Source organism: Caldisphaera sp. (assembly GCF_046536515.1).
In the GTDB taxonomy this organism is placed as follows: domain Archaea; phylum Thermoproteota; class Thermoprotei_A; order Sulfolobales; family Acidilobaceae; genus Caldisphaera.
Genome location: NZ_JAWDMQ010000007.1, coordinates 1 through 42,473 on the forward strand (window position 1 = coordinate 1; position 42,473 = coordinate 42,473).

At 30.9% G+C, this 42,473-nt stretch carries 39 protein-coding genes, 1 tRNA gene and 3 pseudogenes; 21 read left to right on the forward strand and 22 right to left on the reverse strand.

All coding sequences use genetic code 11. The annotated features are described in order from the left end of the window. Positions 1–262 precede the first annotated feature (262 nt). Positions 263–376: pseudogene (locus tag RXO53_RS02035) on the reverse strand (uracil phosphoribosyltransferase); the annotation flags it as partial. Between the two features lie 145 nt (positions 377–521). Here RXO53_RS02035 and RXO53_RS02040 point away from each other — a divergent pair. The 3 genes and pseudogenes from RXO53_RS02040 to RXO53_RS02050 all read left to right on the forward strand — a co-directional run. Next, positions 522–1,557, forward strand: a pseudogene (locus tag RXO53_RS02040) (transposase); the annotation flags it as partial. A 243-nt stretch (positions 1,558–1,800) separates the two neighbouring features. Beyond that, a complete protein-coding gene (locus RXO53_RS02045; RefSeq protein ID WP_410712609.1) occupies positions 1,801–2,136 on the forward strand; it encodes a hypothetical protein in 336 nt (111 codons plus the stop codon). An 8-nt stretch (positions 2,137–2,144) separates the two neighbouring features. Further along, a complete protein-coding gene (locus RXO53_RS02050) occupies positions 2,145–3,182 on the forward strand; it encodes a V-type ATPase subunit (protein WP_410712610.1) in 1,038 nt (345 codons plus the stop codon). Here the strand turns inward: RXO53_RS02050 and RXO53_RS02055 are convergent. Beyond that, positions 3,175–4,695, reverse strand: coding sequence for a radical SAM protein (locus RXO53_RS02055; RefSeq protein ID WP_410712611.1), 1,521 nt, complete (start codon positions 4,693–4,695; stop codon positions 3,175–3,177). The genes RXO53_RS02050 and RXO53_RS02055 overlap by 8 nt on opposite strands. After that, positions 4,692–6,125, reverse strand: coding sequence for a B12-binding domain-containing radical SAM protein (locus RXO53_RS02060; protein ID WP_410712612.1), 1,434 nt, complete (start codon positions 6,123–6,125; stop codon positions 4,692–4,694). Before RXO53_RS02060 ends, RXO53_RS02055 begins: the two co-directional genes overlap by 4 nt. Positions 6,126–6,314: 189 nt before the next feature. Here RXO53_RS02060 and RXO53_RS02065 point away from each other — a divergent pair, with 189 nt between their 5' ends. The 3 genes from RXO53_RS02065 (at position 6,315) to gcvPB (ending at position 11,510) form a co-directional block, all read left to right on the forward strand. Next, positions 6,315–8,210 (forward strand): glycoside hydrolase, encoded by a 1,896-nt coding sequence (locus RXO53_RS02065; RefSeq protein WP_410712613.1) that lies wholly within the window; start codon positions 6,315–6,317, stop codon positions 8,208–8,210. Between the two features lie 346 nt (positions 8,211–8,556). Beyond that, positions 8,557–9,948 (forward strand): aminomethyl-transferring glycine dehydrogenase subunit GcvPA, encoded by a 1,392-nt coding sequence (gene gcvPA / locus RXO53_RS02070; RefSeq protein WP_410712614.1) that lies wholly within the window; start codon positions 8,557–8,559, stop codon positions 9,946–9,948. A 5-nt stretch (positions 9,949–9,953) separates the two neighbouring features. Next, positions 9,954–11,510: an aminomethyl-transferring glycine dehydrogenase subunit GcvPB gene (gcvPB, locus tag RXO53_RS02075; RefSeq protein ID WP_410712615.1), complete on the forward strand. Its 1,557-nt coding sequence runs from the start codon at positions 9,954–9,956 to the stop codon at positions 11,508–11,510. A gap of 1 nt (position 11,511) precedes the next feature. Here gcvPB and RXO53_RS02080 read toward each other — a convergent pair whose 3' ends face one another. The 3 genes from RXO53_RS02080 to RXO53_RS02090 all read right to left on the reverse strand — a co-directional run bounded on the left by RXO53_RS02080 (position 11,512) and on the right by RXO53_RS02090 (position 15,548). Continuing rightward, a complete protein-coding gene (locus tag RXO53_RS02080) occupies positions 11,512–12,105 on the reverse strand; it encodes a type II CAAX prenyl endopeptidase Rce1 family protein (RefSeq protein WP_410712616.1) in 594 nt (197 codons plus the stop codon). 1 nt (position 12,106) lies between these two features. After that, complete coding sequence (locus tag RXO53_RS02085; RefSeq protein WP_410712617.1) at positions 12,107–12,493, reverse strand: hypothetical protein; 387 nt, start codon at positions 12,491–12,493, stop codon at positions 12,107–12,109. Positions 12,494–13,139: 646 nt separating this feature from the next. Continuing rightward, positions 13,140–15,548, reverse strand: a complete 2,409-nt coding sequence (locus tag RXO53_RS02090) for a DUF3536 domain-containing protein (RefSeq protein WP_410712618.1) — start codon at positions 15,546–15,548, stop codon at positions 13,140–13,142. Positions 15,549–15,867: 319 nt separating this feature from the next. Here RXO53_RS02090 and RXO53_RS02095 point away from each other — a divergent pair, with 319 nt between their 5' ends. After that, positions 15,868–17,109, forward strand: a complete 1,242-nt coding sequence (locus RXO53_RS02095) for a phosphoglycerate kinase (RefSeq protein WP_410712619.1) — start codon at positions 15,868–15,870, stop codon at positions 17,107–17,109. Between the two features lies 1 nt (position 17,110). Further along, positions 17,111–18,142, forward strand: coding sequence for a type II glyceraldehyde-3-phosphate dehydrogenase (locus tag RXO53_RS02100; protein ID WP_410712620.1), 1,032 nt, complete (start codon positions 17,111–17,113; stop codon positions 18,140–18,142). A 14-nt stretch (positions 18,143–18,156) separates the two neighbouring features. Here RXO53_RS02100 and RXO53_RS02105 read toward each other — a convergent pair whose 3' ends face one another. Together RXO53_RS02105 and RXO53_RS02110 are read right to left on the reverse strand one after the other, a co-directional pair. Continuing rightward, complete coding sequence (locus RXO53_RS02105) at positions 18,157–18,528, reverse strand: helix-turn-helix domain-containing protein (protein ID WP_410712621.1); 372 nt, start codon at positions 18,526–18,528, stop codon at positions 18,157–18,159. A gap of 110 nt (positions 18,529–18,638) precedes the next feature. Continuing rightward, positions 18,639–19,154: a hypothetical protein gene (locus tag RXO53_RS02110; protein ID WP_410712622.1), complete on the reverse strand. Its 516-nt coding sequence runs from the start codon at positions 19,152–19,154 to the stop codon at positions 18,639–18,641. A gap of 60 nt (positions 19,155–19,214) precedes the next feature. On the opposite strand from RXO53_RS02110, the gene RXO53_RS02115 reads away from it, so the two are divergent. The 4 genes from RXO53_RS02115 (at position 19,215) to RXO53_RS02130 (ending at position 23,612) form a co-directional block, all read left to right on the forward strand. Continuing rightward, positions 19,215–21,134 carry a hypothetical protein gene (locus RXO53_RS02115; RefSeq protein ID WP_410712623.1) on the forward strand — a complete coding sequence of 640 codons (1,920 nt, stop codon included), beginning with the start codon at positions 19,215–19,217 and terminating at the stop codon, positions 21,132–21,134. 100 nt (positions 21,135–21,234) lie between these two features. Continuing rightward, positions 21,235–21,621, forward strand: coding sequence for a cupin domain-containing protein (locus RXO53_RS02120; RefSeq protein ID WP_410712624.1), 387 nt, complete (start codon positions 21,235–21,237; stop codon positions 21,619–21,621). A 309-nt stretch (positions 21,622–21,930) separates the two neighbouring features. Next, positions 21,931–22,548 carry a type-4 uracil-DNA glycosylase gene (gene udg / locus RXO53_RS02125; protein ID WP_410712647.1) on the forward strand — a complete coding sequence of 206 codons (618 nt, stop codon included), beginning with the start codon at positions 21,931–21,933 and terminating at the stop codon, positions 22,546–22,548. Positions 22,549–22,961: 413 nt separating this feature from the next. Next, the gene (locus tag RXO53_RS02130; protein WP_410712625.1) at positions 22,962–23,612 is read left to right on the forward strand and encodes an MBL fold metallo-hydrolase; all 651 of its coding nucleotides are present in this window, start codon (positions 22,962–22,964) and stop codon (positions 23,610–23,612) included. Position 23,613: 1 nt separating this feature from the next. Here the strand turns inward: RXO53_RS02130 and RXO53_RS02135 are convergent, their stop codons facing one another. The 4 genes from RXO53_RS02135 to RXO53_RS02150 all read right to left on the reverse strand — a co-directional run bounded on the left by RXO53_RS02135 (position 23,614) and on the right by RXO53_RS02150 (position 26,617). Beyond that, entirely contained in the window at positions 23,614–24,216 is a 603-nt protein-coding gene (locus tag RXO53_RS02135) for a KH domain-containing protein (protein WP_410712626.1), read from the reverse strand. Then, positions 24,192–24,974, reverse strand: a complete 783-nt coding sequence (locus tag RXO53_RS02140; RefSeq protein WP_410712627.1) for a serine protein kinase RIO — start codon at positions 24,972–24,974, stop codon at positions 24,192–24,194. The genes RXO53_RS02135 and RXO53_RS02140 overlap by 25 nt, the downstream gene beginning before the upstream one ends. After that, positions 24,971–25,303, reverse strand: a complete 333-nt coding sequence (locus RXO53_RS02145; protein WP_410712628.1) for a translation initiation factor IF-1A — start codon at positions 25,301–25,303, stop codon at positions 24,971–24,973. Before RXO53_RS02145 ends, RXO53_RS02140 begins: the two co-directional genes overlap by 4 nt. A gap of 225 nt (positions 25,304–25,528) precedes the next feature. Continuing rightward, complete coding sequence (locus RXO53_RS02150; RefSeq protein ID WP_410712629.1) at positions 25,529–26,617, reverse strand: NMD3-related protein; 1,089 nt, start codon at positions 26,615–26,617, stop codon at positions 25,529–25,531. An 86-nt stretch (positions 26,618–26,703) separates the two neighbouring features. On the opposite strand from RXO53_RS02150, the gene RXO53_RS02155 reads away from it, so the two are divergent. Continuing rightward, positions 26,704–27,585: an NAD(P)-dependent oxidoreductase gene (locus RXO53_RS02155; RefSeq protein ID WP_410712630.1), complete on the forward strand. Its 882-nt coding sequence runs from the start codon at positions 26,704–26,706 to the stop codon at positions 27,583–27,585. Positions 27,586–27,750: 165 nt separating this feature from the next. Here the strand turns inward: RXO53_RS02155 and RXO53_RS02160 are convergent, their stop codons facing one another. From RXO53_RS02160 to tmk, 4 genes are all read right to left on the reverse strand, one after another. After that, a complete protein-coding gene (locus RXO53_RS02160) occupies positions 27,751–28,206 on the reverse strand; it encodes a hypothetical protein (RefSeq protein WP_410712631.1) in 456 nt (151 codons plus the stop codon). Further along, positions 28,203–28,943, reverse strand: coding sequence for a hypothetical protein (locus RXO53_RS02165; RefSeq protein ID WP_410712632.1), 741 nt, complete (start codon positions 28,941–28,943; stop codon positions 28,203–28,205). The genes RXO53_RS02160 and RXO53_RS02165 overlap by 4 nt, the downstream gene beginning before the upstream one ends. Before the next feature lie 156 nt (positions 28,944–29,099). Then, positions 29,100–29,396: a transcriptional regulator gene (locus RXO53_RS02170; RefSeq protein ID WP_410712633.1), complete on the reverse strand. Its 297-nt coding sequence runs from the start codon at positions 29,394–29,396 to the stop codon at positions 29,100–29,102. A gap of 61 nt (positions 29,397–29,457) precedes the next feature. After that, entirely contained in the window at positions 29,458–30,114 is a 657-nt protein-coding gene (gene tmk, locus RXO53_RS02175; RefSeq protein WP_410712634.1) for a dTMP kinase, read from the reverse strand. A 170-nt stretch (positions 30,115–30,284) separates the two neighbouring features. On the opposite strand from tmk, the gene RXO53_RS02180 reads away from it, so the two are divergent. After that, positions 30,285–31,478 carry an NRAMP family divalent metal transporter gene (locus RXO53_RS02180; protein ID WP_410712635.1) on the forward strand — a complete coding sequence of 398 codons (1,194 nt, stop codon included), beginning with the start codon at positions 30,285–30,287 and terminating at the stop codon, positions 31,476–31,478. Positions 31,479–31,760: 282 nt separating this feature from the next. Here RXO53_RS02180 and RXO53_RS02185 read toward each other — a convergent pair whose 3' ends face one another. Further along, positions 31,761–32,078 (reverse strand): hypothetical protein, encoded by a 318-nt coding sequence (locus RXO53_RS02185; RefSeq protein WP_410712636.1) that lies wholly within the window; start codon positions 32,076–32,078, stop codon positions 31,761–31,763. Positions 32,079–32,266: 188 nt separating this feature from the next. On the opposite strand from RXO53_RS02185, the gene RXO53_RS02190 reads away from it, so the two are divergent. Further along, positions 32,267–33,538, forward strand: coding sequence for an amidohydrolase family protein (locus RXO53_RS02190; RefSeq protein WP_410712637.1), 1,272 nt, complete (start codon positions 32,267–32,269; stop codon positions 33,536–33,538). Between the two features lie 28 nt (positions 33,539–33,566). Here the strand turns inward: RXO53_RS02190 and RXO53_RS02195 are convergent, their stop codons facing one another. Then, positions 33,567–33,890, reverse strand: a complete 324-nt coding sequence (locus RXO53_RS02195) for a hypothetical protein (RefSeq protein WP_410712638.1) — start codon at positions 33,888–33,890, stop codon at positions 33,567–33,569. A 155-nt stretch (positions 33,891–34,045) separates the two neighbouring features. On the opposite strand from RXO53_RS02195, the gene RXO53_RS02200 reads away from it, so the two are divergent. Continuing rightward, positions 34,046–34,342, forward strand: a complete 297-nt coding sequence (locus RXO53_RS02200) for a hypothetical protein (RefSeq protein WP_410712639.1) — start codon at positions 34,046–34,048, stop codon at positions 34,340–34,342. Between the two features lie 380 nt (positions 34,343–34,722). Here the strand turns inward: RXO53_RS02200 and RXO53_RS02205 are convergent, their stop codons facing one another. Together RXO53_RS02205 and RXO53_RS02210 are read right to left on the reverse strand one after the other, a co-directional pair. Beyond that, positions 34,723–35,472: a helix-turn-helix domain-containing protein gene (locus tag RXO53_RS02205; protein ID WP_410712640.1), complete on the reverse strand. Its 750-nt coding sequence runs from the start codon at positions 35,470–35,472 to the stop codon at positions 34,723–34,725. Positions 35,473–35,570: 98 nt separating this feature from the next. Beyond that, entirely contained in the window at positions 35,571–36,248 is a 678-nt protein-coding gene (locus RXO53_RS02210; protein WP_410712641.1) for a Snf7 family protein, read from the reverse strand. A gap of 114 nt (positions 36,249–36,362) precedes the next feature. Between RXO53_RS02210 and RXO53_RS02215 the strand changes: the two genes are divergently transcribed. Together RXO53_RS02215 and RXO53_RS02220 are read left to right on the forward strand one after the other, a co-directional pair. Further along, on the forward strand, positions 36,363–37,073 hold the full coding sequence (locus RXO53_RS02215; RefSeq protein WP_410712642.1) for a CdvA-like protein: 711 nt from the start codon (positions 36,363–36,365) through the stop codon (positions 37,071–37,073). A 345-nt stretch (positions 37,074–37,418) separates the two neighbouring features. Further along, positions 37,419–37,504, forward strand: a tRNA-Leu gene (locus tag RXO53_RS02220). Positions 37,505–37,927: 423 nt separating this feature from the next. Here the strand turns inward: RXO53_RS02220 and RXO53_RS02225 are convergent. Beyond that, positions 37,928–38,773, reverse strand: coding sequence for an SPFH domain-containing protein (locus tag RXO53_RS02225; RefSeq protein ID WP_410712643.1), 846 nt, complete (start codon positions 38,771–38,773; stop codon positions 37,928–37,930). An 87-nt stretch (positions 38,774–38,860) separates the two neighbouring features. After that, positions 38,861–40,144, reverse strand: coding sequence for an NfeD family protein (locus RXO53_RS02230; RefSeq protein WP_410712644.1), 1,284 nt, complete (start codon positions 40,142–40,144; stop codon positions 38,861–38,863). Positions 40,145–40,213: 69 nt separating this feature from the next. On the opposite strand from RXO53_RS02230, the gene RXO53_RS02235 reads away from it, so the two are divergent. From RXO53_RS02235 to RXO53_RS02245, 3 genes and pseudogenes are all read left to right on the forward strand, one after another. Then, positions 40,214–40,624 carry an NfeD family protein gene (locus RXO53_RS02235; RefSeq protein WP_410712645.1) on the forward strand — a complete coding sequence of 137 codons (411 nt, stop codon included), beginning with the start codon at positions 40,214–40,216 and terminating at the stop codon, positions 40,622–40,624. 9 nt (positions 40,625–40,633) lie between these two features. Next, entirely contained in the window at positions 40,634–41,737 is a 1,104-nt protein-coding gene (locus RXO53_RS02240) for a hypothetical protein (protein WP_410712646.1), read from the forward strand. Positions 41,738–41,873: 136 nt separating this feature from the next. Further along, positions 41,874–42,396 (forward strand): annotated as a pseudogene (locus RXO53_RS02245) (IS200/IS605 family accessory protein TnpB-related protein); the annotation flags it as partial. Positions 42,397–42,473: the final 77 nt, after the last annotated feature.

Consider the following 42,473-nt stretch of genomic DNA (forward strand, 5'->3'; position numbering starts at 1 on the left):
AGGCTAACTAAATACTATAAGAGAGTAGGGAAGGTTGCAAAAGATTGGGAATATGATCCAAACACAGCTAAGCTTTTGGTAGCAGGTAGCAGCTAAAGCAAATTTATTAAATTTCTTATAAGCAATAAATATCCATATTAGATTATGATGTTAAAATTAATTCCTATAAATCTAATGTAGAGGTTTCATTTATTTTAAAATTAAGCTTTCATTACTATTAATTGTTAACCCCCCGGTTAACAATTTTTCCAAATAAAATTATCTAGGGCTCAACTCCAAGCCCTCTATCGCCCGCATCTCCTAATCCAGGAACTATAAAGAAGTTATCGTTTAATTTCTCATCAACTGCTAATGTATATATAATTAATTCATCATAAATAGATGATAAAGAGAACGGCAAACCTCGCCCCTTCTAAGGGGGGGGGGATAAAATTTTTTAAATCAAAAATATTATTTTTATTTGAGATGCTTTCCAGACGCCTTCGTCTGGTTAACTCTTAAAACATGAGGAGCAGGAGCAGATTTCTCCAGCAATACCAGATGAAGGTATCTACGAAGTTAATTATACAAATAAGAGAACAAATATAGTACGTCTTCTTTTAAATGGCTACCAAGAAAGGAAACTAAAGAAGTTAGCTAATATCTCATCAAAACTCTTCAACGAGTTGAACTATGAGAGAAGGACACTGTTCTATCATGAAAAGAAAGTAGACTTTAAGGGGACATGGAACAAATATATAATAATTATAAGGAAGAACTAGGAGTTAATGCTCAAGCAGTTATGCAGAAAAACAACGAGGCATGGAACTCCTTCTTTTCCCTTCTAAAGTTGAAGAAAAATTGCCAACCTTCATGAAACATGTTAGCCCACCACGTTACTGGAAGGACAGAAATACTAAGAAGAGGAGGCTTTTACTTGTTGTTAGACAAGATAGATATGTTGTTAATGAACAGAACAAGAAACTCATCCTCAAGGACTTCAACCTTAAGATCAATTTTGCTGGTAGGTTAAGGTGGTATGGTAAACAAGGTAGATTAGAGATATACTATGATGAGACCGAAAATGCATGGTATGCCTCAATACCTGTTGAAGTAGGTGTTGAGAAAACTAAAAAGGGAAAGGAGAGCAAATATATTGTTCATGGTGAAAAGAAAAATATTATATTTGAATTGCCTAGAGAAAATAAAGTAGCTTCAATCGACTTAGGCATAAATAATTTGGCAAGCGTAGTATTAAACGATGACACATGGTTTCTCTACAAAGGTGTTAGGACTAAGGAAGACTATTTTTATTTAGAGAATAAGATAGAGCAAGTACAATCCTTAGCAGATAATACAAGAAACATTGGTGAATATGAAGCATATGATGAATTATTAAAAGAGAAGAAAAGGCTTTTTAAGAAATTAATGAGAAGACTTTTGCATTTATATAGGAATTTAGCGTCTCACCTAATGAAGAAATTACATGAGCCGGGCGTTTCAACCATCTATTTTTGTTACCCATTTAACATTGCACAAGATAAAGGTAACAAATTTACAGCAAATATGTGGTCTTACAACTGAAAACCTTGCCTTTCAGGGCGAGGAGGAGGTCAGCTGTGTCAATCATAGCCTTTCTAAATTCAAATAAGCTTGTTTCCTTATTCCTTATTTTTTAATAAATACCTTGCTATACGGAGTCCTTCTCCTAAGACCTTTATTTCAACCAACTAAGCACACCTATATTTTATCCCCTTTTAGATTTTTTAACCTCTACTATACTCTATTATTTGATTAAGAAATTATAAAGGGTGTCCCAATATGGCTAAGTCAGAGATAGTCAAACTTGCTGATACAGTAGCTTGGTTTGAAGATTCTTTAAAAAAGCTTAATGAAGAATCGAAAGAATTATCAAGCAACATAGTTCAACTAGCAGATAGTTTAGGGAGAGAATTAAGGCAAACAAGTAAAATCCTTCTTGATGAAAGTGTTAAGAAGTTAGAGGATGCGTATAAAGAAAGTGTTAAGAAGTTAGAGGATGCGTATAAAGAAAAAGAAAAAGAAGATTTGGAAAAATCTGAAAAATTGGGAAAAGAAAACTACGACAAAGCAATTAAGGAAGTTTTTGAGCAAATAAAGAAAATTGTTTCAGGGTGAATTTATTTTTGGGTAGCCCTTCAATATATGCTCAAATAGTTCCTAGATTAAGGTATTTAAAGTCTACATTAATTTCGCCAGATAAAATAAGAGAGCTGTCTCCACAATTAATCGATATTTACGCCTCTCTTAGAGAAACAAAATATAAAACAGTTTCTGAGACAAAAAATGTTCAAGATGCCGAAAGGGAGATAATGAAAAGATTTTACTCAGCAGTAGATGAAATTTCTAGATATACTCCTAAAGAAGCTGTAAACTTAACCTTAGCATTTGCTAGGGAGGATGAAATAAATGATTCATTACTAATCTTAAGAAGTATGGCCGAAGGTAAAGAAGTTGATAAAAGTAATCTAACTTCATTAATATGGAGTCAAAGTTCCTTAAGCAAAATACTAGCAGAGCCTGATTCCTTAGCTGGTATACAACGATATCTTGAAATGTCATTAAAATATAAGCACATTTATAATGTGTTAAAGGATGCATATGCATATTACAACGAATTAAAAGATTCAAGCGTTATTACTTGGTACTCATTATCTGCCACATCAAACTTGTATTATAATAGCTTTTCTGACTTAAATACAACTGATAAAGGTTATGTCTCAAAAACTTTATGTCCTATCATAGAAGGCAAAATTGCTTTGGGTCTAATACAAGCATCATTATTAAAAATACCTATAAGGATTATAGAAGTTAGCTTTAACAAAATAAATGCATGCAACATATCATGGAATAAAATTAGTTATATTTATGAGAGGGAATCATCAGATCCAATTGCATTAGCAACTTCTCTAAGGGATCATTTTAAATATGTAAAAATAGAGGGCAAAAAAGAAGATGAAATAATGAATTCCATTAGAAAAAGCTCAAATCTAAGTGCAAAGAGAAATTCTGAAGCAGTATTTCAATCATATCCTTTTTCACCATCATTAATATCTGCAGCATTAATATTGCTTAAACAGGAGGTCAATAACATTAAAACTATTGTTTCTTCAGCTTACTTAAATTTAAATAAAGATGAATATGAACAATTATTAACTATTTAGTTAATTTATTTTCTACTAATTTGACATGCGATTCTTCTTTTAATTTATTCCATTCCTTAAAGTTATATATACAGCCGGGATCTGGAGCTAAGTAATCATTATAATAGCCATAAGCCCTTGCTCTGCACCCTCCACAAATATTCTTGAAGGGACACGAATTACAAAATCCCTTTAACTTACTTCTATCTCTTAAATCATTAAATACTTTACTATTTGTCCATATTTCCCAAAAACTCTTCTCTCTTATATTACCAACAGTTATGGGCAAAAACACACACGGTGAAACATCTCCATTAGGTTGAATTGCTGCATATATTCTTCCAGCACCACATCCTCCAACAAATTCAGCAACAGCCTTTATAATAGGATCGCCTGAAACCGCAAAATGAGTTGGAGCAATTTCTTTTCCTTGGCTCATGGCCAATGCTACCCTTCCATATTGAGGTGCAGTACTTACTATTTGCATGCCTTCTCTTTTCTTCATCTCAGAATATATGTACCTCAAGAACTTTTCTCTCTCAACAGGATCTAGATCCAACCAAATATTTTCTTTTCCTCTTCCTGTTGGTACAAAGTTAAAGAATATAACTCTCTTAACATGTATATCTTCAGCTAAATCTAAAAGATCTTTGACTTCATTATAATTAAGTTTAGTAATAGTTACTGCCATTCCATGATCCATGCCCAATTTTACTGCGTTTTCTAAAGCTTTAACAGCTTTTTCCCATGAACCTTTAACACCTCTAAATTTATCATGTTTTTCTGGATTTGAGCTATCTAAAGATACCTCTACATATCTTAATCCGCTCTCCTTTGCTTTTTTTAAATAATTAATATTGGCAAATAACCAACCATTTGTAGCTGTTCCAGTGTGGATTCCTCTTTTAGATATTTCCTTAACTATGGTAAAATAATCTGGATGTATAGTAGGCTCTCCACCGCTCAGTGCTATTGATGCAACTCCCGCTTTATCTAGCTGCTCTATTAAATTTAATTTTTCTTTTAAGGTAAGCTCATCTGGCGTAGGCTTGCCAGCCCTCTGATAACAATGAATACATTGTAAATTACACATATTAGTCATATTCCAAACTATTAAAAATGGAGCTGGCATTTTTTGAGGAACTGTAACTCCATATAATCCTAACCCCTTCATAACTAATGCAATACCTCTCCTAATTGCTGGATCGGAAATGCCTTTTTTGGTTGCTTCTAAGTCTCCATTAAGCATCAAAATTCCCAGCTTTATTATATTGTTTAAAATAGGTATTAGAAATCTTGCTGAAATTGGACATTCTGATATACCTTCCCCAACGAACTTTGACAAAGCATGATATATTAGTGGAGCATCCTTTATTTCCCCATCAAGATATTTAACCTTAATATCTCTTGTTGCTACTTTTAGTAAAGATCTTGTAGCAGGATTATTAAACAAAATTCTAATTCCAGCTAATAAGTGACCTATATCCCCATTATTATTAACCTTATCCACATAATAATCAGAATCCATGGTCATTTTTCCCACCTTAATGGCTCAAAAACTCTCTTTATTTTATCTTCAACCGGAGAAATAATTAAATTTTTAGATAAAATTTTAAATAAATCAAAAAATCTTCCTGCCTTCAATTCCCTCATCATAAAACCAAACCTCACATAAAACTTACGATAAGCATAAACAACCATCTTTCCCAAATCTTTATCGGAAAAATTAAAACCCCTAATAACGGGTCTTACAGTAGTATAATGCTCCCAATCCTTATCTACAATAAGATTATTCTTTAATGCAAAGTCGTACAATGGTGTTCCAGGGTAAGGAGTTAATGCAGTGAATTGAACATAATTAGGATCCAATTTTATTGCAAAATCCACAGTTTTTTTCATATCATCAATAGTTTCCCATGGAAATCCTAAAATGAATGAACCTGTTGTAAACCCCTTAAGCTCTTTTGCCCAAGAAAAAACTCTCTTGGCTTGTTCTATTGTAATCCTTTTTCCTATCTTATTTAAGGTATCTTGACTTGCAGATTCTACCCCAAAATACAATGCATTACAACCATTATCATATAATAACTTCATAAGATCTTTATTTATAAGATCAACCCTTGTTCCACATGAAAAACTTATATCCAAGTTATTTTTCTTTAAAAGATCTATAAAGTCTCTAACGAACTTCCAATTAGCTGTAAATTCATCATCAGTAAAAACAACAGTTCTAGCATGGTATTTATCATACAAATGCTTAATTTCTTCTACTACATTTTCTGCAGACCTATATCTATACCTTTTACCCCAATAATAACTTGTTATGCAATATATACATCCATAAGGACAACCTCTGCTTGCCATTACGTGAGCAATATTAATGTTTTTATTGAAAAGAGTATATTCATTCATATCTACTAAATGCCTAGCAGGCCACGGTAGCTCATCAAGGTTTTGAATTAAAGGCCTATCTTTTGTTTTAATTATTTTATTATCATATCTAAATGCTATTCCTGCGATATCGCTCAAACCTAATTTATCTAAGCCTTTCTTTTCAAGATAATCAATAAGTTCTAACGAAGTATATTCTCCTTCTCCTCTAACTACAACATCAAATCCGTTGTTTAATGCCTCTTCAATCATTACAGAAGGATGACTACCACCAGCTATCAATGGTATATCAGGCATTTCTTCTTTTATTATTTTTGCTGCCCTATAACCTTTTGGAGCCATTGGAGTTTGCATTGAAATTCCTATAACATCAGGTTTTGCTGATTTTACTTTAGAGAGCCAGGAATTAAAATCTAATTTAAGCGTTGGACTATCTATAACCTCAACTTTGTGACCATGTTTTTCAAGAACCGCAGCTATACTAAGGATACCTAATGGGGGGGCCCTCATCCCTGTGACTCTATAGATCTCTAAATTATGAATATCTGGAGGCAACGTTAATAATACCTTCAATTTGATCTCCCATTTATTTATATGTATTTAATGGTTATATTGCTAAGTGTATTTAATATATTTAAGACCTTTATTTCTATGTGTATATAAAAACGATTAAAATTAAGAGAATAATTTATTTTTTTATTTGTAATTATTATTAAAATTAAATATCCTCAAAGGATATTATCTAAATTAAAGTGAAGTAAAATGGAAAGAAAATCGGAAAAAATATTTGCTGTCTTTTTCATATTTATGATATTTTTATTTGCTAATATTACTTATGCCTCATCTATAAACTATAACAGAAGTTTAAGCTATTTTCCTTCGTATTTATTACTAAGTAATTGGATTAACACAAGCTTTTTAATTATTACAGGTATACCAATACCAAATGCTACTTTAAATGATTTTGAAAATTCTAATGCATCAATAAAAAATATCTATTATGGCAATTATGGAATACTACCATATAAAATACAATTTAACATTTTCCCAGCCTATTACGCGGCTTTAAATTTAAACAATACAATAACAATTAGAGGAAAAAATGGTCAAATAGAAATATTATCTCCTTATAAAATGAATTCTATATTAATATTGTTATTTACTAAAACAAAATTGACATCATCTATAATTATACCATCCAATTACAGTATAACTTTACATTTAAATGAAGCAATAATTAACAGTAATCCTCCCATATACATATATTTTAATGGAACGCAGAAATTAATTAACTCAAGTTCTCTTGAAATCCTACAAATTTCTTATTCAAATAATGGCTATTTAGAATTTTCAATAAACGATTCAAATTTTTATCCACCTTCATATTTAATTAATTATAATATTAACCAAGTCAATAATTGGCTTTATAAATCTTCTAAAATTAATAACATACAAATAAATGATAAATTAGTATCAAACTATTATCGTGCTTTGCTATTCATTAAAGACAATCAAAATCCAGTTACAGGAGAATTTGCAGCCTCTCCTTCACCTATTTATCTTTATAATTTGTTAAGAGATTCGTCTTTTGCAGCTATGGCTCTTCAAGAATCAGGCCACCTTAGTTCTGCATATAAATTCTGGATTTGGGAATCAAACATTTTTCAATTACCAGATGGATTATTTTATGCAAGATACAATTTTTATAATGGCCAACCTGATATAGCATATGGTATGCCAGAACTAGATAGTATAGGCCTTTTTGAGATAGGAGTTTACCAATATTTTCAAATAACTCATAACTATAGTTTCCTTACATCTATTTTACCATCGCTGAATAAAACATTAGCCTATGAAATAAATGAAATAGATCAGAATGAATTCCATCTAATTCCTGAAGATGTTGGCGTATGGGAATCAAACTTATCATATAATTTCTGGACGCAATCCATAGATTGCATTGGACTATACGACTCATCACTTATATATCAATTCTTAGGTATAAATAATACACTAATCAAAAACACAGTATTGGAATTAAATGAAAGCATAATGAAATATTTTTGGAATGGAAAATACTTTTATCCAAGCTTAGTCCCATCAGTTCTATATAAAAATAACACAAAAATAATTACTTTAATTCCATCTTATTTTAGTTTTGACTCTTCTACAATTTTACCTATAGACTTAGGCTTTGTTCAACCAAATTCTCAAATAGCTTATAGTGATGTTAATCAAGAGATAACTCATTTAACAGTTATAGGGGGTTTATCTCGTTTTACTGATGATTATTATCATTATTCACAATCCTTATATGATAGTTCTTCACCGAACCCACCTTGGGATATTACTACTTTATTCCTTTCATATTATTATGATCTGATAGGTAATATATCAGGTTCAATTAATCTACTAAATTGGACTTATAATCATTCTCAAAATGGGTTATTGCCTGAAGCTGTAGATCCAAATTATGGGAATCCATTGCCAACGACTTCTCCATTAACTTGGTCAGAAGCTATGTATGTCATTGCTATTAATAATATTCCTTCAGCTAATACGAATAAATTAAATATAATAATTACTTGGGTAATATTAGTTGCATTACTAATAATTATATCTTATGTTATGGAAAAAAGGAGTGTCATTAGAAGATAAAAATTATTTCATTAGAAGAGCATCGGCAAAGGTGTTATTCTAAGATTTCAGGAAACCTTTAGAGTGATAAAAGAATTAGGTCTACCATAATTAATCTAATAGCTTAGCAAAAATTAATATCCTATAACTAGTGGAACCATGGGCAAGGCAGCATCCAACTTAACACCTACAATTTAGAAAAATCAAGCAATAAGTGTGAAAATGTTATTTAATAAGGATTAATGTTTAGTATATTCTTAATTATATTTACAGTATTATAATTTACCTAGAATATGATTTAAATGTATTAAATTAAGCATATTAAAATATTTATAATCAGTAATAACATTTACATAGGGGATTAAAAATGGAGCATAAATGGATCCCTAATAGTTCAAATGAAATTAAAAAATTAATGCTCGATTATATTGGAGTAAAAAGTGTTTCAGAGTTATATAATGATATTCCTAAAGAAGTCTTAATCAATGAAGAAATATGGGATAATTTAGATATCGGTAGAAAAAGACCCATGGATGAAATAGAGGTAATAAAAGAAATTGATGATGTTTTGAATAACAATCTAATATTTAAAGATTCAAGACAATTTATCGGAGGGGGTGCTTGGCCTCATTATATTCCAGCCGCAGTACAATATTTGGCAGAAAGAGGAGAACTGCTAACAGCTTACACTCCATACCAACCAGAAATTAGCCAAGGATTATTACAAATACTGTTTGAATATCAAAGCCTTATGGCAGATATATTAGAAATGGAAGTAGTAAATGCAAGCATGTACGATATGGCAAGTTCTTTAGGGGAAGCTTTTCTTATGTCCCATAGAATAAACAATAAAAAGAAAATATTAATTCCCGAAACAATAAATCCTTTCCATTTATCTGTTGCAAAAAGCTACACAACGCCCAATAACATATCATTAATTACCTATAAAGTTGACCCTGAAACAGGTTATGCAGACATAGAAGATTTAAAAAATAAATCGGACAATATTTCCGCTATATACTTAGAATATCCTTATCAATATACGGGAATCATTGATATTAATGCTAGGTCTATTAGTGAAATTGCTCATGAAAAAAATGCTTTATTTATAATGGGAGTAAATCCGACAAGTCTTATGATATATAAGACGCCTGGAGAATTAGATGCAGACATTTGTGTAGGTGAAGGACAACCATTAGGTTTAGGTCTTAACTTTGGCGGGCCATATCTTGGCATTTTTGCAACAAAATGGAATGCTGAATTTGTAAAACAAATGCCGGGCAGGCTTATAGGTATGACTACAACAATAGATGGCTCATCAAGAGCTTTTACGATGATCATGCAAACAAGAGAGCAGCATATAAGAAGATCTAAAGCAACTAGCAACATAACAACTAACTCAGGACTTAGTGCTATGATAGCAACATTTTATGTTTCTTTGCTGGGAAAGAAAGGCCTTAAAGACGTAGCAGAAGCAACTTGGTATAGAAGTCATTATGCTTCTAAACAGCTAAGTAAAATGGGCTTTAAAGCTCCTTTATTCAAAGGAGAGTTTTTCGGAGACTTTGTAATTGATATTAAAACAAATTTTGAAAAAATAAGAAACTTAATGATAAAAGAGGGATTATTATTTGGAATTCCATTAAGTAAGTACGTAACTTGGGCAAAAGATTCTTGGGGATTATTAAGTTTTACTGAAGTCCACTCTAAATCCGATATAGATTTTCTTTTAGGAAAATTGGAAGAATTGAATAGGTGATAATTATGTTTAAACAAGCTAAATGGGATGAGCCCCTCATATATGAATTAGGGAGTGGAAAGGAAGGAATTAGATTTAAAGAGATAAACGAAGAATTCAAAAAAATTTTAGGAGAAATATCAATACCTGCTGAAATGAAAAGAGAAAGAGATCCTAACTTACCTGAACTTAGTGAAGTCGAAGTTATAAGACATTATACCAGACTTTCAGAGATGGCGTATGGTGTAGACTTAGGTCCAGTACCTTTAGGCAGTTGTACAATGAAATATAATCCAAAAATATCATTAAAATTATCTACAGATATAAGGCTAAGTTCGATTCACCCCTTACAGCCTGATTCAACAATTCAAGGATTATTGAAAGCAATGTATGAGTTACAAAATTGGCTTGCATCGATAACAGGCATGGATATCTGCACATTACATCCTGCAGCAGGCGCTCAAGGAGAATTAAGTGGAGTTTTAATTATAAGAAAATATCATGAACTTAAAAATAATCTAAATAAGGATGAAATAATTATACCAGACTCAGCACATGGTACAAACCCTGCAAGCGCAGCAATGGCAGGATTTAAGACTGTAGAGATACCAACTGATGATTCAGGTAACATGGATTATAATGCTTTCTTATCATCACTATCAGATAAAACAGCTGGCCTAATGATAACAAATCCAAGCACATTAGGATTGTTCGAAGAAAAAATAATTGATGTTGCGAAGGCTGTTCACGATAAGGATGGATTATTATACTATGATGGTGCAAATTTAAATGGAATATTAGGAAAAGCTAGACCTGGAGATATAGGATTTGATATTGCTCATTTAAATTTACATAAAACCTTTTCAGCCCCCCATGGAGGTGGAGGTCCTGGATCAGGTCCAGTCTGTATAAAGGATCGTAAAGTTAAAGAAAATATAATGCTTCATGATTTATTGCCTGGACCCATAGTCGAATATGATAAAAACGATGGAATGTACAAAATAAAATGGCCAGGTAAATATAGTCCTGGTTTGATGAAATCATTCTTTGGTAATGTACAACAGCTAATATGGACATATACATATATACTAAGCCTCGGCCCGCAAGGCTTAAGAGAAGCAGGCGAAATGGCAGTTATAAATACAAATTATTTTATAAAATTAATGAAAGATTCAAAAGGATATTCAATACCATATGGCAGCAATAGATATAGAAAGCATGAAGTTGTATTAAGTGCAGAGCCCTTGCATGAAGAAACAGGTGTTACGGCAGAAGACATTAGTAAGGGTTTATTAGACTCTGGATTCTATGCTCCAACAATCTATTTCCCATTAATTGTGAAGGAAGCATTAATGACAGAATTTACTGAGAGTGAGACAAAGGAGAATATAGAAAGCTTTGCTAAGAGATTAAAAGAAATTGAAAATATAGCAAGAAAAGATCCAAACGAACCAAAGAAATGGCCATTAAATACTTCTGTTGGAAGAATAGACATGGTAAAAGCTAATCATCCAAAAACTGTTACACCCACATATAGGGTTTATTATCTAAGATCAAAAGGATTGATAGGTCCTTTGCATTAATTCATATTAATATTTTTAAAAACATGAGGTATATCCATGTTACATGAACTATAGAAGATCCTATTAAACCTAATTTTTTAGCTGTAAATGATAAAAACAGACCTACTATAAATGCTGCAATCACTAAAATTAAATTTAATGATACTGAATGAACTATTCCATAAAGCACTGCAGCGTAAATCCAATTAATTTTTAAATCATTTTCTAATATAATGTGCTGTAGCAATCCCCTCCAATAAGCTTCCTCCATTACACCAATTAGTGCAAGAAGAAAAATACTTAGTAAACCTTTTGGTACTAACTCATAAACATATAAAACTTCCCCTTCTAATCCAAGTCTTGTTGATATAATATTTCCACCATAGAATACAAAGTAAAGCATTATTGCAATACTCAACGAAGAAAGCAAGCATATTGCATTACAACTTTTATATTTTTCTCTAACATCTTTTTTGGTTAATGATATTACACCAAGTATACTCGTTGAGGTTGCCATAGCATAAATAAAATGAGAACTTAAAACATCAAAAGTTAAATACCAAAGAATCCATGGAAGTATTATCATAAATATATCAAATAATGATATCTTCTTCAATTCATATACCTCCTGCTATTATTATATTTAAAAAATGAACTACTCCGCTTGCATGACTAGACATCTTATCTCTTAACAAATATTTTCCACGTCTTATCGGAGACTTATTATGCATACCTTTAGAATAGGGTATGTAATGAAGAGTTTTCATATATGAAGGCCTTCTTAATAGTACCGAACTCTCATTTATAATATTTAGAGAATCATTATTATAGCAACCTGCTACCCAACAGTAATTGAGAGGCAGAAATACTCTATCAGAAAGCGTTGACCCTTCTTTTATATAATCATTATTAGCACATGTTTTCGAATTATTTCTAGGAATTAACTTCATTATTTGCAAATAGTTGTAGTAATGAGCGTAAACTGAATGTGATCTTTCATCCAATCTTTCTGACCTCCTCCCCGCCCTAAAGGGCGAGTTTCCTGAGGTCTTAAGGGTTACACCCCTTTTACGGGTGCTACTCTGTTATCCCCCAAGCCGATATTGCGGGAGAAATCGGCTCCCGCTCCTCATGTTTTAAGAGTTAATCGGCTTGGAACCCTATTTTATTACACTTGTTAGTTGGGGTAGAGGCGTACCTCATGTTTCAGTGACGCATACCCCGTTAGCAGCTGTCTCAATTTTTAATAAGTTTCTAAACTTAAAAAACTTTACCTCGCCCCCTAGAAGGGGCTTGTCGTTCGCTTTATCACATAGCTATATCTATTTTTGATAACTATAAAAATGTTTCTATAAACTATCCATCCATAAGATTAAAACTTTAGACATTTAACTAAGTTAAGTACAACAAAAATATTAATAGATATTATCTATTTTATTTAAAACATCTAACCTTTTCCCTGCCCTGAAAGTTGCTTTTTTTCCCAGATCCCTGGGACTCGGGGATACGTAGAGACTTAAGGCATTCTCCTTTGGGGACTCGTTTTATTATACAATACTTTTAAAAATCAGGATTTAAACATTTTTACCCTGCCTCTAGAAGGGACAGGGCTTGTCTTTTGCTTTGTCAATGTTTCATTTTTCTACATTTTTAAGGGAATCTTATCTTTAAATAACTAGAAATAATTTTATATTGGTAAATTAAAGATTTTATTAAATCACTTTCTGATGAAATTAAATGTCTTAAAATGTTGTTTCTTAAATAAATAAACTTATTTTGTGCATCCCATAAATATTCAAGGGGAATATCAAGTTCTTTTGAAATTTTTAAAAGTCTTTGCAACATACTAATAGAATTTATATCTTGGGGGTTTTGTATTAAAAAGTCTAATAACTTTTCTATTTTTTCTTTAATTAATTTGTGAACCAAATCATCTATACTTACTTCTAAATTTTTAGACCATTGTATTATTTGCTCTAATCTGTTGAAATCTATAATTTCTTGTTCTAAAATTTCTAGAATTGATTTTTCAAGCTCAAACTGTAAAAGCAATTCAAACACTTTGGGATAATTTAGGTTAAGGCTTCTTACATATTCCATAGCTGGTAAGTAATTGTTATAAAGCAATTCATATTGTCTTGCAAGTTCGATAACTGATGAATCCAGCACATGATCCATAATAAATTTCTGATCGTTTTTTAATAGATTGTTCAGGTTAAAGTAATTAGGATAAAAAGTTTTCTGTATTATGTCAATTATATCAGGTAATAGCCCATTATTAAAGTACTCTGTTACAGAATTCTCAAATTCTATATACGATTTTTGGTCTACTAATATCTTTGCACCAGCATGTAAGTTATACCATCCATAATATATAGATGAAAACATAATTGGTGTGCTTCTCCAAGTAATTTTAGAAATTAATGTTGCTATCCCAGTAATTACCTTAGCTCTTCCAAGTTCCATTTTTTTATAGGGGCCTAGAATTATTTTATAAGAATAGTAATCGTTTTCATTTGATATCATTTCAAAAAGTAACCTCATAGCATAGCTTGCACATACTTTTTCTGGTGTCATTAAAGAAGGGTTAACTTCTTTTTCATAAATTTCTTTGCCATTATTGTATCTAGGGTTATTTGATTTTGCATCTTTTAATATACTTAAAAATTGATCTTCTATTTTTGTATTAGATAATTCTTCTATTAACTGTATAACTCTTTTTGCAAATCTAAGCGATTGAATTGGTTCAGGTCTATATATATCCTCAAAAAACCACGCATCACTTGATTGCATTAAAATAGAATTTTTAGATATTTCCATTAATTTGAGAAAATCAACTATCTTGTTTTCTTCTCCTTTGATAACAAAACTTTCAACAAAGTTGGATACATTTTCAGCTTTGTAATCATAAAAAACATCTACATAATTTAATATGGCTTTGTTTATATCATTTGATACTTTAGGACCGATGTTTTGAATAGTTGTTTCAGCCATATCTCTTAGCCAATCTATAGATTTTCTTAAGGGAGTTCTCCATTCTTGAGTCCAGCCAGGCACGATATCTGACGCGCATCCGCAATTAGATCTCCATCTTTCAATACCGTGAGGGCAGCTCCATGAAGTGTTTTCATTTATTATCACATCGCTTGTTGGTTTAAAAGTTGAATAAAAATAACTATAATTTGTTATATTAATTCCATAAGAATCTATAATAGACAATGCTTTTGCTAGTTCTTCTTCACCCTTTGGCTTATGATGTCCATAGGTTTCTCCGTCAGTAGCTATGCTAACTAATTGAGGTTTTTCTGAGTTATCAAAAGATTCAATCAATTTCCTAGCAAAGAGTTCTCCACTCTTAAGTAAGTCTCCAAACGCTACTAATCCTGATAGCCATCTATTATAAAATATAACACCAATGGAATTACCAGATGGTAGTAAAGCTTTATATGCTTTTTTAGTATCTAAAGAATTTTCGCTAACTTCTTCAAACTTATCATTAATTTTTACTGATTTTGCTTGATGGGGGCTTAATATTACAAATTTTATTCCATAGTCATAAAGGATTTCTAGCGTCAAATTATCTACAGCAGCTTCAGGAAGCCAAAATCCTTCAGGATATCTATCGAATGTTTTTTCAAAAAATTTTATACCCCAATATATATCTCTTTCTCTATCTTCTTTTGATGAAAGAGGCATTATTATATGTGCATAGGGCTGGGCTATAGCATTTCCGTGACCAGAAAGTTTGGATGAAGATTCTTTGTCTGCTTCTACTATTAAATTATATAATTTACTGTATTTTTCTTTTAAATAAGACAATAGTAATGGACCAAAAGAAAAAGTTATCTTTTCATAGTTATTTACAACATCTTCAATAGTTTCTCCGTCTTTTAATCTTGCGTAGGCATTCGGTAAATAGGATTCCTTGGTTATTTTATCATTCCAATCATGATAAGGTCTAGAAGTTATATCTAAGTCTATTTCTAAAATCCATGGATTGAAACGAGGCGGCTGATAAAAGTGACCGAATATTGTTATATATTTTTCATCTTTTTCCACCGCAGACCCCGTCCTAAGGATATGAAGTTAAGCATAAATATCTTTGTAAACATAAAACGCTTTGTTATGTTTCCTAAAGCAAAATAAATGCAATTATAAACATAGCTTATGAATTAACGAGAGGTATTGGTAGGTAAAATATAAACAACTTGAAGGGGAAATGAATGTTTTTATGAATAAACTGAATTTCAAAGCCCAGTTATTAAGAATAGGGTAGTTTACATTAAATTCTATTTTTTACATTATTATTAGCTAAAATATCTTATATGAAAAAGGTTTTTATATTTCGGTTTTTTAATATTTCACAGGGTTAATATGGGTGAGTGGAGTGGCAATTTCTTATAATGGAAAGAATATAGCAACGTTAGACGATGTAGATCTTACAAACAAAAAAGTGCTGGCTAGGATAGATATAAACTCTCCCATAAAGAATAATGAAATAATGGATACTAGCAGAATTAGATCTCATGTTAAAACTATAAAAGAGCTAGTAGAATTAGGCTCTAAACTAGTAATCATGAGCCATCAAGGTAGGCCAGGTGAAAGTGATTTCATATCATTAAGAAAACATTCAGAAATTTTATCTAAAATGTTAGGATTTAACGTTGAATTTATTAGCGATATAACTGGTCCCGAAGCGAGAAAAAGAATAGCAACTTTAGAGGTAGGGGAAGTTTTGGTTTTAGAAAACACAAGATTTTTATCTGAAGAAAACATAGAGATGCCATTTGAGCAACTAATAGAAACAAATTTTGTAAGAAAATTATCGCCTTTATTTAATTACTATATAGGAGACGCATTCGCAAGTTCTCATAGAAGTCAAGCTAGCATTGCAGGTTTTCCATTAGTTATTCCTGGAGTAGCTGGAAGAGTTATGGAAGATGAAATAAAAGGTTTATCTAAGGCTCTTCATGGAGAAAGGCCTAGAACATTTTTTATAGGAGGAGCAAAACTTAATGACGCCATTAAAATTATAGATCATATAGTAAAATCAAACAAGGCCGATTACATATTAACAGGAGGTTTGGTTTCTTTGTTAATTTTAAAGGCTAAGGGATTTAATATAGGAAATGCTGAAAAAATAATAAATGAAAAGTTCGGCCATCTAATTCCAGAAGCTAAAGCTTTGCTGAATTATGAAAATATAATCGTTCCAGATGATTTTGTTTCTGAAATCAACAATGAAATAGAAATAGTTAATGCTAAAGGAATAAAAGGATCTGCAAAGGACATTGGGCCAGAAACTATAAGCAAGTATAGTGATATTTTAAAGAATTCTAAAACCATAGTCATGAGAGGCCCTGCAGGAGTTATTGAAGATGAAAGATTTAAAATAGGAACAATAAAAATAGCTGAAGCATCCCTTAATAGCAATGCGTATGTAATATTTGGAGGTGGTCATTTTATTTCAATATTGGATGATTTATCGCCATTTCTTAGAAAGAAAATTGGATATATTAGCACGGGCGGTGGAGCTGTTGTATATTTCCTATCTGGAGAGAGAATGCCAGGAATCGAGGCTTTAACAATATCTTATGAAAAATTCTTTAAAGGGATATAAAATGAAAAGCAAAGTAAAGGTAGCAATAAATGGTTTTGGTACCATTGGAAAAAGGATAGCTATAGCAGTTAATAAACAAGATGATATGATAGTCTCAGGTATAGTGAAGAAAAAACCTGATTATAATGCTTTATATGCAATAAGGTCTGGGATAGATGTTTATACAATATCAAACAAAGATATGGAATCTTTTAGAAAAAATGGAATAGAAGTTAAGGGAACTTTAAAAGATTTGATTAAAGAATCAGATATAATAGTTGATGCTACACCTGATGGTGTTGGTGAAACCTATAAAGAACTATACAAAACCAATGGAATAAATTCAATTTTTCAAGGAGGAGAAGAAGCTAGTATAGCAGATATATCCTTTAATTCACTGTGTAATTACGAAGAAGCTTATGGTAAAAAAAGCATTAGAGTGGTATCATGTAATACTACAGGTCTGCTAAGAAGTATATGCGCTTTAAATCAAGTTTCAAAAATAGAGAAAGTGAATGCTGTCTTAATAAGAAGAGGGGCTGATCCTCAAGAAATTAAAAAAGGGCCTATTAACTCAATTGTTTTAAATCCTGTAAACTTACCCAGCCATCATGCTTTAGACGTTAAATCTGTTATACCTTGGATAAATATATCGACAGCTGCGGTAGTAGTACCTACGACATTAATGCATGTGCATCATGTTACGATAAGATTTAAAGATAAGGTAGAAAAGAACGATATCATAAATGCATTCCTCCAAGCACCAAGAATTATTCTTTTGGACACAAAGTTGTCTGATATACAGAGCACAGCTCAAATAATAGACTCTGCAAGGTTAACAAAGGAAAGAGGAGACGTAAATGAACTAGTCGTATTTATGGATTCAATAAGCATAGATGAAAATGAGCTTCAATTTTTCCAAGCTGTACATCAAGAATCTATTGTAGTTCCTGAAAATATTGATGCGATCAGGGCATCTCTTGAAATTTCTACTAAATATGATTCTATATCAGAAACCGATAAGAAACTCGGGATAAACAAGTTACTCTACTAAAATTAACACTATTCTTATGCTGTTGTCAAATCTCTTTGACCTAATGTAACAAGACCAACTTTCGCTGTCAAATCGTTTAACCTTCTATAAAATTTAAGATCCAAAATGCCTTTATTTAAACTCCAATCTATAAAGTTTGATAGACCTTCAATGAATTCATCTGATACTATTTTAGCTATTCTTACTATTTCATCATCATTAGCTATACTAATTGCCTTTTCCAAAACGATATCTGAAGGATGAGTTAATCCCGAAAGATACTTGCTCACTGCAGCTGGAGTAACTCCTAATTCGTTTGCTAGTTCTCTTACACCTCTTTCATTAGCCAATATCTCTATTATTTTTTGCCTTGATTCTTTACCCAGGAGATGGACATATTTTATCATTAAATCTTGCACCAATTTAATTATGACTAAGTTAAATGTAATAAGAGGTTAAGATATTTTATTAGCTTTATTCCTTAAAAACCTCTATACCATGTTAAAAACAATTAAGTTTAACTTCTAGCTTTCTTGCCTGAAAGCTTGTTTGCTTTTCTTAATTCAAAGTCTATTTCAGCATCTGTTAGAGATGCTTTGTTTTTTATTTCATTTAAGACCTTATTCAATGATTCTTGGAAAGATTTTTGTATTTCTGCCTTTTCTAAAACTTCTTTTCCATCACTTGTAACTCTAATTTTTCTATATCTTGGCTCTGCTTCAGCTAAACCTGTATATAACAAAGCAATTATATCGTTCTTTAAAGTTGGGCTATATGGGTCGTTTCCTAATTGATTAAATTGGTAGCCAAGATCTATTCCTTTATTTTTAAGTTCAGACACAACTATTTGTAGGGTCCTTTCGTGAACCATTCCAAGTTGTGATATCAGGTAAAGTAGAGACATAAGCTTCTGATTTTGGACTACCTTGTCTTTAGTTATTACTTGTGTTGCAACTATTTTTAACTCTTTTGCTGTAGAAGCCTTCTGATCTACTTGTTCTTCCTTAACCTTATTCTGCTTTTTACCTCCCATGTTCCTCACCACACAAGTTAAAACCCTCTCCACATATTTAGTGAGTGGAGGGGCTTAAAATTGAAAAGGAAAAACTTGATGTCAGTTTTGCTAATACTTATACTTGTATCATTGTTCTTGCTATTCCCAATAATAAATGCCCAACAATTAGAAGGGACTCAGCAAACACAATGGTCAAGATCTACATGGCTTTATTTGCCAGCTGTTGAAGGAAATAATAGTGGGGCTGTAATTAATACTACAGTAACACTATCATATCCTGGGACTGGGCAAGTCACAGTTCAAAGTAATGGACAAGTTCAAAGTTCTACTCAATATAGTATGGAAATGGCATATATTGTAGCAATGCTGTATGCAGGTTTAAACTATAATAATTATAACTTAAAAGTTTTCATTAACGCTTCAGGCTCTATATCAGGACCAAGTGGTAGCTTCGGTGTAATGCTTGCAACATATGGTTTAGCAACAGGTATAAATACTTCTATATTGCATGATTATGCAATAACTGGAGCAGTATCCCCCTCTGGGCTATCAGGTCCTATAGGAGGCTTGTCTCAAAAATGTTCTGCCGCATCTTCAAAAAATCTAACCCTAGCATTCCCAGTAGGTAACCTAGCTAGCAGTGGGGTATCGAATTGCAAAAAATTCCTACCAGTTCCTGGAATTATTTTTGCTTCTAATGAAATTTACAAGACTTCACCATACAATATAGAAATAAACGTGTCAAAGGACGAAGAATTTGAACTAGCTATGAAAAATTCTTCCAATCAATTTATTAATCAAACTAATAAAATATTAAAAGAAGTTAATTCAACCATATCAACCTTAAGCAATCAAACTTTATTTATTTTAAACTTAGAGCAAATAATAAACTACTCAAAGAATAACATAAACTTGGCAAAAGAAACCATAAATAAAGATCCATATGCATCTGCTAGCTATGCTTTTACGGCTTATTATTATGCATTAACAGCCAATTATACAATATGGCTCTATAATATCTCTTTAAGTCGGAGTAATTATTTATCTACCTTTGTCAATAATGTAACCCAATCTATTATAAATGATGCAAACAAACTTGAATCTAAATTAATTAACAATTCTAATCTAAATACATTATATTCGCAGGAACTTATGGCAACTGCATTTAGTAGAATAGCAGATACAATATATAGTGCCCAATACACACAAAGCATTTCATCTAGCATATCTAATTCATCTTTAATAACAATAGCACAAAATATGGCATATTCTCAGGCAAGATTAGAAAGCGCATTATCATGGGCTCAAGCGGCAATACTATCAAACAAAACTCCTCCATTTATTTCTCAAGGTTTAATATCATCAACAGCAAGTGCTGCATCTACATATACAACAGCTGCAGTAAATTATGCAAATTCCCTAATAGATTATTATGTAGCTCAATATACATCCATTGGAGATATCGCAGATGCCCAAATACTTAGCGCTATGAAAAGCGATCTCAACTACCTATTATCAAGTGCAAATAACTTGCTTAGCAAAGGTTATTACACAGCTGCTATTGGAGTATATGAAGACGCTTTGCAAAACTCATTAAGCATAATATTTATAATAACGGGAACAAATTACCCATTTGTAACAAATCAATATGCTACTGAGTTACAAAGTGAGTTTAATTTAATCAGCTCTGAGTTGGCCTCTAGAGGGCTACAAAGTTCTATAGATAATTCATATATGAACTATGCCAAACAAATAATGAATAGTGATCCTGAAAGTGCTCTAAGTATAATGGAAACAGCAGTTGTTGATTCAATTATATGGTACATAGGTGAACTATCATTTAATAATGCTAACTCAGTTAATTACATTACAATAGTATCTTCAAATAATGCAATAAACTATGGAATGTACATAATTTACTTAGCTGTAGGCATATCTTTAGGAGCATTTATAGCTATACTATATGTATCGAGGACTTATAAAAAATTATATTCCTAATATTTTTATATAAATAAAATCTATTTCTTTAAATGAAATTAATGAAGATTTTATATGTATTGGCTAATGTTTTTATATTTTCAAGCACATTAAATTATAGGTGAATATATTGCTGGAATTAAAACCAGTCGTTAAAAAATTTTATGAAGTAAATGAAGAAGAATTACCAAAAGAACAAGCACAAAAATCTTTTATAAGATGGCTACTAGCAGATGACAACTATAACTTTTTCATGAGACTGTTTAGAATAGAATCTGGAGGTCATATAAATTCGCATTTTCATCCTTGGGAACATGAAATTTTTATTTTAGAAGGTAAAGGTAAGATTAGAATAGGCTCAAAGGTTTATGATGTAAACGAAGGCTATTTTATTTATATTCCGCCTAATGCAGAACATGAATATTGGGCAGAATCAGATTTAAAATTCATATGTATAATCCCATCTAAACCTACAGCTGAAGAGTTAGATGAACCTTTACCATACTAGTGATAAAGCGAACGACAAACCTCGCCCTTCAGGGCGGGATAAAGTTTTTTAAGTTTAAAAACTTATTAAAAATTGAGACAGCTGCTAACGGGGTATGCGTCACTGAAACATGAGGTACGCCTCTACCCCAACTAACAAGTGTAATAAAATATAACTCCAGGCCGATCAACTCTTAAAACATGAGGAGCGGGAACCGATTTCTCCCGCAATATCGGCTTGGGGGATAACAGAGTAGCACCCGTAAAAGGGGTGTAACCCTTGAGACCTCAGGAAACCCTCGCCCTTCAGGGCGGGGAGGAGGTCAGAATAATGGAGGATAATATAACTATCAAATTCAATAAACTATATGACACAATAAGAAATTGTACAAAATGTAAATTATATCTAAGTAGAAAAAATGCAGTTATTGGTTATGGTAATATAAAGGCAAAAATAATGTTTATTGGAGAAGCTCCAGGAAGAAATGAAGATATACAAGGAAAACCATTCGTCGGATCTGCAGGTAAGCTTCTCGATTATCTTCTAAATAAAATTAATTTAAAAAGAGAAGATGTGTATATAACTAATGTAGTGAAATGTAGACCCCCTAATAATAGAACTCCTTTAAAGGAAGAAATAGATGCATGTATACCATATTTAAAGGAAGAAATAGAAATGATTAGGCCCGAAATTATCGTAACCTTAGGTAGGACTTCAGGGGCAGCATTATCGGAAATTTTTGGTCAAAGATGGGAAGGGATTGAAAAAGAAAGAGGAACAATAAAGGAATTCGAATATAATAATATGAAAGTTAAAATGATATCTACATATCATCCAGCAGCTGCGCTTTATAGACCTGAGATAAAAAGTAAGCTAGAAGAAGATTTTGAAAAGATTAGTAAAATTTCATTGCAAAGAAAAAGCAAAAATCTTTTAGACTTTATATAAATTTTCTAATAAATTTCAATCTGTTTTAATTTTTGCATTAAATCTAATTATATAAATCTAAATTTAAAATTCAAAAATACATATAATAATTATCTTTATTTTTAATATGAGCAAATTTATATTTAGTTTTTTAATTTGAATTATAATAATGTTAATAGATGCATAATATGTTAAAGGAAATAGGTATACTACCCTCTTTTACGGATAGGGCTTTATGGTTTCAGTTTATTCACGGAAAAGATTCGTTCTTCCTTCAAGTTGTTTAAATACCCTAATCAATATCTCTTGTTAAGGCATAGCTATGTTTATAGCTGTATTTATTTTGCTTTAAGGAATATCCCAAAGCGTTTTATGTTTGAAATGTATTTATGCTTAACTTCCATCCTTACAATTGAGGTCTCTGGTGCAAAAAGATGAAAATAAAATGGTGTGGAAATTCATATTTTATAATAGAAAAAGATGATATCAAAATTGCTATAGATCCTCACGACGGTTATAGCCTTAATTTAAAACCATGTTATGTCAATGCGGATTATATAATAATAACACATAATCATTATGACCATAATGCAGTAGAAGTATCATATGGCGATAAAACTAAAGAAATAATAAAAAATTTTATAGGTAAAAAGAAAATAGATAGCATTAATTTAGAATTCTATGAAATGGCCCATGACAAAAATGAAGGTAAAGTTTTTGGTATGGTTAAAACATTTAAATTAATAATTGATGATATAAAAATAGTCAATCTATCTGATATAGGAGTGAGATTTAATAAACTGATAAAAGATATATTTTATCCTGTTGATATACTAATGATACCTGTTGGAGGGGTTACAACAATAAATTATTTGGAAGCAATAGAATATATAGAGAATTTAAAGCCAAAGATAGTTTTTCCTATGCACTATTGGATTAAGGGATCTACTCTGCCTTATGATTCTATAGAGAAATTTATAAATAGCATTAATTATAAAAAAATCCTAATAAATTCAAATGAAGTTAACATTAATTTAAACGCTTTGCATGATGATGTAGAAATACTTATTTTAAAATATGAATAAATCATTTCAAATCTCTCTTTTGCCAAATACTAGTTAGGTCTCTTTTCCTAACTTCTCTCATCATTGATTCGAGCCTTTTATATACAGTACTGTGCATTTTGCCTTCGATTAATAGATCTATTCCATGTTGTGCTATAATTGCTCTATCATAATCACCAATTATACCTACCATGTTGTTTCCTACATGGATTATTGTCCCAGTTATTTCTTCAATTGTTTTTTTGGCCCTACCATCTTCGCCAATTATTCTACCCATAACTCTCTTGATATGATTTGCTGAATCACCTACTTTTGATTTTATATCAGTAACTAATAGAACGCTATCTTCATCAAGAAGATCTAATATATCTTCTTTGGAGAAGCCTATGCCTATTGCTTGTATAATATCTTTTGCTTTTATCATATCTGCAGGTGAAGTTTCATTACTTATTGGTTCTATTATTATTAGTGAATTGTTTTTATCTATATCAAGTTTAACTTTTAGCCTAGTTTCTATATCGTTTTTAATTTTATTAAATTCATTTAGAAATTGTTCTTTATTATCGAATGGATACTGAGCATATATTTTAACCCATTTTTCTACTCTTCCTTCTCTGTTAGACAAGACATTATCCCTCTTTCTAGTTCCTCATATTCCTCCACTTCTATTAGCTTAGAGAAGAAAGAATAAACATTTTTCAAATCTCTTTTAAGGAATGAAATTGCATTTGGATGGTTTAAATCAACAGATTGAGATACATCTATAATGTAAACTTTTGATTTCCAATACATAATGTTATATTCGCTTAGATCAGCGTGAACTAAGTTTGCATTGCATATCATCTTTTGTAGATTTTCTTTTACTTCATTATATATTTTTAATAAAGTTTCGCTGTCCAATTCTTTATATATTTCATTAAGTAAGGGCGCTCTGTATCCGCTTTCTCCTATGAATTCCATAACTAACACATTTCCAGATAATCCTTTAGGTTCTGGCACATTAATTTCATATTTTTTCATTCTTTTTAAGTTATTAAATTCCTTCTTTGCCCACAAATAAATTAACGATCTAAATTTGTTTGGAATAGATTCAAACCTTGGATCTCCGTAAATGTATTCTTTAATGCTTTTCCTAAATTCAGCTGCAGAAGTCAAAAATATTTTTATCGCTAGATCTTCATTATTAAATCCTTTCCCCCAAAATAACTTCGATTCCTTACCTGAGCTGAAGGATCCCTTAATTTCTTTGATTATTCTCTTGTTAGTTAATTTATAAAGGTGATAATTAGTAAAAGAATCAATCACTTCATCAACAGTTTTTATTATATCTTCATCCTTTACTTTCTTCTCTACTTTACTTTTTTTATCTATATTTTTATTCAACCACCTTCCTCTCCTAATAGATCTTTTGGCAAAAGACCTTTTTGCATCAATTCTTTTACTTCACTTTGTTGATACTTATGAACTACTTCTCCTTTCATATCAGAAGTTCCCCAAGGTAAAAAGAGTATTGTATCTCTTTCGTGGAGCCAAACTCTTCTTCTCATTTTTCCAGGTATCCAAGCTTTATATTTATTGCCATCTGAGCAAATAACCTCCAAGAATCCTGCACCAATAACCTTTTGTACAACACATATCATTGTACCTTCTTCATCGCTAGGTAACGGCATTTCGCCTTTAGATCCATTGTCACGGTTTTTCTGTTTTACCAAACTAAATCTCATCCTCCTAATTTATTTTAGTATAGAATAGGTTATTTTAATTTTTCTAGTTGATTATTAAAACAAATAGTGTTTTAAAGTTTATTATGAATAAGTTTCTCTTTATTCTAAGGAGGTTTTTTATTTTGTAAAATAATTTTAATTAATATAATAAATAAAATGCAATATATAAATTGCATGTTGATCTTAAAATTAACTTGTTACAATATTAATTCATTATAACTTATTTATTAAGTAAATAAAACTTTTAGAAAGGTATGCTCTATATTCTTGTCCGTTCTGTAAATCATTTGTAAACCCTTCAATATTTGACTCCTTATATCTATATATATTATTATAATTTGACTCTTTATCAGAAAACACGTAGATATCGTTATTTTTTTCAATTAGTTTTACTATTCTTAAATTTGTTTCTTCATCATAGAGCCTAAATCCTTTGTTCCACAGATTTTCTGTATCGATAATTTTCTTTTCTCTAGAATTTAAATTCTCTACTAAAATGCCATCTAATCCCTTTGCTATATAAATGTATGGTTGACCTTCATAAACAAAGACGTCTTTTGGCTTTAAGTTAAGGAGCCTTACAGAGATATACATTCTACTTTTTCTTGAACCATCTTTGTTAACTCCTATAAGTTTATACGTTTCAATTGTCTTACCAATATATTCTTCTTTAAATTTTGTAGCTAGAGCTTTAGCATATTTATTATCTTTGATATATAAATCAAAGCCATCTTTTTTTATTTCCTCGACCTTTATAATTTCTCCTCTTGATAATGTTACAATCTTGTTTATCTGCTTTTTAATTTCACTATAAAGCGATTCTGATATTTTATTGGGATACCCTCTAATTTGGATAATCGCATTATATCCTCTTGATGTCTTTATTGATGAGCAAGTAGGACATATGGTGTTGTTTAACTTAATATCAACTAATTTCTCTTCCGATAGGTTTAAATTTTTATACGATGCCTCTAAAATTATCTTTGCCTTTATATGACTTTGATTTTTTTCTATAAATTCAATTTTTTTAACATATACATCTTTAATAGGTTCAATAGGCTTTAGTTTCTCAGTTATATAAATCTTTAAATAGCTATCTAGGGTTTCTTCTAATGTATCCAATCCAGAAGTCCATTGACCTAAGTATTTATAAGAACCACAAATATTACAAAAGGTAAATTCTATTTTATCGGGTATTGTTGCAAGACCTTTATGCTTAACAAAACAGTCTTTGCAGAACTTATCTATAAATTCCACTTCATTGCTTGATCTCCCGCAAACTGGGCATATTTTTTCAGGCATCTTTTATCTTCCTATTTATTATTTATAAGCAGAATTTATTTAAAGTTAATTATTCTGCATTGCAACATTAAATCTGGGAATAGGCAATGGCTACAAGAATAGCAGTTTTAGGTATAGGAAATATGGGAAGCGCAATAGCGGAAAGGCTTTCTAATTCCGGATTTACATTATTCCTATGGAATAGAACCATTGAAAAAGCAAAATTAGTCGCATCTAAGTTAAATGCAGAGGTTTTTGATTCTCCTTGGAAAGCTGTGGAGAATGCAGATGTTGCTATTTCATTAGTTTCTGATGATAATGCTCTTTATGATGTTATATCTCAAATGAGGAGGGCAGATGGTTTGCTATTTATTAATTCTTCTACCATAACTCCTAATGCTAGTATGGTTGCTTACAAGCAATTAAAAGAACTTGGTATTTGTTATGTTGAAGCTCCCATTATAGGTCCCCCACAAAATCTAATTGAAGGAAATGCAATTTTTCTTGTTGCTGGGGAGAGAAATTGTGTTAGGTACTCTATGGGGATTTTAACATCAGCAGGTAGTGTTATAGAAATTGGAAATGAAAGTTATAAGGCATCGATTGCCAAATTAGTATATAATTCTTTGTTAATATCATCAATAGAACTGCTAAGCGAATCGTTATCTTTAGCGGACGCCTATGGGATTAATCCAGATAAAATAAAAGAAATAACTAAAAATACTGTTTTTAGCCAATTTGTAGATAAATATTTAGATAGAATATTGTCTAAGAGTAATTTAGCATCTTTTAGGCTTTCTTTAGCTGCTAAAGACTTAGAATATGCAAGTAGGGCTGGATTTGATGCAGGTGTAGTTCTGCCTATAGTAAGAATAGCAGCTCAAATTTTCAAGCAGGCAGAAAACTTTAATATGAAAGACCTGGATTACACAAGAATATATGATTTTATAGGCCTAAAGAAATATAAAGAGACTAACATTAAATCCTAAAATGTTAGATTTTAATAAGGAAACGCTATTAATAATTATGAGATGCCTCATCGCTTTGGCCCCTCTTCATATTTGGTTCAGAAGCGGCCACATACTAATCATAGGCACCAATTATATAATAAAGTAGTCTCTATTAATATTTTAATGTTAATTAGATTTTATTTATTATAGTTTAAAAGAATTTAATCTAAAGGTAGTTATTTGGTTTATTTCATTTAAATCATTACATCTATAGCTTTCTTCAATTATATTATCTATATTATAGTTTATTTCTTTAGCAATATTTATTATATTTTCCTTGTTTGTTGAAATTATAGCTAAATTTTTATAGTTTTCCGATTTATTAATAGTTTCATATAATTGCTTAGACCTTGTTAAATAAGTCAAAGCCCTTAAGGATATATTTGAGGTTTTGTGATGAAGAGATGTGAAGTCTTCCATTACATAGCTGTATATTAAAGCTAGGGAACATGGCTCTACATTATTAGGCACAGAAAATATTAATGTTTCAGTTTGATATTTTTTTGATAAATTGGAAATAAATTTTTTATCAAATATAACATTGCTTAATAATGATAGATAAATTTTTTCAAACGGGAAGCTAAAATTAAATATTTTCAACTTTTTACACCTAATGTTTGATTTAAATAGCTTTCTATTTCTTGTGTTGGATAAAGGCCTATAAATTGGTTAACTGTTGATTCAGTTTGAGTGTTGTATATAATTAATATTGGAGTCGCATCTATACCTTGGTTATATGCTAGATTTGCTATTGCATAAGCATTTCTCATGGTATTATTAATATTGTTATAATTTATTGATAAATTACTTTGATTGAATATCAAATATAATGTATATGGTGTAGGCATTTCTAATTGAGATGTTTTATTGCTTTCATATAGCATTATATTATAATAATATATAGCATAATCTTTATTCAAAACATTATAGAACTGCGTAAAACCATACTTTTGATATAAGAGATCTAACATAGCTATCATTTCTAAAGAATATTGGTGTATAGGCATACCAATAAAAATTAATTTTGCATAGTTATTTTCAGCTAAATAATTTAAATAGGGTAGAGTATTATTAAATTCTATAGCGCAATAAGGGCACTCTGGATCATAAACAATGAAAATATAGTATTTTGATGAATTAGTTCCGTAGCTTGGTACTAATGATGTATTAATGTATGGCAGTAAAGGTTTAACATTTATTAAATTGATGCTTGTGGTTTGTGTCGATGTAGTTTGAGTAGTTTGGCTATTTGTTGTTACGCTTGATTTAGACCCGTTTTCTTTATTTAGAACTATATATGACCCTACTCCTATAACTATAATTGCTAAAACAATCACTAAAATTATTAAGCCTTTGTTCGTTTTGTAACCACCTCAAGTTTATTGCTAGAAGAAAAGTTTATAACATTAATCTTGATAAATTGATTAATTTAAAATAAAAGCTTTAATGTTTAATTTTTGTATATTATTTAGTTTAATATTTTTCTAGTTCTTTTATGAAGTCTGTTTTTGATTATCCTCCTTTGATTCTTTTGTTATTTCCTTTAATTCTTTTTCTAATTCTTTTTCAATTTCTTCTATAGGTTTTGGAGGCGGTGTTGTAGCTAGTGTATATCCTATCCATCCAATTATAGCGAAAATAGCTAAAACTGCTATGCTTCCAGTCAATTTTAATAATATTAAGCTAGCCTTTGCAGCTATTGGAGGATACCATAATATTATAAGGTAAGCTAAAATTATTACAATTGAAATTATCATTAATAAAACTCCTGTTGCTTTATCTTTATTCATCCTTTCACCGCAATACATGATAAGTTTAAATAAATATAAATTTATCGTTTCTTTCAAATAATTAATAAGTTTCATTTATAAAATCGATAATTTCTTTTAGAATTGCTTTGCTGACATCTTCAATACTTTTTTCTTTGTTTCCCTGCATTTCATTTATTTTAATTATCTTAGTGCCTTCATTTTTTGCTATTTCTAGAACTTGGTTATACCTATTCTTTACTGATTCTAAAAATGATCTATTTTCAAATACAGATATTTTCGATCTCTTTGAAATTCTCTCTAAAGCTATATCCAAAGGAACATCAAGAAAAACAATTGCATCAGCATTTATTGTAAATTGGTTAATTTTATTGATCCAGTTTATATCCTCACCTTGATAAGCCATATTTGAATATTTATATCTATCTGTTATAACTATATAGTTTTCATAAATATAACTTAAAATTCCATTATTTAAACCATCCCCATACTTTAAATGATATAATCTATCAGCGGCGAACAACAAAGCGATTATGTTATTATCAATATTTCTGTCTTTTCTATTTATAATATCTTGAACTAATAATCCTATTTCATTGTTTGTTGGCTCTTTAGTATAAATTGATTTATAACCCAATATATTTAATTTTTCATTTAATATCTTGGAATGCGTAGTTAAGCCGCTACCATCAATTCCTTCAAATGCTATTAGCAAACCTTTTTTCAATATTGATCCCAATATAAACTTTATGTACTTCCTATTAAATTCTTATTTTATTTCTTGGAGTATAATGGAAAATTTATAAGGTGGGAACATTAATAAAATTTAGGGGAATCTAAAAAACCTTAAAGTTTAGGTTCGCCTAAAAATACTTAAAGCTACTAATAATTAAAAATGAGAGGATATATATGGAATACAAAGAATTATTAAAAACATTTGGACCAGCATGGATAGTAATGATTGCAGATGTAGATGTGGCATCAATAGTAGAGGGTTTGCAATCGGGCCTAGCATGGGGCTATAGGATGATATTTATAATGTTATTACTAACTATTCCCCTGTTTTTTATACAAGACGCTGCTGGAACTCTGGGAACAGTATCTGGAATGGGATTGGGAGAAGCTATTAGAAAAAAATTTGGCAAGAAACAGGCAATAATTGCATCAATTCCAATGTCAATTACTGATTTTTTAGAATATGTAGTAGAATATGCAGGTATTGGTCTAGGATTACAATTATTAGGTATCCCATTAGAGATTGGATTAATAGTAGCATTTGCTTTTCATATTTTAGTTGCAACCAGCAGAAAATATAGGCATGCAGAAGCTATATTAGTTCCAGTAAGTTTCATATTAGTTGCAACCATAATTTGGTTATCATTTATATTTCCAGTTAATTTTAAAGAATTTTTATCACAAGGCATAAATCCTATTCAGCCTTATGGTAATAAATCATTTGATTTTCTATTTGCTGCTAGCATAGGAGCCGTAATTATGCCTTGGATGTTATTCTTTCATTCAGGAGCTGATTCAAGAAAAAAATTGAAGGTAGAAAATATGAAGGCTGAAAGATTTGAAACGTTAGTTGGTGCAATTATTTCAGAAATTTTAATGGTTATAACTGTTATAGTAGGATATAACCTGGGCAAGCTAGACCCTTCTATGGAATTTGATGTTTTAAGCTATAATATATTAGCAAATATGTTGAAGAATTTTGATCCTAATGCAATATATATATTTGGAATAGGATTCATAGCATCAGGTTTCCTAGCTTTAGTTGTAATATCTATGGCATCTGCGTGGGGAGCCTTGGAAGCATTAGGTATAAATAAACACAAATGGTATATATTAATTTATTCTTTGGAATCATTACCAGCTATGATTTTAGTATTAGTATCTAAAAACCTTGTCTACTTAATGTTGGAATTAATGGTTATTTATACGATAATTGTTGCACCTCCTCTATACTATCTAGGTAGATTAGTTTCTGATGATAAGATAATGAAAGGAAAACCCTTAAAGGGTATTAGATTAAAACTATATTGGCTGCTTTCGGCGTTGATTGTTATCGGGGGTTTACTTGGTTTTATTTCTATGTTTTAACTAGTATAATTACCTTTCATGGTTACTAAGATTTTAGCATTCTTCTCGCTGAATTTTAAGTTTGAATTTGTATTTTATTTGTTTATTAAATTTATTAAATTTTATGATAAATTAATCATGGTAAAACTGTGGATCAGCCAAAAGTATATATAATTATTTTGCAAGAAGCCATAAAAACATTTTGCAAGGAAGCTATCCATCGCTACCTTGCGAAGAAGACTTTACCCCCTTAACCCCCAATTAGGTTAAAAATTTGTTAATGTTTTTATAAAATTATAAAAATCAACAGTATGCCATAGCTCTAATAAGGTTTTCTTTCGCTAATTCAGCATATTGCATTACTTGAGGGATTGGGGGGATCTGATCAATAATCTTTTCTACTCTATTTATTACTTTTTGAATTTCAATAGTGTTACAATCATATTTACCAAGATCATTTACTTGTTTTGAGAGCCCTCTTAAAGAAGCTCTAAATACTACTAAGTTGCCCGTTTCATCTTTGTTTATTATTGTGTTTAGATAATTTGCAGCCTGGCTTAAGTATCTGCTAGCTTCTACTATTAACAGCATGTAAGATGTATCATTGCGTCTATTAGCCAATTCCCCCACCTGCTGCATATATAACTAATATATTAATATTTAGGAAAAGTTAAAAACATATAGATGAGCAATTTATAATAATTTAATATCTACCTAAAATTGTAAATATATAAATTAATAACTAAAATATTGGGAAATATAGTAAAAACTTAAAAGTGGGAGTGATAACAATAAAATTGTGATGCTAATTGGGAGAAGAAAGGGAATTATTGTTAGAAAATGTAAGGATTTTAGATCCTGAGTCTGGTTATGTAAACAATAATGGTATATTGGTTATAAAAAATAATATAATAAAAGACTTTGGGAGCAAGGGGTCTGTAGAAGTTTCAAAAGATTCTAATTCAATAGATTGTAAAGGCTATACAGTTATGCCAGGATTAATAGATGCGCATTTGCATGTTACAGGGCAAAGGTCCGGAAAAATTGAAGAAAGTCTTGTGACTCCTCTAGGCGTATTTTATGCCAGAGCTGTTAAGGATTTAGAAGCATTAATAAATGCAGGTTTTACAACGGTAGTAGATGCTGGTAGTTTAGTAGCTTTGCATCTAAGAGATGCAGTCAATGAAAATACAATAGTAGGTCCAAGGGTAGTGGCATCAGGTCTTCCGTTGAGTATGACATTTGGTCATGCAGATACTCATTATATGCCAGTGGATTATGTTGACTATAGAACCTCTAAGAAGTTAACACCATTTATGTCACTAATATGTGATGGAACAGATGAATGTAGAAAAGCAACGAGGTATGCCATGAGAGAAGGGGCTGATTTCATAAAAGTAATGGCAACTGGAGGTGTTTTGTCTCAAAGAGATAAACCGGAACATAGACAATTTACATATGAGGAACTTAAAGCAATAGTCGATGAAGCTCAGGCCGCTAATAGATGGGTTCATGCACATGCTCAAGGAACCGAAGGTATATTGAATTCTCTAAGAGCTGGCGTTAAGGTAATAGCACATGCAATATATATAAATGAAGAAGCATCAGAAGAAGCTAAAAAGAGAAATGCTGTAGTTGTGCCAACTCTTTCAATTGTGCAAAGATTAATAGATGATGGCGAAAAATTAGGTGTACCAGAATGGGGATTAAAGAAATCCAAGGAAGTTTATGAACAACATCTAAATGCAACTAGGTTAGCATATAAAATGGGAGTAAAAATAGCAACAGGGACAGATTTTGATGGCGGATTAGGAAAAATGGGAACGAATGCTATGGAACTTAAGTTGTTTGTAGAAAAAGTAGGTATGTCTCCGTTGGAAGCTATAAGAGCTGCTACAGTAAATGCATCATCAGCTGCTGGACTTGAAGGAAAAGTTGGGTTAATGAGAAAAGGAGCCCTTGCAGACTTGATAGTAGTTAATGGAAATCCAATTGATGATATAAATACCTTAATTAATGTTGATAATGTAAAATATGTAATTAAAGATGGCAATTTAGTAAAGAAGCCTAATAATAAATAATTTGCTTTAAGAGGATAAACTAATTATTTTATTTTGCATATATTCTTATCTTATTTATATCATAGTCTTTTATTTTGCCATCTGATACGTCTATTTCTATAGAAAATATAGCTTCTGCATCAATTAAATCGCTCTCGAATTTATATTTACAATCTACAATTCCTTCCTTTGAATTATTACAAATCAATTCCATCCCTTCTGAACTTAAGTTTTCTGAAAACTTTTCTAAAAAGTCTCCTATATGCTCATCTAAATAGTCCTGTATTGTGCTTATATCTTCTGCCAGATCATTTAATTCATCGGATAGCTCATCTATATCATTTACATTTTCTAAATCAATATAGCATGTCAATGCTGGCACCATAATTATATTCTTAAATTAAAATTTAAATATATATGTTGTTTTGTTATTTAATGCTTAATAATCTAAAATACTAAAAATGGGTAATACCAAGAGTTTCAGTCTTTAATAGTAAGAAATTAATTTAATTAAAATTGGGAATGAAAATGGAATTAATAAGTCAAAGAAATATTGAGAACGTGCAAAATATAAATACTAACTTGCTAAATCTTATGAATCAAAAAAATGATTTGGAAGTATATGTAGATAAGAATGCATGGGATCTATTAAAAAAATATTTGTATAAGAAAGGAATTGTTGCAGAATCGTTAAAGAAACCAGATCACTTGTACATTTACATTACGACAGAAAAAGGAAAAGTTTCAATTGAATTAAAGGATAAGAATAATATAATATACAAAGAGCTTATGACTGTTGAGGAATTTGCAAAAATATTTTCATAATTTAAAATTTGATTTAATTATTGTGAAATACAAATTAAAACTGATATCTAATTTTTATTTAGGATTCTGTTTATCTAGTGAACTATTATGTTATTACTGAAGGGTCATTCCCATTCAAGATGAGGAATTCTTACTTCTTAGAAATATATGATCCCCTTAAAGCACAGGTTCTCTCAAAAGAACTGTTTTGTAATCTGGAAGATAGGTTACGAAATTTCGCTGTCCACAGCTTAAGTTTCACTACTTATGATGGTATAACTAGCTCTATTAGTTAGAGGTCTAATAAACTATAGATAGTTATTGTATAAGAACATTTCGTAAGGAAGCTATTCATTGCTTCCTTACATATGAAGACTTTCATCCCCTTAAACCCCATTAAGTTAAATACCGTTTAATCTCCATAAATTATTTAATTTGTCAAAAACTTCTCTTGCTTCTAGCTCCTCTTGTTGTACAATGCTAATTAATCCTTCTGGACTTTTTAATACAATAATATAAGATTTTTTTGATGATATCAGATCGTATAATATAGGTTTATAGATTTTGAAAGATATTCCAAGGTCTTTTCCTTCATCTCTTAATCCTTTATTAAATTCATTAAATTCTTCAACAAATATTCTTATATCATTGATAAACATCATTATTGACTTTATTAAAGGCTTTAAATTTTCTTCCCAGTTACTTAAAATTCTGCTTGTTGTAATGTACAATATATCAGTATCTTTGGCCCTTTCAGCTAATACGGACAAGAGATTGTAGTAACCTTTTACCATCAGTATTTCATTTACGTTTTCAGATATAGTTACGTTTTCAAGGTTATCAGCAATGTTTAAAATTTCTTTGATTTTTTTCTTTGACTCTTCCTCCAAACGAGCTATCGCAGATACAGCAACAGCCCTGGGATGAACAGCTCTATACCAACCTTTTGGATCAGAAACTGCCATACCTTTTGCTTCAAGTACTTTTATTACATCATAAATTCTTGGTAAAGGAACTCCGCTTTTTGCGCTGGCCTCCTTGGGATCTTTCGCGCCTTCTAATAATGCTAAATACAATTTTGCTTCATAAAGTGTCAAATCCAAACTTTTTCTTATTTTTTCAATAATTTCTTCTTTTGTATTATCTGACAAATGAAGCCAATCCTCGCCCTTCTATATATTCCAGTATATTTAATTCTTATAGAAAAGATAAACTTTTAAAAAATTTAAAATAAAAAAATTAAAATTGGTTATTTGCCTGAACCGGCAGTTGCGCTGTTGAGGCTATTAGTTGAAGTTGGTATGCTCTCTGCTGATGGAATTTCTGGGAATTCTTGTTTCATCTTCTGTTCTGCTACTAAGCTTGCATCTTTTAATATCTTCTGTGCCTCTTCTGTTACGAATTCGTTCTCCAACATTGGAACGCTACCAGAGCTGTATTGCATTAAAGCCATCTGTAGTTCTTCATCCACTCCCATTAATTCTGTAAACACATCAGGCATCATTCCCTTTAGATACCCTGCTACGCTCTTTAAAGCAATTATAGCTGGTGCTAAATCTGCATTAACGTCACCAAATATTAGCGTTGTGTCTAATCTCAACTTTACTCTTTCTAAAGCAAATCTGACAGTCATTAATACTTTGGCCATCTTTCTTACTTCAGCTACTTCATTTGCATACATTCCAGCCTTGCTTTTGTCTCCCTCTACCAATGCATTTACGGTTTTTTCAAATAGTTGTTTATCATATGCTTCTAGCTTGCTTAAGTTGTAATCTAATTTGTTTATTTGAGTAGCTATTTTATATGTAGCACTTATTATTTGCCCCTTTAATGGGGGAGGTGGTCTTACAAACTCCTTTACTTTTTGACCAATAGTCTCCTTCTTTTGCTCATACCATCTCTTATTCCATTCATCTAAGCTGCTCATTAATTGCTCACCAATACTCTATACTTCCACTTTTATATTAATAAGGAGAAGAACCTAGTGAGTGGGGGTTTCACGTTATATATTCTACACGTTAATTAAAGATTGGTGTCTACAGTGACGATTTTAAAAATTGATGAGGTTTCCAGATATACTGGCGATGAAATACACGATGAATATGGAAGGGTTTTAGGGACAGTAATAAGTATACAAAGCTCAGTTGATGGAAGAGTTGAAAGTCTTACAATTAAAGTTGCAGACAGATACCTTGAAACAATAGAAGGGGAAAGATTAAAAGTACAGGAAGGTAAAATAATAGTTACACCAAACTGGAAGTTTGAGGCTAGCAGAATAATAGAAAACTTGGACAGAGCATACAAAAGAAGAAAAGCCTTAGATACAGTAAGTGGGCAAAACGAATTACCCAGCAGTGTAGTAGAACCTATGAAAAGGAGATTAGAGGAAGACATAAAGGCTCTTAGAATTAAAGCTGATGAAGTCAAAAAGATCATAAATGGTAGGGTTGGAGAAATAGAAGATGAAGAACTCAAGGTAGCTAAAGCCATAGCAAGCATAGAAATTTCCTATTTCAGTGGTGAAGTAGGTGAAAAAGGCTATACACAAAGTATGAATCATTTGAGAAAATTAAAGGAATCTATAAGTGAAGAAAAAAGAAATGCAAAAGAATATTTAGAGAAATTAGACAAAACAATTCAATTAGCATTTAATGAAAATAAAGAGGTAGTTAAAGCAAAAGAAGAAGAAAACAAAATACCACAGATACCTCAATCAAATCAAGGATCCTTGGTAGTGAAAATACAAGGTTGATTTAAATATTAGATTTCAACATAGTTTTTATCAAATAATATTAATAATAATATTAATAATTTCATCCGAAATGTATTTTATTTTGCTTTACGAGTATGGTATTAGAAGGCTTCAATTTATATATTAGCTCTTTTCTATTAAATTATTATTGCAAATATTTCTTAAGAAGTATAAAGAACGCTGACCTCCTCCTCGCCCTTTAAGGCGAGGCTTTCATTTGTAAAAATGAATGTGATCACGATATCTGTCTCTTGTTCAAATATTTTAATATATTGTGTATACTTATTATTCTAAAATACTCCCTAAAGAAAATTTATTCCCCTAGAATATATATTTAAAAAATGCGCGGGGGTGCCCGAGCTTGGTCTAAAGGGGACGGGCTCAAGACCCGTTGGCGTAGGCCTGCGTGGGTTCAAATCCCACCCCCCGCATTTTTATATTATGCTATCGGCGTTCAGTCATGAAGGTTTGGAGTTCTGGCCCCACCCAATTGCATCCAATATTACAAATGTAAACCCGAATAGATGAGGGGAACCTATGAACCATTCTAAATGGAACACTTTAGTGCATGGATGAAGTTAGATTAGCTAATCTTCCTATAGATAATTATACTGAAATTAAATTAGTTGTAGACTCAGTTACAATAACGCTTGCAAACAAGTTTAATGTACCTGCAATGTTATCTAACAATGCATTTAAAGTTACAATAATTAGAGGATTAGATGTAAGAAATGGAAGTTCACAATATTTGACAATAAGTATTGAACCTCATGTTTTTGAAACTAACAATGGTACCTTTATATTAAAACGACTTATTAAGGCTAAGGCATCAAATAAACCATTAAAAAATTTATTTATGTTTTCTTTTGTTCACTTTCCGCTTGTTTTGGTTGACTTTGCATTAATTCCTCCATTTTTTGAATTCCGAAAACTCCTAGTGGAGATCCAGAAATCGGACCTGCTGCTGGAAGGTTAACTGGAATAAGCATTAATGTATTTTTACCTTCCATTCCAAGTTCGTAGATCATGTTCATCCATCTTAGCATAAATGCCTCATCATGATCTTTGTATAAGTTAGCAGCTTCAACCATTTTTTGTGCTGCTTGGAATTCTGCTTCAGCCAATGTAACTCTAGCTCTTCTTTCCCTTTCAGCCTGGGCTTGTCTTGACATTGCTTCAACTAAATCATGTGGAATTTCAACGTTTCTTATTTCAACAGCAGTTACCTTTACACCCCATGCCTCAGTCTTACTATCTATTATGTTTCTCGCTAAAGCTGCAACCTTATCTCTTTCTGCTAATACTTCATCTAAAACTGTTTGTCCAATAACCTCTCTTAGAGTTGTTTCGGCTGCTAATTGTGTTGCAACATTATAGTTTTCTACAGATAATACTACTTTTTGTAGATCTACAGGCTGATAGTACATTACCGCATCAACTACCACAGGAACATTATCCTTGGTTAATGATTGTTCAGTTCTGAATGCTAGTGCCTGTAATCTTGTTGATATTCTAAAAGGTATTTGAGAGATGAATGGTATTACATAAACGATTCCTGGTCCTTTAAGCCCTCTGAACCTGCCCAGAACTAAGACCGGTATTCTTTCCCATTCTTTAACAACTTTTATGCCGCTTAGCAATATAATCAATACTATCAAAATTATAAAAATTTCTATAGCTAATAAACCTAAATTTACCAAATTTTACGCCCTAATTATCTTCATATGTGAAGAGTTAAAAGCTTATTTGAATAAATTTTCACCTTAAAATGTTTTTCGGGAAAAAGTTCATTTATTTTCAATTTTCTTTACTATTAATTTAAGTCCTTCAATTCTTATTACTTCAACCAATTCTCCTTGGTCTGCTTTGCAAGATTCACACATAGCTTTCCATATAATTCCTTCTACTCTTACTTCGCCTTCTGGATTTAATGAAGAAACAACAACACCTTTCTTTCCTATTAACGATTCAGGTCCTGCTAATTTTTCCTTTTTTCTTAAAGGTCCAGCTACCCATCTAATATATAAACCTGCTACAATTCCTATCGCTCCTACACCTGTTATTTCTAATTGAGATGCGTAACCATTTGGAACACCCGTGGAAATGTAAGGTATACCTTCTGCCATAAAATATATTCCTAAAGCAGAAATTATCATTCCTGCCATTAATGCAAATCCATGTCCAAGTTTTAACTCAATTAGCATGATCGCTGCACCAATAATGATTAATGTAATTCCAAGCAAAGAAGCGCTTATAACTTCAGCTCCTATAAGGCCTGCTATAATAGCTATTATTCCTATTACACTCAAAAATATTGTTGGATGATATAGATCTAATAATATAGCTAAAAAGCCTAATGTTATTAAGATTCCGTCTACGGTTGAATTACTTATAGCACTTAAGAATTGTTCGTAAATATCCTCACTTATATTTATTTGGGGTTTATTAGTTAAATTCCAGGATTGCAAAGCAGAACTAAATGAATCTGATATGCCATTAATAAGATGATATTGATAGGCTTGAGTAGATGTATATGCTATATCGTATAGGACCATATTTGTTGCCGCAGTTGTGTTTCTTCCCCATTTTTGGGCCAAACTTTGCATAAAACTTATCATAGCACTCTCTGTATGGTTTTGTTCCAATTGAGAACCACCTACAACTATAGGTGTTGAGGGACCAATCTCAGAACCAGGGCCCATAATAATTTGGTTGGTTGCCATTGCTATATAACTACCTGCTGAAGCTGCAAGGCTATCAGGAGGAACATAAGTATATGTTGGAATACCTGATTTATTTGCTTCTTCTATTATATTTACAATATTAATCATGTCGTTTAAATATCCTCCCGGTGTATTCATTATTATAACTATGGCAGACGCATTATAGGTCTGCGCAATAGTTAACGCTTTTTGCATCATATCACTTGAACCTATATCAACTGGTACGTTAAAGTTTACTATGATAACTGGTTTTTGCAAATTACTTTTTACAATGCTTCCTTTAGCAAGTAATAAAAACATTACTAATAAAAACGTAATTACTGCAAGATATCTTTTTGTCAATTTCATATCTATACCCTATATTTATATAAAATTTAAAACCTATAAAATCACATTAAATAACATATGATGGTAGGAATGAAGAGAACAGAGAATGTTGGATTTTTTTCAAGAATCAGGTGGGGGATTGGAAGCATATTATTAGTTGTTTTGTTAATAGTTTTCTCAGCAATTTTTATATATTTATATCAAAAGTATAATAGCAACTTGTCTTTATTTGTTTCAATATTGCTCTTAATTATGGTTGCAATCATAATTTTCGTTAAATCTCAAGAAATTATTTTGCCAATGAATCCAACAACGAAACCAATTATTGGTAAAACTGGAATTGTAATAAAAGAAATCGTACCCGGTAAACCGGGGGTAGTTAAAATTAATAATCAATTATGGTCTGCATACAGTGACTCAACTTTAAAAGTAAATACGGAAGTTATTGTAACTGAAGTAAATGGCATTTATGTAAAAGTTAAAGAAAAATGTAATGTATAGGGGATAAGTATGAAGCAAACAAATTTTAGCAAATTAATGAAGTTTGTGAATAAGTCCAGTATGGCTATGGTATATATTTCCCTAATATTATTAATAATAGCTCTGTATTTAGTTACAAGAGGGTTTGGCTTAATACATGCTAAAATGATTTTGTTTGGTTTTCTGCCTATATTTGTTTCTGGCGTTGCGCAGTCATATTCTTCATCATCTTTAAAGGCAAGTGATAAATTTTCTATCACGATGTTGATATTACAAATTTCATCAACTATATTTACTTTAATTTTTGGTATAACTACAGTTATTACAGGAAAAATAATATTTTTGCTAATATCTTTACTTTACTTTGGAATAGTTAATTTGTTAACATCAACCAGATCCAAAGGAGATATTAGGTTATCCATATTAATTATAGGTTACACTGGTATTTTGTCTTCAATATTTTTATTTTTAAATTTATCTGAAAACATATTTCAATTAGCTATCGGCTTTATATTTACATATGCGATTTCTTTAATATATGCAGTAACAATTCATGCATTTCCAAATACATTTAAAGACAAACCAAAAATTCCTATAGTATATCTACTTCTTATATTACAAACCATATCAACAATAATTTATCCTTTTATGTTCAGGATTTCTGTTATACTATTTTCAATATCAGTATTAATTTTCTATATATCAATAAACATATATAAATACAAAAAATATGATATTTTCGCAAAAAATACAACAAATGTTTACGCAAAGGCAGGATTGTTGTATATGTTGTATGGACAAGAAATGTCTGCCTTATACTCATTAATTTTACTACTATCTTCACTTCTATTATATTATAATGTAATTAATATACTTGATTTTATTCATATACTTATAATTGGTTTCGTTGGAATCCATATATTTATTCATGCACCACTTATGTTACCTGTTATATTAAGGTGGACATCAGCAAGAAGGTATTCATTATTACCTTATATTTTAATTATTATAGCTGCATTGCTTTGGCCTATAGATAATCATTTATCATTCCTATTTGTTGTATTGGCAATAGTATTTTTAGTTTTGATTGTGAAACCATCAAGGGACCAAATTCCTTTATCGTTAGTTCATTGATAATGTAAATAACAAACCTCGTTATTTATGGATAGGTTTATTTTTATCACAAAAAGCCCTTTGTAACTGTTTTAACTTTCATAATGTTTATAAGATTTAATACTAACTGTTTAATTTGGATCAGAATTGATGAGACCTAAAGAAGTATTCACATTGTGAAAAGAATAGTGTGCTTGATTATATTAACAAGTTCGTTAATAAGTTATTAAATATGTATCCCATGTCTACATTTGCTGTTGAGAAACTGAATAAGCAAAAAATGTTTAAAGATGTTAACGACAAGTTGTCTAAGAAGATCTCTAGGACTGTATGGAGGAGTATTCACCACGTGCTTAAATATAAGGCCCCCTTTATGGCTCTTTTGTTAAAGAAGTGAACCCTTACCTAATATCTAAGTTTTGCCCAGATGTGATGGGTTTCCCGAAAGGTTGACAGGACTTAAATGTAAGAGGTGTGGTTCCACTTTAGATAGGCATCTAAATGCGTCATTGAATATCTACCTCAATATGTGCAGGTTTTCCCACATCCGTGGAATATCACTGATGTGGGTTGGGGTTATCCCGCTAAAGGGGCGGAGGGGTATGAATGGGTATTTCCCCATGACCTCCATGAAGTCCAAGGGCATAGAGCTTGATATCAAACGTTATCAAGCCTTATGAAACCTGAACCCAATAACATCTATGAAGTAAAACTATTATACAATTATTGTTAAATCTTATAGAATGAAAGGCAAATT

Excerpts from the sequence above, each read along its gene's own strand:
- RXO53_RS02155 (WP_410712630.1), top strand. The coding sequence starts at position 26,704 with ATGGCTACAAGAATAGCAGTTTTAGGTATAGGAAATATGGGAAGCGCA.
- RXO53_RS02170 (WP_410712633.1), bottom strand. The coding sequence starts at position 29,396 with ATGAATAAAGATAAAGCAACAGGAGTTTTATTAATGATAATTTCAATT.
- RXO53_RS02065 (WP_410712613.1), top strand. The coding sequence starts at position 6,315 with ATGGAAAGAAAATCGGAAAAAATATTTGCTGTCTTTTTCATATTTATG.
- RXO53_RS02110 (WP_410712622.1), bottom strand. The coding sequence starts at position 19,154 with ATGGGAGGTAAAAAGCAGAATAAGGTTAAGGAAGAACAAGTAGATCAG.
- RXO53_RS02180 (WP_410712635.1), top strand. The coding sequence starts at position 30,285 with ATGGAATACAAAGAATTATTAAAAACATTTGGACCAGCATGGATAGTA.
- RXO53_RS02100 (WP_410712620.1), top strand. The coding sequence starts at position 17,111 with ATGAAAAGCAAAGTAAAGGTAGCAATAAATGGTTTTGGTACCATTGGA.
- RXO53_RS02200 (WP_410712639.1), top strand. The coding sequence starts at position 34,046 with ATGGAATTAATAAGTCAAAGAAATATTGAGAACGTGCAAAATATAAAT.
- RXO53_RS02055 (WP_410712611.1), bottom strand. The coding sequence starts at position 4,695 with ATGACCATGGATTCTGATTATTATGTGGATAAGGTTAATAATAATGGG.
- RXO53_RS02105 (WP_410712621.1), bottom strand. The coding sequence starts at position 18,528 with ATGATAAAATATGTCCATCTCCTGGGTAAAGAATCAAGGCAAAAAATA.
- RXO53_RS02130 (WP_410712625.1), top strand. The coding sequence starts at position 22,962 with ATGAAAATAAAATGGTGTGGAAATTCATATTTTATAATAGAAAAAGAT.
- RXO53_RS02240 (WP_410712646.1), top strand. The coding sequence starts at position 40,634 with ATGAAGCAAACAAATTTTAGCAAATTAATGAAGTTTGTGAATAAGTCC.
- RXO53_RS02150 (WP_410712629.1), bottom strand. The coding sequence starts at position 26,617 with ATGCCTGAAAAAATATGCCCAGTTTGCGGGAGATCAAGCAATGAAGTG.
- gcvPA (WP_410712614.1), top strand. The coding sequence starts at position 8,557 with ATGGAGCATAAATGGATCCCTAATAGTTCAAATGAAATTAAAAAATTA.
- udg (WP_410712647.1), top strand. The coding sequence starts at position 21,931 with ATGGAGGATAATATAACTATCAAATTCAATAAACTATATGACACAATA.
- RXO53_RS02210 (WP_410712641.1), bottom strand. The coding sequence starts at position 36,248 with ATGAGCAGCTTAGATGAATGGAATAAGAGATGGTATGAGCAAAAGAAG.
- RXO53_RS02230 (WP_410712644.1), bottom strand. The coding sequence starts at position 40,144 with ATGAAATTGACAAAAAGATATCTTGCAGTAATTACGTTTTTATTAGTA.
- RXO53_RS02235 (WP_410712645.1), top strand. The coding sequence starts at position 40,214 with ATGAAGAGAACAGAGAATGTTGGATTTTTTTCAAGAATCAGGTGGGGG.
- gcvPB (WP_410712615.1), top strand. The coding sequence starts at position 9,954 with ATGTTTAAACAAGCTAAATGGGATGAGCCCCTCATATATGAATTAGGG.
- RXO53_RS02045 (WP_410712609.1), top strand. The coding sequence starts at position 1,801 with ATGGCTAAGTCAGAGATAGTCAAACTTGCTGATACAGTAGCTTGGTTT.